The sequence below is a fragment of the Curtobacterium sp. MCBD17_032 genome, assembly GCF_003234855.1.
In the GTDB taxonomy this organism is placed as follows: Bacteria; Actinomycetota; Actinomycetes; order Actinomycetales; family Microbacteriaceae; genus Curtobacterium.
This window is the reverse complement of the sequence record NZ_QKTO01000015.1, coordinates 1-56,811: the sequence shown is the minus strand read 5'-3', so window position 1 is coordinate 56,811 and position 56,811 is coordinate 1. Positions and strand designations below refer to the sequence as shown.

The window sequence follows — 56,811 nt, the reverse complement described above, 5'->3', positions numbered from 1 at the left end:
CGTCCTCGCCGAGGGCACCACCGAGCTGCGGAACGCCGCGATCGAGCCCGAGATCATGGACCTCATCGCGATCCTGCAGAAGATGGGCGCGATCGTCACGGTCGAACCGAGCCGCACGATCTTCATCGAGGGCGTCAAGTCGCTCCGCGGGTACACGCACCGTGCGATCAACGACCGCAACGAGGCCGCGAGCTGGGCCTCCGCCGCGCTGGCGACCAACGGCGACATCTTCGTCGAGGGCGCCAAGCAGCAGGAGCTCATGACGTTCCTCAACGTCTTCCGCAAGGTCGGCGGCGGGTTCGACATCCAGGAGGACGGCATCCGGTTCTACCGCGAGCTGGACGTCCTCAAGCCCGTCGTCATCGAGACCGACGTGCACCCCGGCTTCATGACCGACTGGCAGCAGCCCCTCGTCGTCGCGCTCACGCAGGCCGAGGGTCAGAGCGTCGTGCACGAGACCGTCTACGAGAACCGCTTCGGCTTCACCGACGCGCTCAACGAGATGGGTGCCGACATCGTCGTGCACAAGGAGGGCCTGCCCGGCCACGACCGTCGCGTCGCCCGTCGTCCCTTCGAGCAGGCCGCGGTCATCACCGGCCCGACGAAGCTGCACGGTGCGAACGTCCGCGTCCCGGACCTCCGCGGCGGCTTCAGCCACCTCATCGCGGCACTGACCGCGGAGGGCGAGTCGCACATCACGAACGTCGGCATCATCAGCCGCGGGTACGAGCACTTCATCCCGAAGCTCCGCAAGCTCGGCGCGGACTTCGACTTCGCCGGCTGACGTGGCGGAGCAGCACGACCACGGCGGCACCGGTGACGGTGCCGCCGTGGCGCGACCAACGACCGGGCCCGACGCGCTGGACCTGCCCCAGGTGGGACGACCCGGCGAGGTCCACACGGGCCTCCCGGTCCCCGGCCGACGGTGGCGACGCGGTGAGCTGAACCGGGCCTTCCGGATCACCGGGTCCGTCGTCATCCCCACCATCCGGTTCGCCTCCGGGTACCGCTGGCACGGCCCGAACCGGCTGCCGGAGGAGGGCGCGTTCGTCCTCGCGCCGAACCACTACACGAACATCGACCCGCTCGTCGTCGGGACGACCGTGTGGTTGCACCGTCGATCGCCGCGGTTCCTCGCCAAGGCGTCGCTGTTCCGCGTGCCGGTGTTCGGCAAGCTCATGAGCGGCATGGGGCAGATCCCCGTCGAGCGCAACGGCCGGACCCGCCTGAACGACCCGCTGAAGGGCGGCAAGGGACTCGTGTCGAACGGCGGCGCGGTCATCGTCTACCCCGAGGGCACGCTCACCCGTGACCCGGACCTGTGGCCGATGCGCGGCAAGACCGGGGCGGCGCGGATCGCCCTCGAGAACGACGTCCCGCTCATCCCGATGGCCCACTGGGGCACGCAGCGGATCATGGCGCGGTACGGCAAGAAGCTCCGCCTGTTCCCGCCGGCGAAGGTCGACATCGTCTACGGCGAGCCGCTCGACCTGTCGCGGTGGCGTGGGAAGCCGGTCGACCAGCAGGCCCTCACCGAGGTGACCGCGCTGCTCATGGAGCGCATCACCGCGCTGCTCGAGGGCCTCCGTGGTGAGCAGGCGCCCGCCGAGCGCTGGGACCCGACCGCGAACAAGCAGAAGGAGACCGGCAAGTTTGAGTGACGCAGCCGACCGGACCAGCGCGCCCGGCCTCCGCCCGCACGACGACCACCCGGACCCCTCCGTCGCAGCCCGCGGCGCCGTGGACACCGCCGCGATCCGGGTCGTCATGCAGTCGACCGACAAGCCGCGGGTCGCCGTGATCGGTGCCGGCAGCTGGGGGACCACGTTCGCCAAGGTGCTCGCCGAGGGCGGGGCCGAGACCGTGCTCTGGGCCCGGCGCCCCGAGGTCGCGCGGGAGATCACCGAGACGAAGCGGAACTCGGAGTACCTGCCGGGCATCAACCTGCCGCGGACCCTCACCGCGTCGACGTCGCTGGCAGCGGTGCTGTCCGGTGCCGAGCAGGTCTACGTGTCGGTGCCGTCGCAGACGCTGCGTTCGAACCTCGCCGCCATCCGCGAACTCCTGCCCGCGGACGTGCCCGTCGTGAGCCTCATGAAGGGCGTGGAGAAGGCGACCGGCCTGCGGATGAGCGAGGTGCTCCTCGACGGCCTCGGCATCGACCAGGACCGCATCGCCGTCGCGAGCGGACCGAACCTGGCGCTCGAGATCGCCCGCCGGCAGCCCACCGCAGCCGTCGTGTCGTCGTCCAGTGCGGACACCGCGACCGCCGTGGCAGCCGTGGCGACGAACCCGTACTTCCGCTCCTTCATCAACACCGACGTCATCGGCACCGAGTTCGGCGGGGTCCTCAAGAACCTCATCGCGGTGGCGATCGGAATCGTCGACGGTGTCGGCTACGGCGAGAACACCAAGGCGTCGATCATCACCCGCGGCCTCGCCGAGATGACCGAGTTCGCGGTGTCGCTCGGAGCGCAGCCGTCCACGCTGTCCGGGTTGGCCGGCCTGGGGGACCTCATCGCCACGTGCCAGTCACCGCTGTCACGCAACAACACCGCCGGGCGCCTCCTCGGGCAGGGGTACCGCTTCGACGAGGTCGTCCGGCAGATGAACCAGACCGCGGAGGGCCTCGCCTCGGTCGCGCCGATCCTCGAGCTGGCCCGCGCGAACGGCGTCGACATGCCCATCGTCGGACAGGTGGGCGAGGTCCTCGCCGGTAGGCTCGATCCGCGCAACATCGCGCCGCACCTCACCGAGACCGACGAGCCCCAGGGCGAGTGACCGGTCCCGGCACCCACCGCTTTGGAGCGTCCATGAGCAGCACCGCGCCCGCATCCGCCCCCACCGCCGGCCCGGCGTCGGCACGGACGAGGGTCGCCGTGCTCTTCGGCGGCCGGTCCAGCGAGCACGAGATCAGCTGTGTGACCGCGGGCGGCATCATGGACGTCGTCGACCGTGACCGGTACGACCTGCTCCCGATCGGCATCACGAAGGACGGCGCGTTCACCCTCCAGGACGACGACCCGTCGGCGTGGGCGCTGCGCGGTCACGAGCTGCCGACCGTCTCCGACAACGGCACCCGGGTGCGGTTCCCGCTCTCCGGCGACTCCCGCGAGTTCGTCGTCGAGCGCCCCGACGGCTCGGTGGAGTCCCTCGGCGACGTCGACGTCGTGTTCCCGATCCTGCACGGACCGTTCGGCGAGGACGGCACCGTCCAGGGCCTGCTCGAGACCGCCGGCCTGCCGTACGTCGGCGACGGCGTCCTCGCGAGTGCCCTGGCCATGGACAAGCACGTCGCGAAGGCCGTCCTCGAACACGCCGGACTGCGGGTGGCGCCCTGGACGACGGTGCTCCGCCGGCAGTGGCAGGCCGACCCCGTCGACGTCGCCGAGACCGTGGCCGCACACGGCTTCCCGCTGTTCGTGAAGCCCGCGCGCGCCGGCTCGAGCATGGGCGTCTCGCGCGTGGACGACCCCGCGCAGCTCGGCGCCGCGATGGACCTGGCGTTCGAGCACGACAGCAAGGTCATCGTGGAACCGCGGGTCATCGGCCGCGAGGTCGAGGTCGCCGTCCTGGAAGGCCGCGACGGGGTCCCGCGGACGAGCCTGCCCGGCGAGATCGTCGTCGCCGAGGACGGCTTCTACGACTTCGCCGCCAAGTACCTGGGCGGCGACGAGCAGCTGCTCTGTCCGGCCCCGCTCACGGAGGCGGAGACCGACGCGATCCGTTCCGTCGGTGCACGCGCCTTCGAGGCGATCGGGGGCGCCGGTCTGGCCCGCGTCGACTGCTTCCTGACCGACGACGGCTTCGTCGTGAACGAGGTCAACACCATGCCCGGGTTCACCCCGTTCTCGATGTACCCGCGCTGCTGGGCGGCGTCGGGGATGCCCTACCCGGAACTCGTCGCGGAGCTCATCGAGCTGGGGCGCGTCGCCGTCCGCTGACGACCGCCCCGGTCAGTCGACGTCCTGCGGGTCGAGGCAGCGGTGCCCGTCCTCCGGCAACCGTGACACGGCGTCCCCGAGGTCTTGCAGGGCGTCGCTCGTCGCCCGGGAGGTGTCGATGACGACCTGCACCGCGGGGGAGCGGCCGAACGTCGTGTAGACGACCTCCTTCCCATGGTCGTCGCGGATCCAGTCCACGGAGCCCTGCGAGAAGCACGGCAGGTCGGAGACCGTCGGCACGGCGACACCGCAGTGGTACAGCACCGCGGACGGCGATCCCCACGCAGCCGTGGCCTGCGCCGAGGTGTCGCGGAGGGCCAGCGTGTCGTTGACCACCGCGGGCAGGCGGACCTGCGCGCTCGCGCACGCCGCCGCGTTCGCGGAGGGAGCGGCCTCCATCCGGACCGCGTTCGTGCAGCCGGACAGACCGGCGACGACGGCGGCCGCGGCGAGCACGGTCGCGATGATGCGGGGTCCTCGGCGCGCGGTGTCCATCGGCGTCCAGGCTACCGTTCTCGTGTGGACGCGACGCACGACGAGCACCAGCCCGAGCACCGCACCGACGGACCGGAGGCGTGCGACGTCCGACTCGGTGACGACGCCGAGCGCACCACCGTCGGCGCGCTCGGCGAACTCGCGGTGCTCGACCGCGTCACCCGACGGCTCCCTGCCGGCTCCCCGCTCCTCGGGCCCGGGGACGACTGTGCCGTCGTCGCCGCTCCCGACGGCCGCTTCGTCGTCACCACGGACATGATGGTGCACGGGCCGGACTTCCGGTGGGCCTGGTCCTCGCCCGAGGACGTCGGCTGGAAGGCCGCTGCGACGAACCTCTCCGACGTCGCCGCGATGGGTGCCGTGCCCTCCGGTCTCGTCGTCGCGATCGCCGCTCCGCCGGACACGCCCGTCTCCGTGCTGGAGGGCGTCGCGGACGGGTTCCGACGCGCGATCGACGCACTCGCCCCGGGGTGCGGGGTCGTCGGCGGTGACCTCTCCACCTCGGCGACGTTCTCGTTGACCGTCACCGCGTTCGGCGACCTCGGCGGACGGGCCCCCGTCGTCCGGTCCGGGGCACGGGTCGGCGACGTGCTCGCGGTGTCCGGGGAACTCGGTGCCGCGGCCCGCGGTCTGGCACGGTTGTTCCGCGACGGCGTCGATGCGGCGGGCGAGCCGGACGTCGCGCGGGTCCGGGCGAGCGGCGCCGACACGGACCCCGACGTCGCGCGGCAGCGGCGCCCGGTGCCGCCGATCGCGGACGGCCCGCTCGCCGCCGCCGCCGGTGCGACGGCGATGCTCGACCTGTCCGACGGACTCGCCATCGACGCGGGGCGCCTCGCCCGGGCGAGCGGGGTGACACTGGAACTCGACCCGCTCGAGGCGTCCGCTCCCGACGGGGTGGTCGACGAGATCGCGCTGCACGGCGGTGAGGACCACGGACTGCTCGCCACCTTCCCGGCCGGGACGCGCCTCCCGGGCGGCTTCCGCCGGATCGGCGTCGTGCGTGCGCGGACGACCTCTGACGGGGCGGAGCCCGTGGCGGCGTCCGCCGACCTGGTGCGGGACGGGCGGCCCGTGCCGACCACCGGGTGGGACCCGTACGCGGACTGGGACGGCGTGGCGGGCTGAAGCGGGACCGGACCCCGCAGTGTGCCGGGCCGCCCGACCGGCGGCAGCGCGCCTCAGTCGGCGACGGCCTCCCACGCCACGGTGTCGCCCCACGAACGCTTGCTGAAACGGGTCAGCCCTGCCGGCCAGGTCGGCTCGGGGTTGCGGCTGCCGCGCTCGACGACGACGACCGCGTCGGGCGTCAACCGGGACACGAGGGCCTCGAGCACGTCGGTGACCTCGGCCTCGGCCACCTCGTACGGCGGGTCGATGAAGACGAGGTCGAACGTCTTCGCCGTCCCGCGCAGGTACCCGAGCGCGGGCTGCGCGTGGACGTCGATGCGGACGCCCGGTGCGCGCTTCTGCACCGCGCGCGCGTTCTCCCGGCAGGCGGCGGCGGCGGGAGCGGCGCGGTCCACGAGCGACACCTCGACCGCACCGCGGGACGCGGCTTCGAGCCCGAGCGCACCGGTCCCGGCGTACAGGTCGGCGACCGAGGTGTCGTCGATGAGCCCGCGCGACTCGAGCGACGAGAAGAGCGCCTCGCGCACCCGGTCGCTCGTCGGCCGGGTGCCGGACTTCGGCACCCGGAGCGTCGTGGAACCGGCGGCGCCGGCGATGATGCGGGTCATGCTGCCACCGTAGCGGGCCCCGGCAGCAGCCCCGGTGTCCTCCACGGTCTTGCCGGGAGGCCCGTGGCAGGTCGGTCGTCGCGGGTACCGTTGCCGTGTGGCCACCTCCAGCACCGACGCCGCTCCGACGACCCCGACCGAGGGTGAGCCCGTGCAGTGGGGCACGGCTCCGCTCGACGTGCGGTTGGCGAACGTCCTGGGCGGCCGGACGGCGAAGGCGATCGAGAAGGCGTTCGGCCACCGCACCGTGGGGGAGTTCCTCGAGCACGCGCCGCGGCGGTACGCGGAGCGCGGGGCACTCACCGCGCTCGACTCGCTCGCGATCGGAGAGCCGGTCACGATCGTGGCCGAGGTGGTCGAGGTCCGCGAGCGCACCATGCGGGCGCGGCGCGGATCGATCCTCGAAGCCAAGATCGGTGACGGCACGGGCCTGCTCACCCTGACGTTCTTCAACCAGGGGTGGCGGACGAAGGACCTCGTGCCCGGTGCCCGCGGCATCTTCGCCGGCAAGGTCGGCGACTACCGGGGGGCCCGGCAGCTCGCGCACCCGGACTACGAGCTCTTCGACCGCGACGACCCCCGCGCGACGGCGGACCCGGGGTCGGAGGAGGCGATCCGCTGGTCGCGCCAACCGATCCCGATCTACCCGGCCACGGCCTCCCTGTCGTCCTGGCAGATCGCGAAGGCCATGGGGGTCGTCCTCGACACGCTGCCGGACGTCGCCGACCCGATCCCGGCCTCCGTCCGGACGCGCCTCGACCTCGTGCCGTTCCGCCGTGCACTCGAACTGCTGCACCGGCCGGAGAAGGTGTCCGACTTCAAGCGCGCGCAGGACGCGCTGCGCTACCGCGAGGCGTTCGTGCTGCAGACGGCGCTCGTGCAGCGCCGGATCGCGGCGCGTGCGACGGCGTCCGTCACCCGGACCGCAGCACCGGGCGGTGTCCTCGAGCGCTTCGACGCCAGCCTGCCGTTCACCCTGACGGACGACCAGCGGGCGGTCGGGGCCGAGATCGCGCGGGACCTGGCCGGGACGTGGCCGATGCACCGGCTCGTGCAGGGCGAGGTCGGTTCCGGCAAGACCCTGGTCGCGATCCGGGCGATGCTCACCGTGGCGGAGTCCGGCGGACAGTCCGCGCTCATCGCCCCGACCGAGGTGCTGGCCGCGCAGCACCTCCGGTCGATCGTGAAGTTCCTCGGGCCGGACCTGGCGGCCGAGCTCCGGCCGGTGATCCTGACCGGGTCGCAGTCCACCGACGAGCGACGACGGGCGCTGCTCGCCGCCGCGTCCGGCGGGTCCCGCCTCGTGGTCGGCACGCACGCGCTGCTCGGTGACCGGGTCGACTTCGCCGAGCTCGGGCTGGTGGTCGTCGACGAGCAGCACCGGTTCGGTGTGGAGCAGCGGGAGGCCCTCCGGACGAAGGGCTCGACGCCGGCGCACGTGCTGGTCCTCACCGCGACGCCGATCCCGCGGACCGTCGCGATGACCGTGTTCGGCGACCTCGACGTCTCGACGATCACCGGGCTGCCGTCGGGTCGGGCCGGGGTCGAGACGTTCACCGTCGGCCTCGCCGAGCACCCCGGATGGGAGTCACGCATCTGGACGCGGATGGCGGAGGAGCTGGCCGAGGGGCGGCAGGCGTTCGTCGTCTGTCCCGCCATCGACGACGCGCACGGCGAGGACGACGGGGCGTCGGCCCCGGTCGGCGGCGCGGCCGACGGGGACGCGACGGGCAGCGCGGACGCCGACGGGACGCCGGCCCGGAAGCCCGCGACGGTGCTCGCGACCGCGGAGCGGATGCGCGGCATGCCCGTCCTCGCGGGACGTCGGATCGAGGTCCTGCACGGCCGGATGTCGGCCGAGGAGAAGGACCGCGTGATGACGTCCTTCGCCGACGGAGCCGTCGACGTGCTCGTGGCGACGACGGTGATCGAGGTCGGTGTGGACGTGCCGAACGCCTCGATGATGGCGGTGCTCGACGCGGACCGGTTCGGCGTGTCGCAGCTGCACCAGCTGCGCGGACGGATCGGGCGCGGGCAGTACGCGGGTGTCTGCCTGCTCGTCACGCACGCCGAGGCCGACACCGTGTCGCGGGAGCGCGTGGACGCCGTCGCCGCGTCCGACGACGGGTTCGAGTTGGCGCGGGTCGACCTCGAACTCCGCCGGGAGGGCGACGTGCTCGGCGAACGGCAGTCGGGCGGACGGTCGTCGCTGACCCTCCTGCGCGTGGTGCAGCACGCGGACCTCATCGTGGACGCGCGCGAGGAGGCCGAACGGCTCCTGGAGCACGACCCGGACCTCAGCGGCAGTCCCGCGCTCCGGGACGCCCTCGCACGCCGGCTCGACGAGTCCGACGCGGCCTTCCTCGGGAAGAACTGAGGGGCACCGGCAGGTATCGTCGCCCGCATGACGAAGATCGCCGTGGTGCCCGGATCGTTCGACCCCGTGACGCTCGGCCACCTCGACGTCATCGCGCGAGCGGTCGACCTGTTCGACGAGGTCCACGTGCTCGTCGTGCACAACCCGGACAAGAAGACGGCACTGTTCGACGCCGGGGACCGGGTCCGGCTGATCCGCGAGTCGGTGACGGAGCTCGGGATCCCCGGACGGGTCGTCGTCGGGGAGTGGACGGCGGGGCTCCTGGTCGACTACTGCCGGCAGGTCGGCTCGACGATCCTGGTGAAGGGCGTGCGGTCCGGCGAGGACGTCGCGTACGAGACCCCGATGGCGATCATGAACCGGCACCTGGCCGGCGTGGAGACCGTCTTCCTGCTGCCGGACGCCGCTCGGGCCCACGTCTCGAGCTCGCTCATCCGGCAGGTGTCGTCCCTCGGCGGCGACGTCACGCCGTACGTGCCCGAGGTCGTCGCCCGCGCGCTCGCCGGACGGGTCTGACCGTCGCGCCCGGAGCACGCGCTCCCCGACACGCGTCGGGTGCTCGACTCGTGGGCGGGATCGGGGTAGGCTGGTTGATCGTGTCTTCCTCCGTGAACAGCCCCTACGCCCTGCGTGTGCGTGACCTCGCGCACCGGCCGGGCGACATGCGCGAGGTGTCGCTCGACATCACCGTCCCGGGCACGCTCGGAGCCGGACTGATCGCCGTGCGCGAGGGCGACCCGATGCACCTCGACGTGAAGCTCGAGGGCCTCCACGAGGGCGTGCTCGTGTCCGGCACCGCCCGGGCCGAGGCGACGGGGGAGTGCTCGCGCTGCCTCATCGACGTCAGCGAGCTCGTCGAGGTCGAATTCGCGGAACTGTTCGCGTATGATGCCTCGGAGGAATTCGACTACCAGGTTCACGATGACCACGTGGATTGTGAACCGGTCGTCCGAGACGCGGTGGTGCTGTCACTGCCGTTCCAGCCGGTCTGCCGGCCGGACTGCCCAGGACTCGACCCGGAGACGGGTGAGCGCCTGGCGGACGTCGGCGAACGCCCGACCCCGTCGCCCACCGACCCCCGGTGGGCTGCGCTCAGCGGGCTCCAGTTCGACAGCACCACAGACCAGACCACCGCGGACGAGGAGCGGACGCCGGCCGACCAGGCCGAGTGACCGCCACCGTCCACGACTGACCACCGACCAAGCGAAAGAGAACCACCATGGCCGTCCCCAAGCGCAAGCAGTCCCGTGCAAACACGCACGCCCGTCGATCGCAGTGGAAGGCCGCACCGGTCCAGCTCGTGAAGACGATCGAGAACGGCAAGGTCACCTACAGCCTCCCGCACCGCGCGAAGGTCGTCGAGGACTCCGCCGGCACGCCCCTGTACATGGAGTACAAGGGCCGCAAGGTCGCCGACGTCTGATCGGACTCCTCCCATGACTGCGACGTCCGGCGCCGCGGGGTCCCGCCCCGTGGGGCCGGACGTCGTTCGTCTGCGCGACCTCCTCGACGTCCCGGTGGACCCGGAACTCCTCCGGCTCGCCCTCACCCACCGCTCGTACGCGTACGAGCACGGCGGGATCGGGCACAACGAGCGACTCGAGTTCCTCGGTGACTCCATCCTCGGACAGGCCGTGACGGTCAAGCTGTTCCGCGACTACCCGGAGCTCGACGAGGGCGAGCTCGCCAAGCGGCGCGCGAGCCTCGTCTCGACGGTCGCCCTCGCGGAGATCGCCCGGCACATCGGACTCGGGGCGTACCTCCGGCTCGGCAAGGGCGAGGAGCAGACCGGCGGCCGCGACAAGTCCTCGATCCTGGCCGACACCGTCGAGGCCGTGATCGGGGCCACGTACCTGTCCGCGGGTGCGGACGCCGCCACCGACCTCGTCCTCCGGCTGGTCGCACCGCTGCTCGTCGACCCCGCGCGGTTCGGCGCCGCGATGGACCCGAAGACGAGCCTGCAGGAGCTCGCCTCCGCGCTCACCCTCGGCAACCCGGCCTACCGGATCACCGAAGAGGGCCCGGACCACGACAAGACGTTCCATGCGACCGTGGTGCTGCAGGGCGAGGACGTCGCCACCGGCACCGGATCGAGCAAGAAGACCGCGGAGATGTCCGCCGCGCTCGACGCCTGGACGCGACTGTCCGGACGTCCCGTCGAGGGCTGACCGGGTGCCCGAACTCCCCGAGGTCGAGGTCGTCCGCGCCGGCCTCGAACCCGCCGTCACCGGCGCCGTGGTACTCGGCGTGCAGGTGCACGACGAGCGTGCGCTGACCCGACACGACGGTCCCGCCGAGGACTTCGTGCACCGCCTGACCGGGCGGACGATCGCCGCGGCCGTCCGTCGCGGGAAGTTCATGTGGTTCCCGCTGCGCGCCGATGCTGACCGGCCCGACGTCGACCGTCCCGAAGCACTGGTCGCGCACCTCGGCATGAGCGGCCAGATCCTGCTCGGCCGCGACCGTCCCGCCGCCCGCCACCGCCGGATCGTCCTCGACGTGCAGCCGCCCGGCACGGACCGGGACGGCGCCCCGGAGGCGCCGGTGCAGCTCGAGTTCGTCGACCAGCGCACCTTCGGGTCGATGGCGATCGACCGGATGCTGCCGACGATCGACGGCGCGCCCGCCGGGCACGCCGGACGGATCGACGGCACCGACCCGGACGCCGACTGGCGTCGGCGGATCCCGTTCCAGGTGTCCCACATCGCGCGGGACCCGCTCGACCTCGCGTTCGACGACGACCGCTTCATCGCCGCAGCGCGGAAGCGCTCGAGCGGGATCAAGCGGGTGCTGCTCGACCAGGGGGTCGTCAGCGGCATCGGGAACATCTACGCCGACGAGTCGCTGTGGGCGGCGCGCCTGCACTTCGACCGCCCGACGGACCGGCTGCCCCGGGCGACGCTCACCCTGCTCCTCGACGAGGTCCGGGCGGTGCTCCGCCGCGCGCTCGAGGACGGCGGGACGAGCTTCGACGCGCAGTACGTCAACGTGAACGGGCAGTCCGGCTACTTCTCGCAGCGCCTCGCGGTGTACGGACAGCAGGGCGAGCCCTGCCCGCGGTGCGGCACCGCGATCGTGCGCGAGGCCTTCATGAACCGGTCGAGCCACCGCTGCCCCGTGTGCCAGCCCGCTCCGCGGCAGCGCAGGCGTTAGCCTGACGCCAGCCGAGCACCCCGGAGACCGCATGTACCTGAAGAGCCTGACCCTCAAGGGGTTCAAGTCCTTCGCGCAGCCCACGACCTTCGCGTTCGAACCGGGCGTCACGTGCATCGTCGGCCCGAACGGCTCCGGCAAGTCGAACGTCGTCGACGCACTTGCCTGGGTGATGGGGGAGCAGGGGGCGAAGACCCTCCGCGGCGGCAAGATGGAGGACGTCATCTTCGCCGGCACCGCCACCCGCGGTCCGCTCGGTCGCGCACAGGTGACCCTGACGATCGACAACGCCGACGGTCTGCTGCCGATCGAGTACGCCGAGGTGACGATCTCGCGGACGCTGTTCCGGAACGGCGGCAGCGAGTACGCCATCAACGGCGAGAACTGTCGGTTGCTCGACGTGCAGGAGCTGCTGAGCGACACCGGGCTGGGCCGGGAGATGCACGTCATCGTCGGGCAGGGCCAGCTCGACAAGGTGCTGCACGCCACCCCCGAGGACCGCCGCGGGTTCATCGAGGAGGCTGCCGGCATCCTCAAGCACCGCCGCCGGAAGGAGAAGACGCTCCGCAAGCTCGACGCGATGCAGACGAACCTGACACGGTTGTCGGACCTGGCGGGGGAGATCCGCCGCCAGTTGAAGCCGCTCGGACGCCAGGCCGAGGTGGCCCGCAAGGCGCAGTCGGTCGCGGCCGTCGCCCGTGACGCCAAGGCGCGACTGCTCGCCGACGACGTCGTGCGGTTGCGGCGCGAACTGCGGGACCACATCGAGGTGGAGGCCGGTCGGAAGTCCGAGCGGATCGTCCTGCAGGAGCGGCTCGAGCAGGTCCGGCAGCGGCAGCAGCAGGTCGAACAGAGCATGGTCGGCGACGACGTCGACCGCGCCCGGACCGTCGTGCACCGGCTGGAGAGCGTGCAGGAACGGCTCCGCAGCCTGTCGATGCTCGCGAACCAACGCCTGATGTTCCTCGCCCAGCAGGCCGAGGCGCCGCAACAGGGCCCGACGATCACGCCCGAGCGCGTCGCCGGCGTCCGCGCCGAGGCGGAGCGGCTCGACGTGCGCGCGCAGGAGATGCAGGGCGGCACGACCGTCGTCGGCGAGCGGGTGCGGGCAGCGCGTGCGGCGCTCGATGCCCTCGACGAGCAGATCGCCGCGCAGGCAGCCCTCGTGGCGCAGCACGACCTGGACGGCCAGCGGCTCGCCGGCGCCGTCGAGGTGGCGCGGTCGAGGCGGGCGTCTGCCGTCGCCGACCGGGAGCGGCGGGACCGTGCGCTGACCGAGGCGGTCGTCCGTGCCGAGCAGGCCGCAGCCGCCCTCGAGGACCTCGGTCGCGACCCGGCGCTCGACACCGACGAGGACACCCTCGCCGCGACGCTCACGGCCGCCCGCGAGCGGCTCGACCGGGCACAGGCGGACCGGGACGCACACCGGGACCGGTCGCACGCCCTCGAACGGGAACGGGACGCCCTGGACGCCCGGATCGCCGCGCTCGCGCTGTCGATCGACGTGCGCGACGGGTCGCAGGCACTCATCGACGCGGGTCGTCGCGGGATCGTCGGACGACTCGCCGACCGTCTCACGGTCGCCCCCGGGTACGAGGCCGCCGTCGCGACCGCGCTCGACGGGCTCGCGGACGCCGTGCTCGCCGAGGACCGGCGCTCGGCGCTCGACGCCGTGGACCACGCCCGGTCCGCCGACCTCGGACGCATCGACGTGGTCGTCGCCGACGTCGGCGGCAGCGGGTCCCGGCTGCCCGCAGCGCTGCCCGCCGGCGTCCGGGTCGTGCTCGACCTCGTCACCGGGCCACCCGCGCTCACCGCGGTCCTCGCCGACACGCTGGTCGCCGACTCGGACGACGTCGACCTGGAGGCGGTGCTCGCGTCCGCACCGGAGGCGACGGTCGTCACGCGGTCCGGCGACCTCGTCCGCGCGGCGCGGGTGACCGGCGGCGGACAGCGGTCCACGTCGCGCATCGAGTTGACCGCCGACCGCGACGCGGCGGCGACGCGCCGGGACGTCGTGGCGACCGAGGCGGCGGACGCGGCCACGGGCCTCCAGGCGGCACGGACCGCGGTGGAGGCCGCACGACGGGCGGTCGACGAGGCGGACCGCGCGGCGCGGGCCCACGCCCGCGCGACCGCGGAGTACGACCGGACGAGCGCCTCGGCGCGAGCACGAGCGGAGAACACCGCTGCCGAGGTCGAGCGACTGCGCGCCGCCCTCGCGGAGACGGACGGGGCCACCACGGCCGCCGAGGCGGCCCTCACCGATGCCGAGGCAGACCTCCGGACGTTCGTGGAACAGCCACGACCGGTCGTCGACGCGTCTGCCCGGCCGGCGGCGCAGGACGCCGTCGACGCCGCCCGTGCCGCCGAGATCGAACACCGGCTCCAGGTCGAGACAGCCCACGAGCGTGCCCGTGCGGAACGGCGTCGGGCGGACCAGCTCGAGCGACAGCTCGAGGCGGAGCGTGCTGCAGCCGAGGAAGCCGCACGCCTGGCCGTCATCCGCCGGGCGCAGATCGCCTCGGCCGAAGGGGTGCTCGCCGACCTGCCGGTGGTCCTCGCCGCCGTCGACCGCTCGCTCGCCGGGGCCCGTGTGCAGCTCGCGACCGAGGAGTCCGAGCGGACGAAGCGCAACGCCGAACTGCAGGGCATCCGGAACGAGGAGCGCGACCTCCGGGACCGTCTGCAGACCATCACGGACGGGGTGCACTCGCTCGAGATGGAGATCTACGAGAAGCGGTTGCACGTCTCCGGGGTCCTCGACCGGGCGCAGAGCGAACTCGGACTCGGCGAGACCGTGCTCGTCGCCGAGTACGGCCCCGACGTCCCGGTGCCGGTCGACGTGCTCGTCGACCCGCGGGTACTGGCACGGCGCCACCGCGAGGCGGCACGGGCGGCGGTGGCCGCGTCGACGACCGGGGACGACGGCGGGTCGGCAGCACCGCCGGCAGGGCGCGGTGCGCACAGCGACGCCGGACCGAGCGACACCGATCAGGTGGAGGCCCGTCCTGTCGGCACTGTCGACCCCAGCTCCGCCGTTGCCTCCGTCGAGGCGGGCGGGACCGAGGAGCCCCCGCTCGTCGATGTCGAGTCGACCCTGCCGGGTGGCCCCGCGTTGCCGGAGTACGAGGCACCGGACGTCGACCCCGCCGACGTCCCCACCACGCCGTACGTGCGCGCCGAGCAGGAGCGTCGCCTGGCCGCAGCCGAGCGCGACCTCGGCCGACTCGGCAAGGTGAACCCGCTCGCGCTCGAGGAGTTCCAGGCACTCGAGCAGCGGCACGCGTTCCTGTCCGAGCAGCTCGACGACCTGCAGAAGACCCGCGCGGACCTGCTGACGATCATCGAGGAGCTCGACGGGAAGATGCAGACGATCTTCGCGTCCGCGTTCGAGGACACCCGCGAGGCGTTCGACGTCGTGTTCCCGATCCTGTTCCCGGGTGGCTCCGGCTCGATCACGTTGACGAACCCGGACGACCTGCTGACCACCGGCATCGACGTGCAGGTCAAGCCCGCGGGCAAGAAGATCGACCGGCTGACGCTGCTGTCCGGCGGAGAGCGGTCCCTGGCGGCCGTGGCGCTGCTCGTGGCGATCTTCACGGCCCGGCCGAGCCCGTTCTACATCATGGACGAGGTCGAGGCGGCCCTCGACGACGCGAACCTCGGTCGACTGCTCACCGTGTTCGGCCGGTTGCAGGAGTCGTCGCAGCTCATCGTCATCACGCACCAGAAGCGCACGATGGAGATCGCGGACGCGCTGTACGGGGTCTCGATGCGCCAGGACGGCGTCTCGGCGGTCGTCGGCCAGCGGGTGCAGAAGCCGGAGCCGGCCGTCGCGTAGCGGCCGCGCCGCGGGCCGAGCCTCGGCTCGGCGGACGTCACGCGGCGTCCCGACAGCGCAGTCTGTCCGCCGGACCGAGGCTCGGTGGCGTCCGCCAGGTCGGCACGGACGGACGGGAGGCCCGGTACCAGCTGGTACCGGGCCTCCCGTCGCGTGGGTGGTCGCGGCTACTTCGCCTCGACCTCGGCCGGCTCCTCGCCGGTCGGGGTGAGGCCGCGCTCCTGGCGCTTCTTCGACACGACGAGGCTCGCGACGGTCGCGACGGTGATCGTCGCGAGGATGAAGCCGAGCGAGAACCAGATCGGGATCTCGGGCGCCCACTCGACGTGCTCACCGCCGTTGATGAACGGCACCTCGTTGACGTGCAGCGCGTGGAAGACGAGCTTGACGCCGATGAAGGCGAGGATGACGGCCAGGCCCTGACCGAGGTAGATGAGGCGCTCGAGCAGACCGGCGATGAGGAAGTAGAGCTGGCGGAGACCGAGGAGCGAGAACGCGTTCGCGGTGAACACGATGAAGGCGTCCTGGGTCAGACCGAAGATCGCGGGGATGGAGTCGAGCGCGAAGAGCACGTCCGTCAGGCCGATCGAGACCATGACGAGCAGCATCGGGGTGAAGAGGCGCTTGCCGTCGACCTTCGTGGTCAGGCGGTCACCGTCGTAGTGCTCGGAGGTCGGGATGATGCGGCGGAGCAGACGGATGAGCTTCGAGTCGCCCTCTTCGGCGCCGTGCTCGTCGCCGCCCTTGGCCTGCGACCACGCGAGCCAGAACAGCAGGAGACCGAACAGGTAGAACACCCACGAGAAGTTCTCGATGATCGTGACGCCGAGAGCGATGAAGACACCGCGGGCGACGAGGGCGATCGCGACGCCGACGAGCAGGACCTTCTGCTGGAACTCCTTCGGCACCGCGAAGGTCGTCATGATGATGAGGAAGACGAAGAGGTTGTCGACCGACAGCGCCTTCTCGGTCAACCACCCGGCGAAGTACTCACCGCCGGCCTGTCCGCCGCCGAACACCCACACGCCGACGCCGAACAGGATCGCGAGCGCGATGTAGACGACCGACCAGAAGGCCGATTCGCGGATGTGCGGCACGTGCGGCGTGCGCACGTGCGAGAAGAAGTCGAACACGAGCAGGCCGAGGATGCCTGCGATCGTGAAGAGCCACACGTACAGGGGGACGTCCATGGAGAACCCTCCAGGTCAGGGGCGTGCCACACAAGGAAAATGGGTACGCCGGAGCCTGAAGGTCTCTTCCGCCGCGGTCCCGATCGCATGATCTGGTGGGGCCGCGACCGACGCCCCGGGTCCGGGTCGTTCCGGGCCGTACTGACGGGGTCGCCGAGAGGGAATACTCCCCTTCGCGACTCCGACACTACCGAAGGTCGGGACCGAGCGGGCACCCGTAAGCTGGGAACATGGCGAGTAGTTGGTCCCTGTCCTCCCGGCTCCGTGGTCTCTTCCAGCGGAAGACCATCGACGAGACGACCTGGGAGGACCTGGAGACGGCGCTGATCGGCGCGGACTTCGGACCCGACATCTCCGAGGAGGTGATCGAGGACCTGCGCGCCCGCGTCGCGCGGTACGACACGACGGACCCCGCCGACCTCAACCGGATGCTGCGCGAAGTGCTCGAGGAGCGGCTGTCGAAGCTCGACACGACGCTCAAGCTCAGCAACCGTCCCGCCGTCGTCCTCGTCGTCGGTGTGAACGGCGTCGGCAAGACCACGACCATCGGGAAGTTCGCGAAGTTCCTCCGCACGTACGACCGCACCGTCCTGGTCGGCGCGGCGGACACCTTCCGCGCGGCGGCCGTCGAGCAGGTCGCCACCTGGGCACAGCGGGCCGGCGTCGACGTGGTCCGTCCCGCCCAACCCGGGCAGGACCCGGCATCGGTGGCGTACCAGACCGTCGAGCGTGCCATCCGCGAGGGCACTGAGATCGTCGTCATCGACACCGCCGGGCGACTCCACACGAAGGCCGGGCTGATGGACGAGCTCGGCAAGATCAAGCGTGTCGTTGAGAAGCAGACCGAGATCGCCGAGGTCCTGCTCGTGCTCGACGCCACCACGGGCCAGAACGGGCTCGCGCAGGCGCAGGCGTTCATCGAGGGCGCCGGGGTCACCGGGCTCGTCATCACGAAGCTCGACGGATCGGCCAAGGCCGGCTTCGTGCTCAGCGTGCAGGAGAAGACCGGCATCCCGATCAAGCTCATCGGGCAGGGCGAGGGCATCAACGACCTGACCGGCTTCACGCCGCACGTCTTCGTGCAGAACCTGGTCGGCTGACCGTCGCCCGACCCGCGCGCACCGGGCGGGACGGGCACGCTGCCGTCCGCCGGCGTGTACCGTCCGGGACGACCTGCCCCCGTACGGAAGAGGAACACCCCATGCCCGCACTGCTCATCATCGCGATCATCGTCGGGATCGTCCTGCTCGTCACCGGCATCGTCAGCGCGGCGCTCAAGGCGCTGCTGTTCATCGGCATCGTGCTCATCGTCCTGGCGGTGGTCGGCTGGGTGCTCCGCCGTGTCCGCGGCGGTGGCTCGCGCGTCTGACGACGCAGCACCACGACGACGGGAGGCCCGTCCACCACCCGGTGGGCGGGCCTCCCGTCCGTCGTCCCGACCACGGCCTGCGCCGGCGCTCAGACCGCCTGCCGGCCCGCCGACGCCTCGAGGAGGTGCGCGAGGTGCTCGGGCACCGTGCCGCCGCGGGCGACCGTGGCCCGCGCCCACAGGCGCCCGGCCCGGTACGACGACCGGACGAGCGGTCCGGCGAGCACGCCGGCGAAGCCCATGCCCTCGGCGAGCTCGCGGAGTGCGACGAACTCCTCGGGTCGGACCCACCGGGCCACCGGGAGGTGTCGCGGCGACGGGCGGAGGTACTGCGTCAGCGTGACGATGTCCGTCCCGGCGTCACGGAGCTGCCGGAGGGCGTCCTCGACCTCGTGCCGCTCCTCGCCCATCCCGAGGATCAGGTTCGACTTCGTCACGAGACCGGCGTTGCGCCCCTGCGTGATGACGTCGAGGGAGCGGTCGTAGCGGAACGCCGGGCGGATGCGCTTGAAGATGCGCGGGACGGTCTCGACGTTGTGGGCGAACACCTCGGGCCGGGCGTCGAACACCGCACCGAGCTGGTCGGGTCGGCCGGAGAAGTCCGGCACGAGGATCTCGACGCCGGTGCCGGGGGAGTGCTCGTGGATCGCCCGGATCGTCTCGGCGTACAGCCAGGACCCGCCGTCCTCGAGGTCGTCCCGCGCGACGCCGGTGACCGTCGCGTACCGCAGCTGCATGGCGGCGACCGAGTCCGCGACGCGCCGCGGCTCGTCGCGGTCGAGGGGCTCCGGCCTGCCGGTGTCGATCTGGCAGAAGTCGCAGCGGCGGGTGCACTGCGCACCGCCGATGAGGAACGTGGCCTCGCGGTCCTCCCAGCACTCGAACACGTTCGGGCAGCCGGCCTCCTGGCAGACCGTGTGCAGGCGCTGGTCGCGGACGAGGTCGGTCAGCTCCCGGTACGCCGGCCCCTGCGTGGCCCGGGTCGTGATCCACGCGGGCTTCGTCTCGATGGGGGTCTCGGCGTTGCGCGCCTCGACGCGGAGCATCCGGCGGCCTTCCGGGGCGAGGGTCATGCTGCGGTCTCCTGTCGCGTGGCAGTGGCAGTGGCAGTGGCAGTGGCGGCCCGGCTGCCGACGGAGCGGTCGGCAGCGGGCGGGAGGCCCGGCGCGGCTCCGGCGAGCGGCGTCACGTCGTCCCGGAGTCGGTCCGCCGTGGCCTCGTGCATCGCGGCCACGGCGGCGAGGACGCCGTCGGACACCACGTCGACGACGTCGTCCACCGCGACCGGTCGTCCGGCGGCGACGCTCAGCGTCGTCACGCCGGCATCCGCGATGCCGCACGGCACGATCGCGGCGAAGGGCTCGACCGGGTTCGAGCAGTTCAGGGCGATGCCGTGGCTCGAGACCCCCTGGGCCACGTGCAGTCCGACCGCGCCGACCTTCGCCGCGGTCGGCCCGGTCCCGACCCAGGCGCCGCTCCGCCCGGGCACGCGTTCGGCGGTGACACCGACCGTCGCCGCCGCGGCGATGAGCACCTGCTCGAGCGACCGGACCCACGCGACGACGTCGAGCGGCTCGGCGAGCCGGACGATCGGGTAGGCGACGAGCTGGCCCGGCCCGTGCCAGGTGATCCGGCCACCGCGGTCGACCTCGACGACGGGGGAGCCGTCGGTCGGCAGGTCGGCGGGCTCGGTGCGGCGTCCTGCCGTGTACACGGGCGGGTGCTCGCAGAGGACGAGGACACCAGGGGAGCGCCCGGAGACGACGTCGGTGTGCAGGGACCGCTGCAGCGCGAGTCCCTCGCCGTAGGGCAGCAGTCCTGGCCAGCGGACGACGTCGATCTCCGGCATGGGGTGAGCGTACCGAGTAGTTGGACGCAGTACAACAACCCCCGGTGCTTGCGCATGCTCTGACCGACAGAGTATCTTCGCCACATGAGCAACGCCGAGATGCGCGAACCGACCCTGCTCGTGCTGACCTCCCTCGCCGGGGGGCGCAAGCACGGGTACGGGCTCATCGGCGACACCGCCGAGTTGTCCGAGGGGCGCGTGCGTCTGAAGGTCGGCACGCTCTACGCCGTCCTCGACCGACTCCTCGACCAGGGACTCGTCGCCGAGGCGGGCGAGGAGGTCGTCGACGGTCGGCTGCGCCGCTACTTCGAACTCACCGAGGCCGGGGCCGACGCTCTCGACACCGAGGTCCGTCGCATCGAGGCCAACGCGGCCGCCGCACGTGCGCGGCTCACCGCCTGGCGGCCGGGCCCGGCGACACGCACCATGCACATCCGACTGGGGGGAGTGTCGTGACGAACACGAGGCCGGGACAGGGCGCGAGCCTGGAACGCGAATACGGACGGGCGCTCGGCTGGTACCCGTCCCGGTGGCGGCGAACGCACGGTCCGGCGATGCTCGGCACCCTGCTCGACGTCGCCGAGGGGGAGGGTCGCGACCGACCGGCACCCGGCGAACTCGTCGACCTCCGGTGGCGGGGCGTCCGCGAGCGGGTGAACGAGGTCGTCCCTGCTGACGTCCGTGGCCGCGCCGCGTCGATCGGCACCGGCTCGATGGCCGGTTTCGCGCTCGTCCACCTGCTCTGGGTCTCCTGGGGCCCCTGGGACGCGCGACCGCTCGCGCCGCTCGACGGGTACGGCACCGTCGGACCGTTCCACGACCCGGCCGTGCTGTCCACCCTCCCGCTCCTGCTCGCTGCGCTCGCTGCCGTCGCGGGCCGCCGCGCACCTGTTCGTGCTCGTGGGCCTGATGGCGCTCCCGGTGCTGTTCCTGCTGGTCCGCTCGGACGGGAGCCTGACCGGGCCACGCTCGACGACGCTCGGCTGCGCCCTCCTCCTCGGGCTCGTGTCGCTGCTCGGCGACCCTCGCGAGCGGCGCTCCCTCCTCGGCGCGTTCCTGCTCGTCGGCGGTGCTCTCGCGGTGCTCGCGCTCGTGCAACCAGCGAGCGGGCACGGACTCCAGGTCCGGACGCTGCCCGATCCGGCGTTCTGGTCGTTCATCGCCTCGCCGTGGGCGACCGCGACGGCCGGGCTCGCGGTCGCGGTGGGGGTCGTCGCACTGCTGGCCGGGCGCCGCCGCGTCACCGCCGCGGCCGTCGCGATCGCCTGGTTCCCGTGGGGTGTCGTCACGACCGTCACCCTCGGCGTCTCCCCCGAGGACCCGGCCGACACCGTCATCGTCGCGGCGGGCACCCTCGCCCTGCTGGTCGGCGCGGTGTCGGCGAACCGCCCTCGCCCGGGGCGGCAGCGGGCGGGACGGGCGTGCCCCGGGCCTCCTCGCCGGTGACGGCGGACGGTAGGATGATCGGATCATGGCGCAATTCGGCTCACTCTCCGATCGGCTGACCGAGACCTTCCGCAACCTGCGGAGCAAGGGCCGGCTGACTCCGTCCGACGTCGACGGCACCGTCCGCGAGATCCGCCGGGCCCTGCTCGACGCGGACGTCGCGCTCGAGGTCGTCAAGTCCTTCACCGCCTCCGTCCGGGAGCGCGCGCTCTCCGACGAGGTCAACAAGGCGCTCAACCCCGCGCAGCAGGTCGTCCAGATCGTCAACGAGGAACTCGTCGGCATCCTCGGCGGGCAGCAGCGGCGGCTCGAGTTCGCCAAGCGGCCGCCGACGGTCATCATGCTCGCGGGCCTCCAGGGCGCGGGCAAGACGACCCTCGCCGGCAAGCTCGGCAAGTGGCTCAAGAAGGACGGCCACACCCCGATGCTCGTCGCGGCGGACCTCCAGCGCCCGAACGCCGTGCAGCAGCTCCAGGTCGTCGGTGAACAGGCCGGCGTGCACGTCTTCGCCCCGGAGCCCGGCAACGGCGTCGGCGACCCGGTCAAGGTCGCCAAGAACGCGATCAAGGCCGCGGTCGACCAGCAGTACGACACCGTCATCGTCGACACCGCCGGTCGTCTCGGTGTCGACGCCGAGCTGATGAAGCAGGCCGCGAACATCCGCAAGGCCGTCGACCCGGACGAGGTCCTGTTCGTCATCGACGCGATGATCGGTCAGGACGCCGTGAACACCGCGCGCGCCTTCCAGGAGGGCGTCGACTTCACCGGCGTCGTCCTGTCCAAGCTCGACGGCGATGCCCGCGGTGGTGCGGCCCTGTCGGTCGCGTCCGTCACCGGTCGCCCGATCATGTTCGCCTCGACCGGTGAGGGCCTCGACGACTTCGAGCCGTTCCACCCGGACCGCATGGCGAGCCGCATCCTCGACCTCGGCGACATCCTCTCCCTCATCGAGCAGGCGCAGAGCGCCTTCGACGAGGAAGAGGCGATGAAGGTCGCGGAGAAGATCGCGTCCGACACGTTCACGTTGAACGACTTCCTGCAGCAGATGCAGCAGCTCCGCAAGGCCGGCTCGATCAAGGGCATGCTCGGCATGCTCCCCGGCGCCAAGGGCATGCGTGAGGCGCTCGACAACTTCGACGAGCGCGAGATCGTCCGCACCGAGGCGATCATCCAGTCGATGACGCCCCAGGAACGCGAACTGCCGAAGCTCCTGAACGGCTCCCGTCGTCTCCGCATCGCGCGTGGCGCCGGCTCCACCGTCACCGAGGTGAACGCCCTCGTCAACCGGTTCGAGCAGGCCGCGAAGATGATGAAGACGGTCGCGCGCGGCGGTGTCCCGCAGATGCCGGGCATGGGACCGATCCCGGGCATGCACGGCGGCAAGAAGCAGCAGCCGCAGACCAAGAAGAAGAAGGTCGGCAACCCGGCCAAGCGCGCGGCGCTCGCCGCGGGCGCTCCGGCCGCTCCCCAGCAGGCGCCGAGCGGAGCCGGCCTCGGGCTCGGCATGGGCAAGGGCGGGAAGGCTCCCTCCGAGGAGGAGCTCGCCTCGCTCCAGAAGTTCCTCGGGCGCTGACCCGAGGCCGGACGGGAGGCGCGGTGCCGGCTGGCACCGTGCCTCCCGTCCGTCACGTCACCGCTTCGACTGCTTGAGGTAGGCGCGGAGGTCGGCGTAGGTGCCGTCGTCCTCGCCGAACAACACCACGTTGCGGGCGGTGTCGAGCCACGCCCCGGTCGACGGCCGGACGTCGGCCAGCGCGGCGAGCAGGTCGGGCATCCCGATGAGGCGGACCGTGCCGCTCGCGACGCTGTCCATGAGCGCCCGTTCCGCCGCGACCTCGCACACGTAGGCGATGTCGGCGCCGGAGAACCCCGCGGTGCGCTTCGCGAGGGCCGCCACGTCGATGCCCTCGACCGGACGGTCGCGGAGGTGCCCGCGGAACACGGCCTCGCGAGCGGGGGCGTCCGGCGGCAGCACGAGGACCGTGCGGTCGAGCCGACCTGGACGGCGGAGCGCCGGGTCCACGTCCCACGGCTGGTTCGTCGCCGCGAGCACGAAGACGCCCTCGTTGCCGTCGTCGATCCCGTCCATCTCGGTGAGCAGCTGGTTGACCATGCCGCGGACGTGGGCGCTCCGCGTCTGGCTCCGGCGCTGACCGAGCGCGTCGATCTCGTCGAAGAACACCACGCACGGCGCAGCCGCCCGCGCGGCGGCGAAGACGGCGGCGACGTTGCGCTCGCTCACGCCGACGTACGGATCGAGCACGTCGGTGATCGCGATGCTCATGAAGCGGGCGCCGAGCTCCCCGGCGACCGCCCGTGCGATGAAGGTCTTGCCGCAGCCCGGCGGACCGTACAGCAGCAGGCCGCCACGGAGGCTCTTGCCGTAGAGCGCGCGGAGTTCCGGGTTCGCGAGCGGCGCGAGGAACGCGGCGGTGAGTCGCTGCTTGACGGCGTCCATTCCGCCGACGTCCGCGAAGCCGATCCCGGCGCGTTCGGCGGAGAACGCCGACGACGGGTCCGGGTCCGGGTCGACGCCGTCCGGGCCCGACCCGTCGACGAAGGCGGGCTCGGCGATGTGGTCGACCTGCTCCTCGGCGGCGTCCCAGTCGAAGGACCCCTCGGTGGTCGGAGGCACGTCGCGAGCGACCTGGGGCGCCCCGTCGGAGGCGTCCGACGCCGCGTCGAGGGCGACCGACGTCACGTCGGGGGCAGCGGGGGCCACCGCTGGCGGCGCGGATCCGTCGGCTGACGCCCCGAGGGCGGCGAGCATGAGAGCGGACGCGTCGCGGTCGGTCGGCGCGGCCGCCAGGGCGGCCGCGGCCTGGGCGGTCGCCTCGGCAGCACGGCCGGCGTCGAGGAGCAGCCGACCGAGGTGCACCCGGAGGGCGACGTCGTCGGGCGCGGCGGCGACGGCGCGGAGCAGCGCGGCGATCACCGGGTCCGGATCGTCATCGTGCTGAGCAGGTCCGTCGTCGTGCGGCTGTGGGTCGTTCATCCCGTGGTCGTCCCCTCTCGGCGGCCGTCGAGGACACTGGCGTCCTCGTCGTCCTCGTCGTCCTCGTCGTGCACGCGTCGTCGCGGGTGCGCGCGGAGGACGCGCACGTGCAGGACCGTCCCGACGGCGGCGCCGACGAGCACCAGGCACTGGCAGACCAGGCCCCCGACGGGCGGGAGACAGAGCCCGACCACCGCTGCCAGGACGGATGCGGCGAGGACCGCCACGAGCCCGTTCCACCCGGGCACCGCCCGGCCTGCCGACGCGAGGAGCCAGCGGATCCGCGAGCCGGCGCCGAGGGCGAACCGCAGGACGAAGGCGGCCGTCAGGGCGAGCTCCAGCGCTGCCGGGAACCCCGTCGTCCAGCGGCTCGGACCCGCTGGGCGGTCGAGCGCCCCGATGAACAGGAGGACGGCGAGCGCGGCCAGGGTGACGTGCGCGCTCCGGATGCGGTTGACCGGGTCGACGAGGCTCACGACGAGGTTGCGCCGGACGAGGGCGTTGCCGGGGTCGGTGGCGAGCAGCCCCGCGAACACGACGGCGGCCGCACCGTCGTGCCCACGCCGGAGGCGGTCGGCGGCCACGTTGAGACGGGTGTCGCGGTCCTCGGGGGAGAGTCCGAGCGCACGGTGCCAGGACGCGCGCGCTGCACGGCTCCGACCTGCGGCCTGCAGGAGGTCGCCGAGTCGCCGGTGTGCGAGCGGTTCCGTCGGTGCGAGCCGCACCGCCTCGGCTGCGGCGCGTCGTGCTTCGCGGGAGCTGCGCCCGTCGGTGGACAGCGCGTCGGCCACCGCCAGGTGCGCCTGCCAGGACCCGGGGTCGGCGGCGACGGCGCGCCGGGCCGCCACCACGGCCTCCTGGCGGTCACCCGCCTGACGGAGGACGATCGAGAGGACCAACGGACCGGCAGGATCGCCCGGCGCGAGTTCGACGGCGCGCCGCGCGGCCCGGACCGCTGCGGGGAGACCGACCTGCTGCGGGATCCGGTCAGCGGTCAGGAGGGCCAGTGCCCGGACTCGGTGCCCGGCAGCGGTCTCGCCGTGCTCGCGCTCCGCCGCCGCGAGTTCCGACAGCCCGTCGTCGGGGCGTCCCGCGTCGACGAGCGCGGCGGCACGCTCGACCGACGATCCGGTCCCTCGTCCCGCGTCCACCCCCGTCACAGGGGAACTGTAGCGGCAGGTGTGCGCGCCGGAGCGGTCGCGGTCAGAGCGATGCCCGGAGCTCGGCGACCAGGTGCCGGACCACGGCCCGGAGGTCGCCGTCGTTCTCCTGCGCCACCGCGAGCTGCCGCTGGTACGACGCACCGCGGTCGATGATCGTGTCGAGGTGGTGCAGCTCCTGCTGGCAGCCGAGCCGCTCCGCGACCGGGTCGAGCCGGGTGACGAGGTCGTGCACCTCGTCCGTCACGAGCCGCTCGTCGCCCGCGACGTTCGTGATGATCTCGGCGTCCATGCCGTACCGGGCTGCGCGCCACTTGTTCTCGCGGACGAACCACGGCTGCATCGCCTGCAGGGTCTCGCCGGCGTCGAGCCGGTCGGAGCTCTCGGTCACCAGGCACTGCACGAGGGCGGTGACGGCGCCGACCTCGTCGAGCGTGGAGATGCCGTCGGACACGCGGTTCTCCAGCGTCCCCCAGCCCGGCGACGGACGGATGTCCCAGCGCAGGTCCTTGACGCCGTCGATGACCCCGGTGTGCACGAGGTCCCCGACGACCTCCTCGAAGTTGGCCCAGGCACCGAGCTGCGGTGGGAGCCCACCGGTGGGGAGCTGCTGGAACATCAGGGCCCGGTTCGAGGCGTAGCCGGTGTCGGTGCCGGCCCAGAACGGGCTCGACGCGGTGAAGGCCTGCAGGTGCGGGACGTACCCGAGCATCGCGTTCATGATGGGCACGGCCTTGTCCCGGTCGTCGATGCCGACGTGCACGTGGACGCCCCAGATGAGCATCTGCCGTCCCCACCATCGGGTCCGGTCGATGAGTTCCGCGTAGTGCTCGCTGTCCGGGGTGATCTCCTGCTGGTCCCACTGGGCGAAGGGGTGCGTGCCGGAGCACATCACGTCGGCGTCGAGGGGAGCCGCGGCGTCGATGACCTCGCCGATGATGCCGGAGAGCTCGCGGGTCGCCCCGCCGACCGAACGGTGGACGCCGGTGACGACCTCGACGGTGTTCGTCAGGAGTTCCTCCGTCACCCGGTCCGCGTCGCCGAGGCGCTCCCGCACGGCGGCGAGCACGGCGGGGGCACGGGGAGCGAGGTCACCCGTCGCGCGGTCGACGAGGGGCAGCTCCCACTCGACACCGATCGTCGACGGAGCGGATTCGGTGAACCGGATGTCCATGCGGCCATCCTGCCCGTCGACCTGCCGGATGGACGGAGAGCGCGGCGTGTCCGCCATGACGAGCACCCGGCCGGGTCGCCTAGTCTTCGTTGCGTGACCGCTGTCGTTCCGCCCGTCGCCGCCGTGCCTGCCGACCTCCGCACGGTCGGCTCGCCCTGGACGCTCGGGCCTCTGCGCCTGCCGAACCGCGTCGTGATGGGGTCGATGCACACCGGGCTCGAGGTGCTCGACGACGGCGGGGTCGCGATGGCGGCGTTCTACCGGGAGCGGGCCGCCGGGGGAGCCGGCTGCATCATCACCGGTGGCATCGCCGTGAGCGACGAGGCGCGCGGCGGTCCGGACTTCGCGGTCTTCGGCGTCGGCGGGGCCGACGAGCGCTTCCGCACCGCGGTCGACGCCGTGCACGACGCCGGCGGGACGGTCCTCGCGCAGCTGTTCCACGCCGGTCGCTACGCCCTGGTCGGCGGGCTGCGGGACCGGCACGGCCGACCCCAGCGTGCGGTGGCGCCGTCCGCGCTGCCCTGGGCCGCCGCGCGCGGCGTGGTGCCCGAGGAACTGACCGCAGACGAGGTCCTGCGCACGGTCGACGACTTCGCCACCGCAGCGCGGACCGCAGCCGCGATCGGCTTCGACGGCGTCGAGATCATGGCGTCCGAGGGGTACCTGGTCAACCAGTTCCAGTCGCCGCTGACGAACCTGCGCGACGACGAGTGGGGCGGGACCCCCGCGAAGCGCCGCCGGTTCGCGGTGGAGGTCGTCCGTGCGGTCCGTGCCGCGGTCCCCGACCTGGCCGTCACGATCCGGCTGTCGGGCGCCGACCTCATGCCCGGGTCGTCGACCGACGAGGACGTCGACGCACTCGTGCTCGAGCTGCTGCCGCTCGGGCTCGACGCGATCTCGGTCGGCATCGGGTGGCACGAGTCCCGGACCCCGACGATCCAGGCCGCGGTGCCGCACGGGGCGTGGATCGAGCAGGCCGCCCGGATCGCCGACGTCGTCCGTGCCTCCGACCACCCGCACGTCCGGGTGATCGCCTCGAACCGGATGACGGACCTCCGCGACGCCGAGGCCGTGCTGGCGGACCGGCGGATCGACGCGGTGGCGCTCGCCCGGCCCTTCCTGGCGGACGCGCAGCTCGTGGACCGCTCGCTGGCCGGCCGTCCCGACCTCGTGAACACCTGCATCGGCTGCAACCAGGCGTGCCTCGACCGCTCCGTCGTCGGCGCCCCGGTGTCGTGCCTGGTGAACCCGCGCGCGGCCCGTGAGCTGCAGTTCCCCCTCCGTCCCACCTCACGGCGCATGCGCGTGGACGTCGTCGGCGGCGGACCGGCGGGCCTCGTCGCGGCGGTCGACGCCGCCCGACGCGGGCACGACGTCCGGCTCTGGGAGGCGTCGCCCGTCCTCGGCGGTCAGTTCGGACTCGCCGCGGTGGTCCCGGGCAAGGAGGACTACGCCGGACCGGTGCAGGCGGCGCGGGCGGAACTCGCGGAACGCGGCGCCACCGTGCACCTCGGGCGGGCGGCGACGACCGAGGACCTGGCGGGGAGCGACGCGGTGGTGCTCGCGACCGGTGTCCTGCCCCGCGAGGTGGCCCTGCCCGGCGCCGACATGCCGCACGTCCTGACCTACGAGCAGGCGCTCCGCGACGGCGTCCCCGACGGGAGCGTCGCCGTCATCGGCGGCGGGGGCATCGGCGTCGACACCGCCGCGTTCCTGACCGAATCGCCCGACGAGGCCGTCCGGGCCGTCGAGTTCGCCGCCCGCTGGGACGTCCCGGTGTCGACGGAGCTGGTCGGCGACCTGCCGCAGCGGCAGCCGACCGCGCACCGGACGGTCCGCCCGGGCCACCTGGTCACGGTGCTGCGGCGGAACGGCAAGTTCGGCCAGGGCGTCGGCCTCACCTCGCGGTGGGTCGCGCTCGGCCGGCTGCGGGACGCCGGTGTCCGGATGGTCGGCGGCGTGCAGGAGTACCTCCGCATCGAGCCCGGTGCGCTCTGGATCCGCGACGAGACCGGCACCGAGGTCGCCGTCCCGGCGGACGTGGTCGTGCTCTGCGCCGGACAAGAGGCGCGGGACGACCTGGTCGCGGGCCTCCAGGCGGCCGACGTGCCGTTCGCCGTGGTCGGCGGCGCCCGCGACGCCCGTGCCGTCGACGCCGTCCGCGCCACGAGCGAGGCCCTGGAGGCGGTGCGCGCGCTGGCTCCGTGACCGTCGGCTCCGCGATCCGGGGCGCGCCGCGCGTCACGGCTCGCTTCCCGGTCGGGAATCTGCAAGAATGAACGGTCGAATCGTGTCCGCTCGACCCTCTATCCAGCGGATCACGAGTCTCTCAGAGCTTCCACCGTGTGTGCCCCCACGCCCGCGGTTCCGGTTCAACCACAACACGTACGCAACAGGAGTCATTGTGGCTGTCAAGATCCGTCTCAAGCGCCTCGGCAAGATCCGAGCGCCGTACTACCGCATCGTCGTCGCCGACTCGCGCACCAAGCGCGACGGTCGTGTGATCGAGGAGATCGGCAAGTACCACCCCACCGAGGAGCCCTCGTTCATCGAGGTCCAGTCCGAGCGTGCGCAGTACTGGCTCAGCGTCGGCGCGCAGCCGACCGAGCAGGTCGCCGCGCTCCTCAAGCTGACCGGTGACTGGGCCAAGTTCAAGGGCGAGAAGGACACCGAGTCCAAGGTCAAGGTCCGCGAGCCGAAGCCGGCCTTCACGGTCGACAGCTCGAAGAAGGCCGTCCTCAAGCCCAAGTCGGAGAAGACGGCCCCGGCCGCGCCGGCAGCGGACGAGTCCTCCGACGAGACGACCGAGGCGTAGTCCTTGCTCGAATCCGCGCTGACGCACCTCGTCAAGGGGATCGTCGATCACCCTGACGACGTGCGCGTCGCCAGCTCCACCTCCGCGCGGGGCGAGGTCCTCGAGGTGCGTGTGCACCCCGAGGACCTCGGCCGCGTGATCGGTCGCGCCGGACGCACCGCGAAGGCGCTCCGCACGCTCGTCACGGCCCTGGCCGACGGCAAGCGCGTGCGGGTCGACGTGGTGGACAGCGATTCCTAGGGAGACGACCCAGCTCCGGGTGGGTCGCATCACGAAGGCGCACGGGCTCAAGGGCGGCATCAAGCTCGAGCTCTACACCGACGACCCGGATCGTCGGTTCACGCCGGGAGCGGTCTTCACGCTCCAGGTCCCCGACGACTCCCCGTGGTCGGGCAAGACCATCGCGCTCGACGAGTTGCGCTGGTACAACGGCCACCCCGTCGCCTTCTTCGAGGGCGTCGCGGACCGGACCGCCGCGGAGACCCTCGCACGGGCGATCCTCTGGGTCGAGCAGGACACCGAGGAAGAGACCGGTGAGGACGACGCCTGGTACGACCACCAGCTCGTCGGCCTGACGGTCCTCCGCGACGGCGCCGAGGTCGGCACCGTCGCGCGGGTGGACCACCTGCCGGCGCAGGACCTGCTCGCGGTCGACACCGCGGACCGTGGTGAGGTCCTCGTGCCGTTCGTCGCCGCGATCGTCCCCTCGGTCGACCTGGACGCCGGGACCGTCACGGTCACCCCGCCGACCGGTCTGTTCGAGGAACCGGAGGACACCAGCCGTGCCGAGACGGTCACGCCCCCCGCGCCCGCTCCCGACGAGGACTGACCGTGCGGATCGACATCGTCACGATCTTCCCGGAGTTCTTCGGGGTGCTCGACGTCTCGCTGCTCGGCAAGGCCCGGCAGGGCGGCCTGCTCGACCTGCACGTCCACGACCTCCGCTCGTGGACGACCGACCGGCACCGCACCGTCGACGACACCCCGTACGGCGGCGGTGCCGGCATGGTCATGAAGCCGGAGCCGTGGGCTCAGGCCCTCGACGCCCTGCTCCGTCCCGACGGTTCGTCCACGCTCGTCGTGCCGACGCCTGCCGGAGCCCCGTTCCGGCAGGCCACCGCCCGCTCGCTCGCCGAGCACGAGCACCTCGTGTTCGCCTGCGGCCGGTACGAGGGCATCGACGCCCGCGTGTTCGAGTGGGCGGCGACGCGCAGCACGGTCGTCGAACTGTCGCTCGGCGACTACGTGTTGAACGGCGGCGAGGTCGCGGCCATGGCCATGATCGAGGCCGTCGGACGGCTCGTCCCCGGCGTCGTCGGCAACCCCGAGTCACTCGTCGAGGAGTCCCACGAGGACGGCCTGCTCGAGTACCCCTCGTACACGAAGCCGGCGTCCTGGCGTGGTTTCGACGTCCCCGACGTCCTGCTCAGCGGACACCACGCGCGCGTGGCCGCCTGGCGGCACGAGCAGCAGGTGGAGCGGACCCGCCGCGTCCGTCCGGACCTGCTGCCGGACTGACCGGCGTCCACGCGACCCGCTGCCGGACGGGAGGCCCGCCACCAGCCGGTGGCGGGCCTCCCGTCCGTCGGGTCGGTGCTGCTGGTCGCTCCTCGCGACCGGTCGGGCCCGGCGGGTCAGGCGTCGCGCTGCGCGCGCCGCAGGGTCAGGACCTCCGGGCCCTGCTCGGTCACGGCGATCGTGTGCTCGACGTGCGCGGCTCGTGAGCCGTCGGCGCTGCGGAGGGTCCAGCCGTCCTCGTCCTGGACCAGCTCGTCCGTGCCCTGCATCAGCCACGGCTCGATCGCGACGACGAGGCCCGGCCGGAGCTTCAGCCCGCGGCCGGGGCGGCCGTCGTTCGGGACGTGCGGGTCACCGTGCATGGTGTGGCCGACGCCGTGCCCGCCGAACTGCAGGTTCACGCCGTAGCCGGCACCGCGGGCGACCGAGCCGATGGCTGCCGACACGTCGCCGAGCTTGTTGCCCGGCGCCGCCTGTGCGATCCCGGCCGCCAGGCACTGCTCGACCGTGGCGATGAGACGCTGGTCCTCGTCGCGGGGCGTGCCCACCTGCACGGTGACGGCGGAGTCGGCGACCCAGCCGTCGACGCTCGCGGCGAAGTCGAGGCTGACCAGGTCACCGTCCTGCAGCACGCGGGCGTACGGGAGTCCGTGCAGGGCCGCGTCGTTCACCGAGGTGCAGAGGTTCTTGCCGAACGGCGAATTCCCGAACGACGGGTGGTAGTCGACGTAGCAGCTCTCGGCGCCGCGTTCGGCGATCATCCGGGCTGCGAGGGCGTCGAGGTCGAGCAGGTCCACCCCGACGTCCACCGTCTCGAGCAGGGCATCGAGGACGTCGGCGACGAAGCGGCCGGCGACGCGCAGGCCGTCGAGTTCGCCGGGGGTGCGGAGTTCGATCATGTGACCATCCTGCCGGTTGGCCGCAGTGGCCCGGTTGTGGCAGGATGATCGATCGTGCCCTGGCTGGACTCTGCCACGGGGGAGTCGCCGACACCGGGCACGCATCTCGATCTTTCCGAATTCGATCCGCGGCGACCCGTGTGCGTCCGCAGGAAGTGACATCATCATGCAGCTGCTCGACCACGTGACCGCCGGTGCCCTGCGCACCGACCACCCGGACTTCCGTCCCGGTGACACCGTCAAGGTCCACGTCAACATCGTCGAAGGCACGCGTTCGCGTATCCAGGTCTTCCAGGGCGTCGTCATCGGCCGCCAGGGCCACGGCATCGGCGAGACCTTCACGGTCCGCAAGGTGAGCTTCCAGGTCGGCGTCGAGCGTATGTTCCCGGTGCACTCCCCGATCATCGACCACGTCGAGGTCGTCACCCGCGGTGACGTGCGCCGCGCGAAGCTCTACTACCTCCGCGAGCTGCGCGGCAAGGCAGCCCGCCGCAAGATCAAGGAGAAGCGCGACAACTGATCGCCTTCACAGCGAAGCCCGCATCGCCGGGCCCGCTGCGAGCCCCTCGTCCATGTACGGTTGTGCATCGGCGGGGGGCTCGCCCGTTCCCGGAGCCGCTCGCGCCCCGGAGGTCATGCGTCCCGGGGGGTCCCGGGGGACAGGTCGACGAGAGTGGAAATGACGGACACGACAGAGGGTGAGGCCCGTCGGCCGCGGACCGCGAAGAAGCCGCGGAACGGGGTGCTGACCTTCCTACGGGACCTCGTCATCATCTTCATCGCGGCGCTCCTGGTGTCCTTCCTGGTGAAGACCTTCCTGATCCGCTCGTTCTACATCCCCTCGGCGTCCATGCAGAACACCCTGCAGATCAACGACCGCGTGATCGTCAACGAACTCGTGCCGGACACCGTCGCCCTGAAGCGCGGGGACGTCGTCGTCTTCAAGGACCCGGGCGGGTGGCTCGACGGCGAGCAGCTGCCGAACGTGACCCCGACGTCGCCCGTCGGACAGGCCGCGGACTGGCTCCTCACGCAGGTCGGCCTCGGCACCGGCGACAGCGACGACCACCTGATCAAGCGGGTCATCGGGCTACCCGGCGACACCGTGGCGTGCTGCAACGACCTCGGCCAGATGACGGTGAACGGTGTGCCGATCACCGAGCCGTACCTCAAGCTGCCGGCAGGGGACACCCGCGCCTCGTCGACCGACTTCTCCGTGACCGTGCCGAAGGGCACCATCTGGGTGATGGGCGACAACCGGAACAACTCGCGGGACTCCCGGTACAACGGGGACACCCCGTCGAAGGGCTTCGTGCCCCTGTCGGACGTCACGGGCCGGGCGTTCGTCATCTCCTGGCCGATGAGCCGGTGGACCTGGCTCGACGACCACCCCGAGGTCTTCGCCGGCGTGGAGGAGCGGGACGAGTGACGCCGGTCCGTCCGTCCCTGCGCTTGGAGAAGTCGCTCTTCGCAGCGGGCCACGTGACCGTGATCGGCGTCGACGAGGTCGGACGCGGTGCGATCGCCGGGCCGGTCGGTGTCGGCGTCGCCGCGGTGACGGTCGACGTCCGACGCGTCCCGCAGGGGCTGGCCGACTCGAAACTCCTGTCACCGGCGCGGCGGACCGAACTCGTGCCGACGGTCACCCGGTGGGCCCGCACGGCCGTCGGGATGGCTCCGGCAGAGGTCGTGGACGAGCAGGGCATCGTGGCCGCGCTCGGGTTGGCCGGGTCGCGTGCCATCTCCACCCTCGTCGACGAGGGCGTGTCACTCGAGGGTGCCGTGGTCGTGCTCGACGGGTCGTTCGACTGGCTCTCGCGCGCCCTGCCGCCACACCACCGGCCGCTCGACGTCCAGGTCCGGGTGAAGGCGGACCGGGACTGCGCCTCCGTCGCCGCGGCGTCCGTCGTCGCCAAGGTCGCCCGCGACGACCTGATGATCGCCGCGCACGACGACGCCCCGCACTACGCCTGGGCGTCGAACAAGGGCTACGGCTCGACCGCGCACTACGACGCCATCCGGGCGGTCGGACCGCATGCGCTGCACCGGAAGACCTGGTTGCACGCGGCGTCCGCGGTCGCCCTGGACGGGTTCGAGGAACTCGACCGCGTCGCCGTAGACTGAGCGCGCGATGGATGACGAAGAATTCGACGACTACGACCGCGAGGTCGAACTTGCCCTGTACCGCGAGTACCGCGACGTCGTCGGGCAGTTCCGGTACGTGGTCGAGACCGAGCGGCGCTTCTACCTGGCGAACGAGGTCGAGCTGGTCCGTCGGGACACCGAGCACGACTTCTACTTCGAATTGACGATGAACGACGTCTGGGTCTGGGACGTGTACCGATCCGACCGGTTCGTGAAGTCCGTTCGCGTCCTCACGTTCAAGGACGTGAACGTCGAAGAACTCACGGCGCGCGAACTCGAACTCCCGAAGGAACTCGCACTCGACGAGTAGGGATCGCCGACGCGTCCGGTCATTCCGCAATTCCTGCGATACTCTGGTGAGCAATACGACTCTGAAGGAGTGAGAAATGGCGCAGAAGGTCACTGTCCAGCTCGTCGACGATCTCGACGATTCGCCGATCGCCGCTGGCGATGGCCGTACGGTCGAGTTCGCATTCGACGGTTCGTCCTACGAGATCGACCTGTCCAACGACAACGTCGACAAGTTCCGCGACGCGATCTCGGACTACATCGCCGCAGCGCGGAAGACCACCGGTCGTCGCACCGGGTCGTCGGGCAAGCCCTCGTCCGCGCCGAAGCGCGGCAACTCCGAGGAACTCGGCAAGATCCGTGAATGGGCGAAGGAGAACGGCTACGAGGTCTCTTCTCGCGGCCGTATCTCGACGCAGGTGCAGGAAGCGTACGCAGCCGCACACTGAGCATCTCGACCGGCCGTCGTCGCCGGTCACCGCGAAGGCCGGACATTCCATGAGGAATTGTCCGGCCTTTGTCGTTCCCGCGTGACCAGTTCGACACTCCTCCACAGGACGGTCTTTCTGTTCTGCCGTCCACAGACAATCGGGTTCGTCCTCCGCGCGAACTCGACGCTCGTCATCCTGGCTCCATGACGAATCGCGCAGCGCCACGAATTCCCGCCGACCAGCGGAGGTCGACCGGTATGACCGGAGAACGTCATGCCGTCGAATGGCTCGAGCGGCGGGGGTTCCAGATCATCGACCGGAACTGGCGGTGTGCTCGCGGGGAGATCGACGTCGTCGCGCGGACCGGCGACACCATCGTCTTCGTCGAGGTGAAGACCCGGACCGGACAGTCGGCCGGTCATCCGTTCGAGGCGGTGACGCCGCAGAAGCTCGCCCGCATCCGTCGACTCGTCCCCGCCTGGTTCCACGCCAACCGCGACGAGACGGCGCGTGTGATCCGCATCGACTGCATCGCGGTCACGATCGTGGGGGACCACGTGGCGATCGAGCACATCGAGGCGATCGGATGAGCGACATCGGACGGACGTCGGCGGTGGCGCTCGTCGGGGTGCGGGGCACCCTCGTCGAGGTCGAAGCACATCTCACCAGCCAGCTGCCGACGTTCAGCATCATCGGGCTGCCGGACACGTCGCTCGGAGAAGCCCGTGAGCGCGTCCGGTCGGCGGCCACCGTCGCGGACTGCCCGTTGCCCTCGCGTCGCATCACCGTGAACCTCACGCCGGCGAGCGTCCCGAAGCGCGGCTCCGGCTTCGACCTGGCCATCGCGATGGCCGTCCTCGCTGCGGCAGGGACAGCACCCGGCGCGGACCGACGGACCGTCTACGTCGGGGAGCTCGGTCTCGACGGACGCGTGCGCCCGGTCCTCGGCATCATCCCGGTCGTGCTCGCCGCGCGCGACGCCGGCGTGGACCGGGTCGTCCTGCCGGTCGGGAACCTGGCCGAGGCGCAGGCCGTCCCCGGCGTGACGCTCACCGGGGTGGACTCGCTCCGGTCCGCCGCGATCGACGCCGGTGCCGACCTCCCGGCCGGGTTCGTCGAGCCGGTCCTGCTGCCCGTGCCGAGCGACGACACCCCACCGCCGCTCGAACTCGCCGACGTGGTCGGCAACGCCACCGGCGTCCGTGCGGTCATCACGGCGGCCGCAGGCGGACACCACGTCCTGCTGCTCGGGCCACCCGGCGCGGGCAAGACCATGCTCGCCGAACGGCTGCCGGCACTGCTGCCCGACCTCGACACCGACGCAGCGCTCGAGGTCGCCGCAGTGCGCTCGGTGGCGGGTCACGGCGTGCGCTCCTGGACACACCGACCACCGTGGGAGGCGCCGCACCATTCGGCGTCTGCGGCCGCACTCATCGGCGGGGGGAGCGCGCAGCTCCGCCCCGGAGCGGTGTCGCGGGCGACACGAGGCGTGCTGTTCCTCGACGAGGCGACCGAGTTCCCCCGAGTCGTCCTCGACGCGCTGCGGCAACCCCTCGAAGCGGGCCGGATCACGGTCCACCGCGCCGGAGGCTCAGCCGAGTTCCCCGCCCGGTGCCAGCTCGTGCTCGCCGCGAACCCGTGCCCGTGCGGGAACGCCGGGACGGTCGGTGGCCCCGCGTGCACGTGTCCTCCGAGTGCTGTGCGGCGCTACCTCGGTCGCCTGTCCGGTCCGTTGCTCGACCGCATCGACATCCGCGTCGCGGTCGCCAGGGTGACGACCGGGACGCTCCGTGCGAGCGACGGGACCGCCCCGACCACCGATGCGGCGAGGCGGTCCATCGGCGACGCCCGGGAACGCATGCGGAGCCGGTTGCGCGGGACCGGGTGGACCACGAACGCCGACGTCACCGGGGCGTGGCTGCGGAGCGACGGCCGTGCAGCACCGGGCGCGTCCGACCTCCTCGACCGCGCGCTCGACCTCGGGACCCTGACGATGCGCGGCTGGGACCGGGTGATGCGACTCGCATGGACGATCGCGGACCTCGACGGCGACGACCGACCCGACCGACGACACGTCGAGCGCGCGCTCGCGCTGCGGATGGCGCTGTGAGCACCGGGGGCAGGACCGTCGACCGCACGGATCTGCTCGCGCGCCTCCGTGCCGACGTCGTGCGACCCGGCGAGCTGGGCACCGACGAACTCCTCGCCCGGGTCGCCTGGTCGACGGTCGTCGAGCCGGGGGACAGCACGGCCGGTGAGCTCGTCGGACGGTTGGGTGCGGGACGCGCGATCCGCGCCGTCCTCCAGGCGCTCGACGACGGGCCGGTGGCACTCGGCGAGATGCTCGTCGACACCGGGTGCGATCCGGCCGACGACGTCCGCGTCGAGCTCGCCCGGGCGGCCTCGGATGCGCTCGTGCCGGCACTCGAACGGTGGCGCCCACGGCTGCTCCGTCTCGACGTCGACGCCGTCCTGGGAGCAGCTTCCGCGGTGGGGTGCACGCTCCTCGCCCCCGGCGACGAGGACTGGCCGGCCGGGATCGACGACCTCGGTGTCCATGCTCCCCTCGTGCTGTGGCGTCGAGGGACGCGAGCGGTCGGTGACCTCCCGGGCATCTCGGTCGTGGGGGCACGAGCGAACACCGTCCTCGGCGCGGAGGCCGCGGCGGAGATCACCTCGACCGCGGCGGACGCGGGGTGCCTCGTCGTCTCCGGAGGCGCATACGGCATCGACGCGGTCGCGCACCGGGTGGCCCTCGCGGCAGGTGCACCCACGGTCGCGGTGCTCGCCGGCGGTGTCGACCAGCTCTACCCGGCGGGGAACAGCACGATGCTCCGGAGCGTCGCCGACCACGGAGCACTGCTCGCGGAGTGCCCGCCCGGCACCAGACCGTCCCGGTGGCGGTTCCTCGCCCGCAACCGTCTCATCGCTGCACTGGGGGCCGTGTCGGTCATCGTCGAGGCGGGTGCACGGTCGGGCGCGCTCAACACCGCGCACCACGCGGCGCAGCTGGGACGCCCGGTGTTCGCCGTGCCGGGGCCGTACTCGTCATCGGCGTCGGTCGGGTGCCACCGGCTGATCGCTGACCATCGAGCCGAGATCGTCGTGCACCCACGCGACCCCGTGGACGCGGCCCTCCGCACCCGGTCCGGGGCCGTGACGGTCGATCCGGCGGTGCCGATCGCCGCGGCACGGGTCGATCCCGACGTGCTCCGTGTGGTCGACGCCCTGGGCCGTCGACGACCGCTCCCGCTCGACGAGGTCGTCGTCCGGTCCGGTCTGTCCCCGGCCGACGCGACGGACGCTCTCGCACTCGCCGAGTTGCAGGGGTTGGTGACGCGGGGTGCGGCCGGGTGGACGGCTGCTTGAGGAGCCGTGGGGACGGCACCGGACGGATGCCCGTGCTCGGCCTCGTGGGCAGGGCCGCCAGTCGCCCGCGCGGCGAGGTGACGGAAGCGCGCTCGATGCGGCCGTACCCTGACGAGGTGCGCGACGACGAGGGACACCACCGCGGGGGCGACCGGCTCGAGCGGGTCGTGTCGGCGTTCCTCGAGCACGAACGGCACGCGCGCGGCCTCAGCGAGCAGACGGTCCGGGCCTACCGCGCCGACCTCGAGGACCTCACGGCGTACGCGGCCGGCCGGCAGGTCGTCCGGGTCGACGACGTCTCGCTCGAGATCCTGCGCGACTGGTTGTGGGCCGCGAACGAGCGCGGTCTCGCCCGCTCGACGATCGCCCGGCGGAGTGCTTCGGCGCGCGCGTTCACCCGCTGGGCGAGTGAGGCCGGCGTGCTGCCGGTCGACCCCGGTGTGCGCCTCCGCGCGCCGAAGGGTGCCGCGCACCTGCCTCGCGTCGTCCCACAGGACCAGGTACGGGCGATGCTCGACGGACTCGCCACCCTAGCCGCCGGCGACGATCCCGGGGCTCTCCGCGACCTGGCCGTGGTGGAGCTGCTCTACGCTGCCGGCATCCGGGTGAGCGAACTCGTCGGCCTGGACCTGACGGACCTCGACCGGGAGCGCCTGACGGTCCGCGTGCTCGGCAAGGGCGGGAAGGAGCGCGTGGTGCCGTTCGGTGTGCCGGCTCGGGACGCGCTCGATGACTGGCTGGAGCGTGGGCGGCCGGCGCTCGCCGCCGGGGTCGCACCGTCGGCCGGCGCAACGTCGACCCGCGCCCCGTCGACCCGGCCGGTGCCGACCGGGGCAGGTCCAGCCCTGTTCCTCGGCGACCGGGGAGCGCGACTCGGCACCCGCAGCGCGTACCGCATCGTGGCGCGGTTGCTCGAGGCGCTACCCGGGGACGGCCCGAGCGGCCCGCACACCTTCCGGCACACGGCGGCGACGCACCTGTTGGACGGGGGAGCAGACCTCCGGGCCGTCCAGGAGATGCTCGGGCACGCCAGCCTCGGTACAACGCAGATCTACACACACGTCTCGTCCGCGCGGTTGCGCGAGGTGTACCGGACGGCGCATCCCCGCGCCTGACCGGTACCCGCCCCGACGCCGACGGTCAGCGCGTCCTCCGGCAGCAGGACCGGCCATGCCGGGGGCGGCAGCAACGGGAGCGGATCGACGTAGCTGCCGTCCACCCGCGCGCCGAGGTGCAGACACGGCGTCGCGGCCGGGCAGTGCCCCGACGTGACGACTCCGATCGATCTCCCGCGGTCGACATGGTCGCCCTCCCGGACCGACGGTCGCACCGGGTCGAGCGTGCTCACGAGTCCGTCACCGTGGTCGATGGTGACGACCGGTCGACCTCCGACCGGACCGGCGAACGTGACGGTCCCCGCGTCGGGAGCCGTCACGGGGGTGCCCGGGCCCGCGGCGACGTCGAGGCCCCGGTGCCCGGGGCCGTACTCGGTCGCCGGGCGTTCCCATGGCCGCTGGACGACGTGACGGGGAGTCGGCCAGGACCACCGAGACCGCCCCTTCGTCGACCGGGGCTTGCCGGCCCGGCCGGACGCAGACGCCAGGCCGACCACACCACCCGGGCCGGGCACGCCGAGTCGTCCGCGCGTGTCGCTCCCGGTCGACGTGCCGGCCCGGCGGGGTGTGCCGCCGAGGCGGGACGCGGCCGCCCACCTCCGGTCCTCGAACCGGGTGCTCGTCCCGGCGGCGGGACCCGGGGCGGCGGAGTCGACCGATCCGAGCGGTCCGACCATGCCGACCGCGGCCAACGAAGCCACCAGCCCCGCCCGCACACCCAGCGCCGCAGCGCGCGCCCGACCCTGCGCCACGGCGCGCGGCCAGCGCTGCGCCGCACCACATGCCCGAGCCTGCGCCACACCCCACGCCCGAGCCCGAGCCCGAGCCCGTACCCACGCCACACCGTGCGCCCGACCCTGCTCCGCACCGTGCGCCTGCCCCCACCCGGCAGGCCGCCCCGCCACGCCCGGCACCTCCCGCCCGCGTCCGCCACTCGTCGCACTCGTCATGCCACCCAGGGTCGCCGGGGCGCGACCGGCCGCGAGGCGGTCTGCAGCGCTCCTGTGGACGGATCCCGGGGCCTCCCGGCCGGTGGACGAGCGGTCTCCGCGCGGCCGCCGATGTGCCCAGCCGCTCGCGAAGGGGTACTGTCGGGCCCGCTCCGGACACCGCAACGCCGCTCGGACGGCGATCCAGCCGACCACCGGGGCACCGTGCACCACCCGGCACGGCGGCGGGAACCCAGGAGCATCGTGTCGACCAGGACCACCGAGCACGGCGAGGACCGTGCGTTCAAGGGGAAGGTCACGCTGTTCGCCGTCGCGGCGGCGGTCGGTGGCTTCCTCTTCGGCTTCGACTCGTCCGTGATCAACGGCGCCGTCGACGCGATCAAGGGCGAGTTCGACCTCTCCGACGGAGCCAGCGGCTTCGCCGTCGCGTCCGCCCTCATCGGCTGCGCCTTCGGTGCCTACTTCGCCGGACGGCTCGCTGACCGGTTCGGCCGCACGCGGATCATGTTCTGGGCCGCCGTGCTCTTCTTCGTCTCCTCGATCGGCTCCGGGTTCGCCTTCGCCACGTGGGACTTCGTCATCTGGCGCCTCGTCGGCGGTCTCGGCATCGGCACCGCGTCGGTGATCGCACCCGCCTACATCTCCGAGGTGTCCCCGAAGGCGATCCGTGGGCGCCTCGCGTCCTTCCAGCAGCTCGCCATCACGCTCGGCATCTTCGCCGCCCTGCTCTCCGACCAGTTCTTCGCGGTCACGGCGGGCGGCGCGTCCGAGGTCGTCCTCGGCCTGCCGGCATGGCGCTGGATGTTCCTGGTCGGTGTGGTCCCGTCGGTCGTCTACGGCGTCCTCGCGATCACGCTGCCGGAGTCGCCCCGCTACCTGCTCACCAAGGGCCGGGCGGACGACGCGCGCGAGGTCATGGGCAAGATCGTGCCCCGTGACACCGTGAACACGAGCCTGGAGGAGATCCAGGACGGCATCAAGAAGGAAGCCAACGAGAAGAAGGGCTCGATCCGGGGCAACCGCTTCGGCCTGCAGCCCATCGTCTGGGTCGGCATCATCCTCGCCGTGCTGCAGCAGTTCGTCGGCATCAACGTCATCTTCTACTACTCGACGACCCTCTGGCAGGCCGTCGGCTTCAAGGAGGAGGACTCGTTCCTCATCTCCACCATCACCTCGGTCGTCAACGTCGCGGTCACGTTCATCGCGATCTTCCTCGTCGACAAGGTCGGCCGGAAGCCCCTGCTGGTCGCCGGCTCCGCGGGCATGTTCGTCTCGCTGACGATGGTCGCCATCGCGTTCTCGCAGGCGCGCATCGTCGACGGTGAGCCCTCGCTGCCGGGGGCATGGGGCATCATCGCCCTCGTCTTCGCCAACCTGTTCGTCGTCTCCTTCGGCGCGACCTGGGGCCCGCTCATGTGGGTGCTGCTCGGCGAGATGTTCCCGAACCGCATCCGCGCGACCGCGCTCGGTGTCGGCTCGGCGGCGAACTGGATCGCGAACTTCATCGTCACGATCTCGTTCCCGGTGCTGTCCGGCTTCAACCTGACGGTCACGTACGGCATCTACGCGCTCTTCGCGCTGCTGTCGCTGTTCTTCGTCATCGCGAAGATCCCGGAGACCAAGGGCCGCTCCCTCGAGGAGATGGGCATCTCGGCCGAGGACGACACCGTCAAGGCGTAGCCGACGCCGGCCTGGAGGCCCGGACCACGTGACCCGCACCGGTCACGTGGTCCGGGCCTCCGTTCTGTTAGCATTGCCGCAGCAGCGCGCTGGTCGCGCTGACTTCGCGTGTCCACCAGTGCCGGCCTCCGGCACGTCCCGCGGCCATCGGTCCCGCCCTCACGAGCGGGCGGTCACGGGGCTGGGCACCAGGGGCCACGACCACCGGTCGTGACCGACACAACCGCAACCGTGCGCACGGCCGAACCGCTGTGCGCCGAGAACAAGGAGGGACGGCATGGCCGTCGTCACCATCCGCCAGCTGCTCGACAGCGGCGTCCACTTCGGACACCAGACCCGTCGGTGGAACCCGAAGGTGAAGCGCTTCATCCTCGCCGAGCGCTCGGGCATCCACATCATCGACCTGCAGCAGTCGCTGGCGTTCATCGACCGTGCGTACGACTTCGTCAAGGAGACGGTCGCGCACGGCGGCACGATCCTCTTCGTGGGCACGAAGAAGCAGGCGCAGGGCTCGATCGCCGAGCAGGCGACCCGTGTCGGCCAGCCGTACGTCAACCAGCGTTGGCTCGGCGGTCTGCTCACGAACTTCCAGACGGTCTCCAAGCGCCTCGCGCGCATGAAGGAGCTCGAGGAGATCGACTTCGACGACACGACGAAGGGCTTCACCAAGAAGGAGCTCCTCATCAAGAAGCGCGAGCTGGACAAGCTCCACAAGACCCTCGGTGGTATCCGCAACCTGACGCGGACCCCGAGCGCGCTCTGGATCGTCGACACCAAGAAGGAGCACCTCGCCGTCGACGAGGCGCAGAAGCTCGGGATCCCGATCATCGGCATCCTCGACACCAACTGCGACCCGGACGAGATCACCTACCCGATCCCGGGCAACGACGACGCGATCCGCTCCGTCGGTCTCCTCACCCGCATCGTCGCCGACGCCGCGGCCGAGGGTCTGAAGACCCGTCACAACGGTGGCGACGACGACGCGGCCGCCGAGCCGCTCGCCGAGTGGGAGCAGGAGCTCCTCGGTGGCGACAGCGCGACGCCGGCCGCCGACGCCGCCCCCGAGGGTGCGACGGTCGCCGAGAACGACGCTGACGCCCAGGTCGCCGCGAAGGAGATCGGCGAGCCGATCGCCGACGCCGACAAGAACGCCGAGCCGACGGCCGAGGCCGAGAAGGCCGCGGAGACGACTCCCGCCGAGTGATTCCCAGGGGCGCCGGACCGACACCGGTCCGGCGCCCCTGTCTCACCCCACATTCTCCACACACGCATAGCCCAGAAAGGACGCCTGTCAATGGCAAACTTCACCGCACAGGACGTGAAGAAGCTCCGCGAGGACCTCGGCGCCGGCATGATGGACGCCAAGAACGCCCTCGTCGAGGCTGACGGCGACTACGACAAGGCCGTCGAACTGCTCCGCATCAAGGGCGCGAAGGCCGTCGCCAAGCGCGACGACCGCGCCACCTCCGAGGGTGTCGTCGTGGCGTCGTCCGACAACGGTGCCGCCACCGTCGTCGAGCTCGCCAGCGAGACCGACTTCGTCGCGAAGAACGAGAAGTTCACGACCCTCGCCGACAAGGTGCTCGGTGCGGTCGCCGCCGCCGGCGCCACCGACGTCGCGTCGGCGAACGCGGCCCCGCTCGACGGCAAGACCGTCCTCGAGGTCGTCAACGAGAGCGCCGCCGCGCTCGGCGAAAAGCTCGAGGTCCGCACGGTCCGCCGTGTCGAGGGCTCGGCCTTCGAGATCTACCTGCACAAGACGAGCCAGGACCTGCCGCCGCAGATCGCCGTCGTCGTCGCCTACGAGGGTGACAACGCCGCCGAGGCTCGTTCGATCGCGCAGCACGTCGCGTTCGCGAACCCGTCGTACCTCACGCGCGACGAGGTCCCGGCCGACGCGATCGAGAAGGAGCGCGCCACGGTCGAGGCGATCACGCGCGAGGAGGGCAAGCCGGAGGCCGCCCTCCCGAAGATCGTCGAGGGTCGCGTCAACGCCTTCATCAAGGGCATCTCGCTCCTCGACCAGGACTACGCGAAGGACAACAAGATCTCCGTCGCGAAGGCCGCCGAGAACGCCGGCATCACGATCCAGGGCTTCGCCCGCGTCAAGGTCGGCGCGTAACGAACCCATGACGGGGCCAGGAACCAACCGGTTCCTGGCCCCGTTGTCGTGCGCCCCGGCGCACCGAGTACATTTCCACGAGACCACGACGAAGGGTGCCTGACACATGACCGACGAGAAGACCGGACGCCGACGGGTCCTGCTGAAGCTCTCCGGAGAGGCGTTCGGCGCCGGTTCCCTGGGCGTGAACCCCGATGTCATCAGCACCATCGCGAAGGAGATCGCGAGCGCCGCCCGCGAGGTCGAGGTCGCGGTGGTCGTCGGTGGCGGGAACTTCTTCCGCGGTGCCGAACTGTCGCAGCGGGGCATGGACCGCGGCCGGGCGGACTACATGGGCATGCTCGGCACCGTCATGAACGCCCTCGCTCTCCAGGACTTCCTCGAGCAGGCCGGTGCCGCCACCCGCGTGCAGTCGGCGATCAGCATGACCCAGGTCGCGGAGCAGTACATCCCGCGTCGCGCCGAGCGGCACCTGGAGAAGGGACGGGTCGTCATCTTCGGAGCGGGCGCCGGCCTGCCCTACTTCTCGACCGACACCGTCGCCGCCCAGCGTGCGCTGGAGATCGGCGCCGACGAGGTCCTCGTCGCGAAGAACGGCGTGGACGGCGTGTACTCCGCCGACCCGAAGAAGGACCCGACCGCCGAGAAGCTGCACCACGTCACGTACCAGGACGCGCTGCTCAAGGGCCTCAAGGTCGTCGACGCCACCGCGTTCTCGCTCTGCATGGACAACGGCATGCCGATGCACGTCTTCGGCATGGAGGGCGCCGGGAACGTCAGCGCCGCCATCCAGGGCGAGCGCATCGGCACCGTCGTGAGCAACTGACCGGCGCGCGACCGCCGACTGACTAGACTCGACCCGTACCGAAGGAGAACCACCGTGATCAGTGACGTCATGACCGAGGCGACCGAGAAGATGGCGAAGGCCGTCGACGTCGCGAAGGACGACTTCGCCACCGTCCGCACCGGCCGCATCAACGCCGCGCTCTTCCAGAAGATCCCGGTGGAGTACTACGGTTCGCCGACCCCGCTCGCGCAGCTCGCCTCGCTCCAGACGCCGGAGGCCCGGACGCTCATCGTGACGCCGTACGACAAGTCCGCGCTCAAGGAGATCGAGCGTGCGATCGCGACGTTCCCGAACCTCGGTGCAAGCCCGACCAACGACGGCGAGATCGTCCGCGTGACGATCCCCGAGCTGTCGGCCGAGCGCCGCAAGGAGTTCGTGAAGATCGTCAAGGGGAAGGGTGAGGACCACAAGGTCGTCCTCCGCAACATCCGGCGCAAGGCGAAGGACGACCTCGACGCGCTGAAGGGCGAGGTGTCCGACGACGACATCGCCCGCAGCGACAAGGAGCTCGACGCGCTGACGAAGAAGCACGTGGACCAGATCGACGAGGCGCTGAAGAAGAAGGAAGCCGAACTCCTCGAGGTCTGATGCGCCGCCCGGACCAGGGCGGCGACCGCCCCACATCAGATGACCGCCGGACGACGGGGTTCCGACAGGACTTCGACGCCCGTGCGAGGGCGGCCCGGAGTGACTTCGAGGCGCAGATCCGGCAGCGGCGCGCCGAGTTCGGTGTCCGCAACGAGGCGTTGACGGCACGCACCGGGCGGAACCTGCCTGCGGCCATCGCGATCGCACTCGCGTTCGCGGTGGTCATGCTCGCGTCGCTCCTCGTGTTCAAGCCGGTCTTCATGCTCGTCGCCGCGTTCCTGCTCGGTGTCGGTGTCTACGAACTGGCGAGCGCGATGCGCTTCGCGGGCCGCGACGTCCCGAGGATCCCGAGCGTGGCGGTCGCGGTCGGGACGGTCCCGGCCGCCTTCCTCGGCGGTCAGGACTGGGCGCTGTCCACGCTGCTCGGCGGCATCGTGCTCATCTCGGTGTGGCGCCTCGTGGAGGTCGCCGTCGCCCGCACGAAGCCGTCGGTGCAGAACGTCGTCCGTGACCTGACGAACGGCCTGTTCGTCCAGGCCTACGTGACCCTGCTCGGCGCGTGCGTGGTGCTCCTGTCGGCGCAGGACCGCGGTGAACGCTGGGTGATCGCGTTCATCCTCGTGGTGGTCGCCGTGGACACCGGTGCGTACGCGACCGGGATCAACCTCGGCAAGCACCCGATGGCGCCCCGCATCAGCCCGAAGAAGACGTGGGAGGGCTTCGGGGGATCGGTCGCGGCGAGCATCGTCGTCGGCATCCTCGTCACGTGGCTCATGCTCGGTCTGCCGTGGTGGACCGGGATCGTCCTCGGCGTGCTCATCTCGGGGTCGGCGACGCTCGGCGACCTGACCGAGTCGATGATCAAGCGGGACCTCGGGATCAAGGACATCTCCTCGTTCCTGCCCGGGCACGGCGGCCTGCTCGACCGCATCGACAGCATCCTGCCGTCGGCCGCGATCGCGTACCTGATGTACCTCGTCATCGTGCGCTGACCTGCGCCACCGCGCGTCCAGGGAGTGCACCGACACGCAACTGGCACAATGGCGCCGTGCCTTCGACGTTCCCGACTGCCCCCCGATCGGTCCTCGGCTACGACGCCGACGAGGTCGAGCGTTTCCTCGAGGACGCTCGGCGGGCCTACACCGCCAACGACAGCGCCCCGGGGATCGAGGCCGCCAAGATCCGCGCCACCGCCTTCTCGATGAAGAAGGGCGGCTACTCGACCCAGCACGTCGACGCCGCGCTGGAACGGCTCGAGGACGCCTTCGCAGCACGAGAGCGGGAGCGTGAGATCGCCGACATCGGCCAGAAGGCCTGGTACGCGGAGGCCCGTGGCAAGGCATCCGATGTCGTCGCCCGACTCGGACGCCCCGACGGGCAGCGGTTCCACCGCGTGAGCTTCCTGACGACCGGCTACCACCCGAAGGACGTCGACGCGTTCTCCCACCGACTGCACGGCTACTTCAAGGACGGCAAGCCGTTGAGCCTCACCGAGGTCCGGTCCGTCGTCTTCCGCCCGAAACACGGCGGCTACCGCGAGGCCCAGGTGGACGCCCTGCTCGACGCGGTCGTCGAGGTCATGCTCGCCGTGCGCTGACCACCGCACCGGGTCGCGGGGAGTGCGACCGACGCTTCGCGGAATCTCCCGCGCGTGGTGCTTCGCTTTCCGTGATCGTTCCGTTATCCTGGACGAACTCATGGGCAGGCACACGGCAGACACTCGATCCGACCGCGCGAACCGCGAACTGCACGATCACGTGATCGTCAGCGAGCGACGAGCGGCGAAGAACCGAACCCGCACGGCGGAGACCCCGGTCGTCCGTCCCACCCCGGATCAGCAGTCCCAGCCGCGCTCCACGTCGGCCATCGCCCCGGTGTCCGTCGCCGCGAACCGCGTGTCCGACGCCCGGGCCGTGCATGCGGCCGCTGCGCCGGCGCCCGCCGCCCGGATCGTCCGCCGGTCCCGCGCTCGCTCACTCGCGCCGACGAAGCCGTCGGCCCCGCGGTCGTTCAACGGCTTCGTGCGCCAGCGCTCGACGATCCCGGCGATGTCGTTCCTCGCCGTGTCGGCCTTCGTCGGCGGCTCGCTGTTCAACCCGATGCAGACCGACGCGGCCACGGCAGCGCCGGTGCTCGCCCCGGCGCCGATCACGACGCCGCAGCAGTTCTCCGCGCACGGCACCTACGGTGACTTCGACGCCGCCCGCGACGGCTTCGCCATCGTCAAGCCCGCGCCGAAGCCGAAGCCGGTTCCCACCCCCTCCGCGAGCGCGACGCCGGGTGCGACCGAGACCGCGTCGACCGATGACGCCGAGGATGCCGCGCAGCCGGCTGCGAGCACGCCCCTGGCTGCGACCGCGGCCACGCCGGACCCGGGCAGCGCCCAGGCCATCGCCCAGCAGATGGTCGCCGCCCGCGGCTGGGGCAACGACCAGTACAGCTGCCTGGTCTCGCTGTGGAACAAGGAGTCCGGCTGGCGGGTGAACGCCTACAACCCGAGCGGTGCGTACGGCATCCCGCAGTCGCTCCCGGGCAGCAAGATGGCCTCCGCCGGTGCTGACTGGCAGACGAACCCGGCCACGCAGATCACGTGGGGTCTCAACTACATCACCGGTGTCTACGGCACGCCCTGTGGCGCCTGGGCGCACAGCGTCTCGTACAACTGGTACTGATCGGCGATCGCGGTGCCGCGGAGCAACCGGCCGCGGCGCCCGCGCGGCCGTGGTCACGACGACGAGTCCGAGGCACCCGCGCTCGACCGACTGCTCGGCGGTTGGCGCCGGACCGAGTTCCGACGCGGCCGTGAATGGTCCGTGCAGCCGATCTCGGCGGCGTCGGCGCAGAAGGAGTACCTCTGCCCGGGGTGCGGCTCGACGATCGAACCCGGGACCGCACACGTCGTCGTGTGGCGCGCGGACGGGGTGCTCGGTGACGCCGCTGACCTCGCTGCCCGTCGACATTGGCACCACCACTGCTGGAGCATCGCATGACGATCGACGACCGGGACGGCCAACCCGACACGCGGACCCCCGACACCCAGATCCCCGACACGCAGGCCGCCGGCGAGGAGATCCGCTCCGGGAGCGTCCTGCCGGCGCGTCGCACGGACGTGGAACTCGTCACGGACGACCACCTCACCCTGGTGGGGGAGTTGGTCGAGCCACTCGACCGGGCCGCCCGCGGCACGCTCGTGACGCTGCACCCGCTGCCCACCGCGCACGGGTTCATGGACTCGCACGTGTTGAAGAAGGCCGCTGCCCGGCTGCCGGCCCTGGCCGACATCGCCGTCCTCCGGTTCAACTTCCGTTCGGTGACCTCCCCGCGCGGGACGTCCGAGGGCGTCTTCGGCGACGGCGTTTCCGAGGGGTTCGACCTCCGGGCCGCCGTCGATCAGGTCGTGTCGCGCGGCCTGCCGACCCCGTGGCTCGTCGGGTGGTCCTTCGGCACGGAGGTCATCCTGAAGCACGCGCTCGAGCACGTCGCAGCCGGGAACGTCGCCGGTGTCGTCCTGCTGTCCCCGCCGTTGCACCGGACGACCGACGACGAGCTCGCCCGGTGGTCGGGAGTCGGCGTGCCGGTGGTCGCACTCGTCCCGGAGCACGACGACTTCCTCGTGCCCGACGACGCTGTCCGCCGGTTCTCGATCGCTCCGGACGTCCGGGTCGTCCCGGTGGCAGGCGCCAAGCACCTGTGGGTCGGGGAGAAGTACGTGCGGATCGTCCTCGACGCCGTCGCGGACCTCGTCGTGCCGGGCAGCGCACCCCTCCCCACGCACCATCCGGCGTAGGCCCGGCCCGGTGGACACGCCCCAGCCGGGACGTGTCCACCGGTTCAGCGGTCTGCGTCGCCGTCGGTGTCGAGCTGAGCTCGCGTGTCGCCGTCTGCTGCCGGACGAGCGGCTCCCTGCCCGTCGATGACCCCGGCCGCGTGCGTGAGCACGCCGCGCAGGTTCTCGAGGTAGCCGGCCACGGCCTCCCGTTCGGTCCGGATGGCGGCGAGACGGTCCTCGGCCTCCGCCAACAGCAGCGCCGTCCGCTCTTCTGCCTCGGCCACCAGGCGGTGTGCTCGCTCCTGGGCGTCCCGGACGAGGTCGGCGGCGCGTTCCTGCGCGTCGGACTCCTGCTGCCGTGCGACGTCGGCGGCCTCCCGCTCGAGCCGGTCGGCGGTCTCGCGTGCAGCCGCAGCGCGACGGGTTGCCTCGGCGAGCTGCAGGTTCGCCTCATCGAGGTACTTCTGCGTCTCGGTCACCGTCGCGCGGTGTCGTTCGAGGTACTCCTGCTCGGCGTCGTCACGTCGCGCGGCCAGCTCCGTCTCGAGCGCGACGCGGGCGTCCTCGCGCTCGCGCTCCACGGTCGCCCGGGCCTCGTCGACCTCCTGTGCCAGCGCGGCGCGAGCCGTGTCGATCTCCTGCCGCAGGGCGGTCCGCTCGGCGAACAGCGCGTCGAGTTCGGCGCTGCGTCGGTCGGCGATCTCGGTGTCGACCTCGGCGTGCTCACGCTCGCGGCGCGCGGCGAGCTCGTTCTCGTGCTCGCGGGCGGCACGCTCCGCTGCTGCCTCGGCCTCGGCGCGCTCCCGCTGGATGCGGTCGAGGTGTTCGGCGGTCTCCCGCTCGATCCGGTCCGTCGTCTCCTGCACCCGGCGGGCGTTCTCGGCCGCGGTCTGCTCGGTGTCGACACGGAGCTGTGCGTGCGCAGCCTCCATCTCCTGCTCGAGCGCGGTCCGGGCCCCGGCGAGCTCACGGTCCCATGCGGCACGGACGGCGGCGAGGTCCTCCTCGAGTTGGCGTCGGCGGTCGTCGACCTCCGCGGCGAGCTCAGCGCGGCGACGGTCGACCTCGGCGGCGAGTTCGGCGCGTACGGTCTCGACTTCGAGTTCGAGGGCCTGCCGGGCTCCGTCGTGTTCGCGCTCCCAGGCGGTGCGCGCTTCGGCGAGGGTGCGGTCGAGGGCCTCGCGCCGTGTGGTCTCCTCGCGTTCGAGGTCCTCGAGCCGACGGGTCTGGTCGGCTTCGAAGACACTCCGGCGGTGCTCGGTCTCACGGTCGAGGTCGGCGGCGGCACGGCGGGCTGCTGCCGACTCCCGCTGCGCGAGTTCGCGGAGTTCTGCGACCTCGCGCTCCACCTGGGCGCGGAGGGCGTTCGTCTCGCGGATCGCGACCGACCGGACCTCGGCCGCCTCGGTGACGGCGGCCCCGCGGACGGCGGCTGCCTCGTTCCGGGCGTCCTGCACGAGGATGCCGGCCTCGGCCCGTGCCCGCTCCACCGTGTCGGCCGACTCGGCCCGGGCGCGGGAGAGCTCGTTCGTGGCGCGGGTGCGGGCGTCCTCGAGCGTGTCGTGCGCCTCGTCCCGGGCCTCACGCAGCAGCCGCTCGGCCTCGGTCCGGCTGGTCGCGCGGAGTCGCTGGGCGTCGATGTCGGCCTGGCTGATGAGGCGGGTCGACTGCTCCTCGGCCACCCGCAGGGTCGACTCGAGGCGGGTGCCGAGACCGCTGTACGTCGGCGTGCCGGCTTCGTCCAGTTCGCCCTGCAGGTCGGAGACGCGGGACTGCAGCAGGCGGATCTCCTTCGCCGCCTCGGCCCGGTCGGTGTTCGACTTGATGAGCTCACGGCGGAGGTCGTTCAGAGCACGGTCGACCTCGTCCTTGCGGTAGCCCCGCAGTTCGGTCCCGAACTCTGCCTCGTCGTTCGCCACGCGTCGCTCCCTGTGGTCGTCCCGGACCACCCCGTGCGGTCCGGACCCCGAGTGTAGTGGTGTGTCCAGGTCTGCCCCTGGAGACAGCGACCTGGTCCGGACCGCGCCCGAGGGATGCGCCTCACAGCTGTCCTGGGTACCCTGGACCGTTGTTTCGCGCGCCGTCCACCCCACCCCGGCGCGGAGGGAGAGAGTCCGTGCGGTTCGTCCTGGCGATCGTCAGCTTCGTCATCGGGGTGCTCCTCGTCGGTCTCGGCGTCGGGCAGCGGACGGTGTTCGCGCCCCCGTCCTCGATCGTCGCCGCGACCAGCGGGACGGCCTCCGCCCCGGTGACCGTGATCCCCGGCAGCGTGCTCAACGCGAACCCCGGGTACCAACGCATCAACGTCTCCGGCACCGGCGAGGTCTTCGCCGCGTACGGCAAGACCTCCGACGTCGACGCCTGGGTGGGTGACGCCGCTCACGCGACCCTGCGCTACGACGCCGAAGCGGGCACGCTCCGCGCCCGGACGACCGGGACGGCCACCGAGGTGCCGGACCCGCGCGGCAGCGACCTCTGGTACCAGGAGTACGACGACGCCCGCCAGTTCACCGTGCGGCTGCCGGCGGACGTGTCCCTCGTGGTCGCATCGGACGGGTCGGACCCTGCGCCGTCGGACATCTCCGTCACGTGGCCGCGGGACACCGCGACGCCGTCGGTCGGGCCGCTCCTGACCGTCGGCGGGCTGTTCGTGCTCGGTGGTGTCGTCCTCCTCGTCTGGGCGTTCCTGCACCAGCGTCGGTCCCGCGGTCCGCGTCGTCGGAGCGGGGGCGGGCGGCCGCCGCGTGTCCGGGCCTCCCGTCGTGCCGCGGCCGCCGGCGCCCAGGTGCCGGCGCGGAGCCGTCGCGGCCGTCGGTCGTTCGTCGCCGTGCCGGTGCTCGTCGCCGGTGCGCTCGTGCTGAGTGGTTGCTCATCGGAGTACTGGCCGCAGGGCGGCGGCGACGCGGGCGCGACCCCCACGCCGACCGCGACGGCGACCGGTGGCGCGGCCGTCACCCCGACCACGGCCGCCACGAAGCAGCAGATCGCACGGATCGTGTCCCGCGTCGCGACGGTGGCGGAGAAGGCGGACGCCGACACGGACGCCGAGCTCGCGGAGACGCGCTTCGCCGGCCCGGCCCTGGAACTCCGCAAGGCGAACTACGCCATCCGTGACGCCGACGCGGACGCCAAGGCGTTGCCGGCGATCGCGGCCGACGACGTCTGCGTCGCGCTGCCGCAGCAGACGGACACGTGGCCGCGGACCGTCTTCGCGGTCGTCGCAGCGGACTGCACCGACGAGCAGACCGCTCCGCAGGCACTGACGCTCGTGCAGCAGGACGCCCGTTCCGACTACAAGGTGGAGTACGCCGTTTCGCTCGAGGCGGACGCACAGCTGCCGTCGCTCGCCCCGACCGCGGTCGGCGCCGCGCAGCTCGCCCCGGACTCGAAGCTCCTCGCGCTCGCTCCGGACGAGGTGGCCGCGGCCTACGCCGACATCCTGTCGAAGGACGCCGAGAGCCCCTCCGCCGACCTGTTCGCGGGCGACGGCGACGACCTCCGCACGCGGATCGGCAAGTCGTACAAGGACGAGAAGGCGAAGGCACTGCCCGACACGGCCGACATCGAGTACTCCTCCGAGATCCCGGACGACACCGCACTGGCCCTCGCGACGAACACCGCGGGCGCGCTCGTCTCGGTCGACCTCAACGAGGTCGAGACGGTGACGCCGACGGCCGCCGGGGCGAAGGTCAACACCGAGGGCGCCGTGAAGGCCCTGTCCGGCGTCGACTCGAGCACGAAGGGCGTGACTGCGACGTACGGCGTCCAGCTGCTCTTCTCCGTGCCCCCGGTGGGTTCGGACGACAAGATAGAACTCCTCGGGTTCACTCAGGGCCTGATCGCAGCTAGTGAGGTGCAATGACCAACGTCCCCCCGACCCCGTCCAGCCTGCGCGGAGCGGTCGATCTCTCGTCCCTGGTCGACCGGGCGCAGCGACCGCAGTCGGCCGCACCGACCGCCGGTGCCGCAGCCGGTGCGGGATCGCCCGCGCCCGCCGGTGCCGGTCAGGCGGACAGCGCCGTCAGCGTCCCGTCGCTCGTGATCGACGTCACGGACCAGGGCTTCCAGGACGTCGTGCAGCTGTCCACGGTGGTCCCGGTCATCGTGGACATCTGGGCCGAGTGGTGCGGGCCGTGCAAGCAGCTCTCCCCGGTGCTCGAGCGGCTGACCGAGGAGTACGCCGGCCGGATCGTGCTCACCAAGGTCGACGCGGACACCAACCCCCAGCTGGTCCAGGCCTTCCAGGCGCAGTCGATCCCGACGGTCGCCGCCGTGATCGGCGGTCGTCCGCTCGGGCTGTTCGTCGGGGCGCTGCCGGAGGCCGAGGTCCGCGACGTCTTCGAGCAGGTCCTCCAGGCCGCCGAGCAGAACGGCGTCGCCGGTCGCGTGCAGGTCGACGGTGCCGATGGCCTGCCCGACGGTGCCGAGCAGGGTGAGCCGGAGCCGGAGCCGTTGCCCCCGCACCACCAGGCCGCCTACGACGCGATCGAGCGCGGGGACTACGCCGCCGCGATCGCCGAGTACCGGACCGCGATCCTGCAGGACCCGCACGACCAGATGGCCGTCGCCGGGCTGGCGCAGGTGTCGCTCCTCGACCGGCTGTCCGGCCGGACCGCGGACGAGATCCGTGCGGCAGCGGGTGCCGACCAGCGCGACGTCGCCGCGCAGCTCGCCGTCGCCGACCTCGACGTCAGCGGCGGCCACGTCGAGGACGCGTTCGGCCGGCTGCTCGACCTCGTCCCGACCGTCTTCGGTGCGGACCGCGAAGCGCTCCGGGTCCGTCTCGTCGAGTACTTCGAGCTCATCGGCTCGGACGACCTGCGCGTCGTGGCGGCACGTCGGCGGCTCGCCAACGCCCTGTACTGAGCCACGTCGAGACGCCACCGTCACGCTGAAACGCCGCCGGACCGACAGAACGCCGCCGGATCCGGCGGCGTTCTGCGCAACCGGCGGCGTTCCGCAGGACCGGCGGCGTGCGCCATGACGGACGGGAGGCCCGGTACCAGCTGGTACCGGGCCTCCCCGTCCGTCGTCGCGCTACTCCGCGAGCCGCAGCCAGACCGCGCCGAGCGGCGGCACCACGAGGTTCGCGGAGGCGGGTCGGCCCGCCCACGGGACGTCCTCAGCCTGCACCGCGCCGAGGTTGCCGACGCCGGAGCCGCCGTAGGCCGACGCGTCGGTGTTGAGCACCTCGTTCCACGTCCCCGCGGTCGGCAGCCCGAAGCGGTGCTCGACTGGGACGCCGGAGAAGTTGACGAACACCGCCATGCGCTCGTCCCCGGCCTTGCGCAGGAAGCCGAGCGTCGAGTGCGGAGCGTCCCCGCCCTCGAGCCACTCGAAGCCGTCCGGCGTGGCGTCGTGCGTCCAGAGCGCCGGGTTCTCCTTGTAGACACGGTTCAGCTCGGCGACCAGGTCCTGCACGCCGCGGTGGCCCGGGTCGTCGAGGAGCCACCAGTCGAGTCCGTTCGCCTCGCTCCACTCGCTGGGTTGGGCGAACTCCTGGCCCATGAAGAGCAGCTGCTTGCCCGGGTGTGCCCACATGAACGCCAGGTAGGCGCGGACGTTGGCGAGCTTCTGCCACTCGTCGCCGGGCATCTTGCCGTACAGGGAGCCCTTGCCGTGCACGACCTCGTCGTGGCTGATCGGCAGGGTGAACTGCTCGCTGAACGCGTACACGAACGAGAACGTGATCTCGTCGTGGTGGTAGCTGCGGTACGCCGGGTCGCGCTCGATGTACTGGAGCGTGTCGTGCATCCAGCCCATGTTCCACTTCTGCCCGAACCCGAGCCCGCCCGCGCTCGTCGGCTGCGTGACGCCCGGCCACGAGGTGCTCTCCTCGGCGATCATCACGATGCCGGGGTAGCGCTTGTACGCCGTGGCGTTCGTCTCCTGCAGGAGCGTGATCGCCTCGAGGTTCTCGCGGCCGCCGTGGATGTTCGGCAGCCACTCGGTGCGGGAGTAGTCGAGGTACAGCATCGAAGCCACGGCGTCGACGCGGAGGCCGTCGATGTGGAACTCCTCGAGCCAGTACAGCGCGTTCGCGACGAGGAAGTTCCGCACCTGCGGCTGCCCGAAGTCGAACACGTAGGTGCCCCAGTCGAGCTGCTCGCCGCGACGGGGGTCCGGGTGCTCGAACAGTGCGTAGCCGTCGAACTTCGCCAGCGCCCACTCGTCCTTCGGGAAGTGCCCGGGGACCCAGTCCATGATGACGCCGATGCCGGCCGAGTGCAGCCGGTCGATCAGGTACCGCAGGTCGTCGGGGGAACCGAAGCGCGCGGTCGGCGAGTAGTACCCGGTGACCTGGTAGCCCCACGAGCCACCGAACGGGTGCTCGGCGAGCGGCAGGAACTCCACGTGGGTGAAGCCGGTGTACTGGACGTGTCCGATGAGGTCGTCCGCGACCTCGCGGTAGCTGAGACCGGGGCGCCACGAGCCGAGGTGCACCTCGTAGATGCTCATCGGCCGGTCGTGTGTGGTGGACGCGGCGCGTTCGGCCATCCAGCGGTCGTCGCCCTCCGACCAGGTGTGGTGGGCGCTCGTGATGACGGAGGCGGTGAGCGGCGGGACCTCGGTGCGCCGGGCGAACGGGTCCGCCCGTTCCACCCAGCCGCTGTCGGTGAGGATCTGGAACTTGTACCGCTGGCCCTCGAGGGCGCCGGGCCAGAACAGCTCCCAGACGCCGAGGTCGTTGAGGCGGCGCATCGCGGTCGTGCGGCCCTCCCACCCCTCGAAGTCGCCGATCACACGGACGGCGGTGGCGCGCGGTGCCCAGACGGCGAAGGCCACGCCCTCGACGTCGTCCACGGTCTGCACGTGGGCGCCGAGGTGGTGCCAGAGCTGCTCGTCGCGGCCCTCGCCGAACAGGTGCAGGTCGAGTTCGCCGAGCGTCGGGGCGAACCGGTACGCGTCGTCGGTGGTCCAGGTCGCGTCGTCCTCGTAGTCCGCCTCGACGCGGTAGCGGCCGAGCTCGCCGGCGGTGGCACCGGCCCAGACGCCCTCGCCCTCGTGGCGGAGTTCGACGTCGTCGCCGTCCGGACGGACGATCCGGACCGCCGTGGCCAGGTGGCGGACGACGCGGACGCTCGTCCCGCCCTCGACCGGGTGCGGGCCGAGGACGTCGTGCGGCTGCGACCAACGGCCTTCGGCGACCTGCTGGCGGATCCACTCGTCGACGGGCGCGGGGACCGGCTCGGTGACGGCCGTGGTCGCCACGTCGGACGAACCGGTCGTCTCGGTGTCGGTCGGCCGGGAGGCGCGGGTCGGCTCCGCCAGGTCGGCCGTCAGCTCGACGGGTGCGGCCGGAGCGGAGTCCGCTGCGGGCACGGCGGCCGCTGCGGGGACGGAGGCCGGGTCGAGGCCGCCGGCGAGGGTCGCCGACTCCGGGACGTCCCGTGAGGGGGTCTCGGTGCGGGGGTCGGGTGCGCCGGGCAGGTCCTCACCGGGTGCGGAAGTCCGCGGCGCGACGCGGTCGCCGTCCTCGCCGGCACCGTCGTTGCCCGCGGCGTCGGTCTGCGTGCGGCGGGGGAGCGCGGGCAACGAC

At 72.1% G+C, this 56,811-nt stretch carries 55 protein-coding genes (1 of these 55 only partly in view); 43 read left to right on the top strand and 12 right to left on the bottom strand.

Going from position 1 to position 56,811, the window contains the following annotated elements:
- From murA to DEI91_RS14425, 4 genes are all read left to right on the top strand, one after another.
- Window positions 1–784: the 3' portion of a UDP-N-acetylglucosamine 1-carboxyvinyltransferase gene (gene murA, locus DEI91_RS14440; RefSeq protein ID WP_110826129.1), read on the top strand. Its footprint begins 584 nt before the window's first position; the window shows 784 of its 1,368 coding nt (coding positions 585–1,368); the start codon falls outside the window, past its left edge; the stop codon is at window positions 782–784.
- Window positions 785–830: 46 nt separating this feature from the next.
- A complete protein-coding gene (locus DEI91_RS14435; RefSeq protein ID WP_258374445.1) occupies window positions 831–1,661 on the top strand; it encodes a 1-acyl-sn-glycerol-3-phosphate acyltransferase in 831 nt (276 codons plus the stop codon).
- 106 nt (window positions 1,662–1,767) lie between these two features.
- A complete protein-coding gene (locus tag DEI91_RS14430; protein ID WP_110826158.1) occupies window positions 1,768–2,781 on the top strand; it encodes an NAD(P)H-dependent glycerol-3-phosphate dehydrogenase in 1,014 nt (337 codons plus the stop codon).
- A gap of 32 nt (window positions 2,782–2,813) precedes the next feature.
- Window positions 2,814–3,944, top strand: a complete 1,131-nt coding sequence (locus DEI91_RS14425) for a D-alanine--D-alanine ligase family protein (protein ID WP_111052954.1) — start codon at window positions 2,814–2,816, stop codon at window positions 3,942–3,944.
- 12 nt (window positions 3,945–3,956) lie between these two features.
- On the opposite strand, the gene DEI91_RS14420 is transcribed toward DEI91_RS14425, so the two are convergent.
- Window positions 3,957–4,439: a DUF3515 family protein gene (locus tag DEI91_RS14420; protein WP_111052953.1), complete on the bottom strand. Its 483-nt coding sequence runs from the start codon at window positions 4,437–4,439 to the stop codon at window positions 3,957–3,959.
- Between the two features lie 144 nt (window positions 4,440–4,583).
- On the opposite strand from DEI91_RS14420, the gene thiL reads away from it, so the two are divergent.
- Window positions 4,584–5,567, top strand: a complete 984-nt coding sequence (thiL, locus tag DEI91_RS14415; protein ID WP_111052973.1) for a thiamine-phosphate kinase — start codon at window positions 4,584–4,586, stop codon at window positions 5,565–5,567.
- Between the two features lie 53 nt (window positions 5,568–5,620).
- Here thiL and DEI91_RS14410 read toward each other — a convergent pair whose 3' ends face one another.
- Window positions 5,621–6,178, bottom strand: a complete 558-nt coding sequence (locus DEI91_RS14410) for an RsmD family RNA methyltransferase (RefSeq protein WP_111052972.1) — start codon at window positions 6,176–6,178, stop codon at window positions 5,621–5,623.
- A gap of 151 nt (window positions 6,179–6,329) precedes the next feature.
- On the opposite strand from DEI91_RS14410, the gene DEI91_RS14405 reads away from it, so the two are divergent.
- The 7 genes from DEI91_RS14405 (at window position 6,330) to DEI91_RS14375 (ending at window position 15,552) form a co-directional block, all read left to right on the top strand.
- On the top strand, window positions 6,330–8,555 hold the full coding sequence (locus DEI91_RS14405) for an ATP-dependent DNA helicase RecG (RefSeq protein ID WP_111052971.1): 2,226 nt from the start codon (window positions 6,330–6,332) through the stop codon (window positions 8,553–8,555).
- Window positions 8,556–8,582: 27 nt separating this feature from the next.
- The gene (gene coaD / locus DEI91_RS14400) at window positions 8,583–9,071 is read left to right on the top strand and encodes a pantetheine-phosphate adenylyltransferase (RefSeq protein WP_111052952.1); all 489 of its coding nucleotides are present in this window, start codon (window positions 8,583–8,585) and stop codon (window positions 9,069–9,071) included.
- An 80-nt stretch (window positions 9,072–9,151) separates the two neighbouring features.
- Window positions 9,152–9,727 carry a DUF177 domain-containing protein gene (locus DEI91_RS14395; protein WP_309148060.1) on the top strand — a complete coding sequence of 192 codons (576 nt, stop codon included), beginning with the start codon at window positions 9,152–9,154 and terminating at the stop codon, window positions 9,725–9,727.
- Between the two features lie 47 nt (window positions 9,728–9,774).
- On the top strand, window positions 9,775–9,978 hold the full coding sequence (gene rpmF / locus DEI91_RS14390) for a 50S ribosomal protein L32 (protein WP_022905230.1): 204 nt from the start codon (window positions 9,775–9,777) through the stop codon (window positions 9,976–9,978).
- A 13-nt stretch (window positions 9,979–9,991) separates the two neighbouring features.
- A complete protein-coding gene (gene rnc / locus DEI91_RS14385; RefSeq protein WP_111052950.1) occupies window positions 9,992–10,723 on the top strand; it encodes a ribonuclease III in 732 nt (243 codons plus the stop codon).
- Window positions 10,724–10,727: 4 nt separating this feature from the next.
- Window positions 10,728–11,708, top strand: coding sequence for a bifunctional DNA-formamidopyrimidine glycosylase/DNA-(apurinic or apyrimidinic site) lyase (mutM, locus tag DEI91_RS14380; RefSeq protein WP_111052949.1), 981 nt, complete (start codon window positions 10,728–10,730; stop codon window positions 11,706–11,708).
- A 31-nt stretch (window positions 11,709–11,739) separates the two neighbouring features.
- Window positions 11,740–15,552, top strand: a complete 3,813-nt coding sequence (locus tag DEI91_RS14375) for a chromosome segregation SMC family protein (protein ID WP_111052948.1) — start codon at window positions 11,740–11,742, stop codon at window positions 15,550–15,552.
- Window positions 15,553–15,719: 167 nt separating this feature from the next.
- Here the strand turns inward: DEI91_RS14375 and DEI91_RS14370 are convergent, their stop codons facing one another.
- The gene (locus DEI91_RS14370) at window positions 15,720–16,742 is read right to left on the bottom strand and encodes a TerC family protein (RefSeq protein WP_111052947.1); all 1,023 of its coding nucleotides are present in this window, start codon (window positions 16,740–16,742) and stop codon (window positions 15,720–15,722) included.
- 230 nt (window positions 16,743–16,972) lie between these two features.
- On the opposite strand from DEI91_RS14370, the gene ftsY reads away from it, so the two are divergent.
- Window positions 16,973–17,842, top strand: coding sequence for a signal recognition particle-docking protein FtsY (gene ftsY, locus DEI91_RS14365; RefSeq protein ID WP_111052946.1), 870 nt, complete (start codon window positions 16,973–16,975; stop codon window positions 17,840–17,842).
- 101 nt (window positions 17,843–17,943) lie between these two features.
- On the top strand, window positions 17,944–18,111 hold the full coding sequence (locus DEI91_RS16345) for a hypothetical protein (RefSeq protein ID WP_181439626.1): 168 nt from the start codon (window positions 17,944–17,946) through the stop codon (window positions 18,109–18,111).
- Window positions 18,112–18,200: 89 nt separating this feature from the next.
- On the opposite strand, the gene lipA is transcribed toward DEI91_RS16345, so the two are convergent.
- On the bottom strand, window positions 18,201–19,184 hold the full coding sequence (gene lipA, locus DEI91_RS14360; protein WP_111052945.1) for a lipoyl synthase: 984 nt from the start codon (window positions 19,182–19,184) through the stop codon (window positions 18,201–18,203).
- Entirely contained in the window at window positions 19,181–19,960 is a 780-nt protein-coding gene (gene lipB, locus DEI91_RS14355) for a lipoyl(octanoyl) transferase LipB (RefSeq protein WP_111052944.1), read from the bottom strand. The genes lipA and lipB overlap by 4 nt, the downstream gene beginning before the upstream one ends.
- 84 nt (window positions 19,961–20,044) lie before the next feature.
- Here lipB and DEI91_RS14350 point away from each other — a divergent pair, with 84 nt between their 5' ends.
- The 3 genes from DEI91_RS14350 to ffh all read left to right on the top strand — a co-directional run bounded on the left by DEI91_RS14350 (window position 20,045) and on the right by ffh (window position 22,979).
- Window positions 20,045–20,416, top strand: coding sequence for a PadR family transcriptional regulator (locus DEI91_RS14350; RefSeq protein ID WP_111052943.1), 372 nt, complete (start codon window positions 20,045–20,047; stop codon window positions 20,414–20,416).
- 453 nt (window positions 20,417–20,869) lie between these two features.
- A complete protein-coding gene (locus DEI91_RS14345) occupies window positions 20,870–21,406 on the top strand; it encodes a hypothetical protein (protein ID WP_146244311.1) in 537 nt (178 codons plus the stop codon).
- Window positions 21,407–21,431: 25 nt separating this feature from the next.
- On the top strand, window positions 21,432–22,979 hold the full coding sequence (gene ffh, locus DEI91_RS14340) for a signal recognition particle protein (protein ID WP_111052941.1): 1,548 nt from the start codon (window positions 21,432–21,434) through the stop codon (window positions 22,977–22,979).
- 57 nt (window positions 22,980–23,036) lie between these two features.
- On the opposite strand, the gene DEI91_RS14335 is transcribed toward ffh, so the two are convergent.
- Genes DEI91_RS14335 through DEI91_RS14325 form a run of 3 tightly spaced genes read right to left on the bottom strand, consistent with a single transcriptional unit; the run spans window position 23,037 to window position 26,735 of the window.
- Window positions 23,037–24,401 (bottom strand): 26S protease regulatory subunit, encoded by a 1,365-nt coding sequence (locus DEI91_RS14335; RefSeq protein ID WP_111052940.1) that lies wholly within the window; start codon window positions 24,399–24,401, stop codon window positions 23,037–23,039.
- A complete protein-coding gene (locus DEI91_RS14330) occupies window positions 24,398–25,561 on the bottom strand; it encodes a tetratricopeptide repeat protein (RefSeq protein ID WP_181439625.1) in 1,164 nt (387 codons plus the stop codon). The genes DEI91_RS14335 and DEI91_RS14330 overlap by 4 nt, the downstream gene beginning before the upstream one ends.
- 43 nt (window positions 25,562–25,604) lie before the next feature.
- A complete protein-coding gene (locus DEI91_RS14325; protein WP_111052970.1) occupies window positions 25,605–26,735 on the bottom strand; it encodes a glutamate--cysteine ligase in 1,131 nt (376 codons plus the stop codon).
- A 93-nt stretch (window positions 26,736–26,828) separates the two neighbouring features.
- Here DEI91_RS14325 and DEI91_RS14320 point away from each other — a divergent pair, with 93 nt between their 5' ends.
- The 5 genes from DEI91_RS14320 (at window position 26,829) to trmD (ending at window position 31,068) form a co-directional block, all read left to right on the top strand.
- Window positions 26,829–28,943, top strand: coding sequence for an FAD-dependent oxidoreductase (locus tag DEI91_RS14320; protein ID WP_258374444.1), 2,115 nt, complete (start codon window positions 26,829–26,831; stop codon window positions 28,941–28,943).
- Between the two features lie 196 nt (window positions 28,944–29,139).
- On the top strand, window positions 29,140–29,550 hold the full coding sequence (gene rpsP, locus DEI91_RS14315; protein ID WP_111052938.1) for a 30S ribosomal protein S16: 411 nt from the start codon (window positions 29,140–29,142) through the stop codon (window positions 29,548–29,550).
- 3 nt (window positions 29,551–29,553) lie between these two features.
- On the top strand, window positions 29,554–29,790 hold the full coding sequence (locus DEI91_RS14310; protein WP_110826143.1) for an RNA-binding protein: 237 nt from the start codon (window positions 29,554–29,556) through the stop codon (window positions 29,788–29,790).
- A gap of 19 nt (window positions 29,791–29,809) precedes the next feature.
- Window positions 29,810–30,379, top strand: coding sequence for a ribosome maturation factor RimM (gene rimM, locus DEI91_RS14305; RefSeq protein ID WP_111052937.1), 570 nt, complete (start codon window positions 29,810–29,812; stop codon window positions 30,377–30,379).
- Window positions 30,380–30,381: 2 nt separating this feature from the next.
- On the top strand, window positions 30,382–31,068 hold the full coding sequence (gene trmD, locus DEI91_RS14300; protein WP_111052936.1) for a tRNA (guanosine(37)-N1)-methyltransferase TrmD: 687 nt from the start codon (window positions 30,382–30,384) through the stop codon (window positions 31,066–31,068).
- 116 nt (window positions 31,069–31,184) lie between these two features.
- On the opposite strand, the gene map is transcribed toward trmD, so the two are convergent.
- A complete protein-coding gene (gene map, locus DEI91_RS14295) occupies window positions 31,185–31,967 on the bottom strand; it encodes a type I methionyl aminopeptidase (protein WP_111052935.1) in 783 nt (260 codons plus the stop codon).
- Window positions 31,968–32,133: 166 nt separating this feature from the next.
- Between map and rplS the strand changes: the two genes are divergently transcribed.
- From rplS to DEI91_RS14250, 9 genes are all read left to right on the top strand, one after another.
- Entirely contained in the window at window positions 32,134–32,487 is a 354-nt protein-coding gene (gene rplS, locus DEI91_RS14290; RefSeq protein ID WP_111052934.1) for a 50S ribosomal protein L19, read from the top strand.
- Window positions 32,488–32,646: 159 nt separating this feature from the next.
- Entirely contained in the window at window positions 32,647–33,396 is a 750-nt protein-coding gene (gene lepB, locus DEI91_RS14285) for a signal peptidase I (RefSeq protein ID WP_111052933.1), read from the top strand.
- The gene (locus DEI91_RS14280; protein ID WP_111052932.1) at window positions 33,393–34,091 is read left to right on the top strand and encodes a ribonuclease HII; all 699 of its coding nucleotides are present in this window, start codon (window positions 33,393–33,395) and stop codon (window positions 34,089–34,091) included. Before lepB ends, DEI91_RS14280 begins: the two co-directional genes overlap by 4 nt.
- A gap of 7 nt (window positions 34,092–34,098) precedes the next feature.
- Window positions 34,099–34,422, top strand: a complete 324-nt coding sequence (locus DEI91_RS14275) for a DUF2469 family protein (RefSeq protein WP_110826150.1) — start codon at window positions 34,099–34,101, stop codon at window positions 34,420–34,422.
- Between the two features lie 76 nt (window positions 34,423–34,498).
- A complete protein-coding gene (locus tag DEI91_RS14270; protein WP_111052931.1) occupies window positions 34,499–34,849 on the top strand; it encodes an Lsr2 family protein in 351 nt (116 codons plus the stop codon).
- Between the two features lie 185 nt (window positions 34,850–35,034).
- Window positions 35,035–35,421 carry a YraN family protein gene (locus tag DEI91_RS14265; RefSeq protein WP_111052930.1) on the top strand — a complete coding sequence of 129 codons (387 nt, stop codon included), beginning with the start codon at window positions 35,035–35,037 and terminating at the stop codon, window positions 35,419–35,421.
- Window positions 35,418–36,941: a YifB family Mg chelatase-like AAA ATPase gene (locus DEI91_RS14260; protein ID WP_111052929.1), complete on the top strand. Its 1,524-nt coding sequence runs from the start codon at window positions 35,418–35,420 to the stop codon at window positions 36,939–36,941. The genes DEI91_RS14265 and DEI91_RS14260 overlap by 4 nt, the downstream gene beginning before the upstream one ends.
- The gene (gene dprA, locus DEI91_RS14255; protein ID WP_181439624.1) at window positions 36,938–38,200 is read left to right on the top strand and encodes a DNA-processing protein DprA; all 1,263 of its coding nucleotides are present in this window, start codon (window positions 36,938–36,940) and stop codon (window positions 38,198–38,200) included. Before DEI91_RS14260 ends, dprA begins: the two co-directional genes overlap by 4 nt.
- A 95-nt stretch (window positions 38,201–38,295) precedes the next feature.
- A complete protein-coding gene (locus DEI91_RS14250; protein ID WP_111052968.1) occupies window positions 38,296–39,315 on the top strand; it encodes a tyrosine recombinase XerC in 1,020 nt (339 codons plus the stop codon).
- Here DEI91_RS14250 and DEI91_RS14245 read toward each other — a convergent pair.
- A complete protein-coding gene (locus DEI91_RS14245) occupies window positions 39,252–39,992 on the bottom strand; it encodes a murein hydrolase activator EnvC (RefSeq protein WP_111052927.1) in 741 nt (246 codons plus the stop codon). The two genes, DEI91_RS14250 and DEI91_RS14245, sit on opposite strands and share 64 nt — an antisense overlap.
- Before the next feature lie 516 nt (window positions 39,993–40,508).
- On the opposite strand from DEI91_RS14245, the gene DEI91_RS14240 reads away from it, so the two are divergent.
- The 10 genes from DEI91_RS14240 (at window position 40,509) to DEI91_RS14195 (ending at window position 49,289) form a co-directional block, all read left to right on the top strand.
- Window positions 40,509–41,945, top strand: coding sequence for a sugar porter family MFS transporter (locus DEI91_RS14240; RefSeq protein ID WP_258374443.1), 1,437 nt, complete (start codon window positions 40,509–40,511; stop codon window positions 41,943–41,945).
- Window positions 41,946–42,222: 277 nt separating this feature from the next.
- Complete coding sequence (rpsB, locus tag DEI91_RS14235) at window positions 42,223–43,149, top strand: 30S ribosomal protein S2 (protein WP_111052925.1); 927 nt, start codon at window positions 42,223–42,225, stop codon at window positions 43,147–43,149.
- Window positions 43,150–43,239: 90 nt separating this feature from the next.
- Complete coding sequence (gene tsf / locus DEI91_RS14230) at window positions 43,240–44,067, top strand: translation elongation factor Ts (RefSeq protein WP_111052924.1); 828 nt, start codon at window positions 43,240–43,242, stop codon at window positions 44,065–44,067.
- Between the two features lie 106 nt (window positions 44,068–44,173).
- Entirely contained in the window at window positions 44,174–44,893 is a 720-nt protein-coding gene (gene pyrH / locus DEI91_RS14225; protein ID WP_111052923.1) for a UMP kinase, read from the top strand.
- Window positions 44,894–44,947: 54 nt separating this feature from the next.
- Window positions 44,948–45,502: a ribosome recycling factor gene (gene frr, locus DEI91_RS14220; protein ID WP_111052922.1), complete on the top strand. Its 555-nt coding sequence runs from the start codon at window positions 44,948–44,950 to the stop codon at window positions 45,500–45,502.
- Entirely contained in the window at window positions 45,502–46,494 is a 993-nt protein-coding gene (locus tag DEI91_RS14215; RefSeq protein WP_111052921.1) for a phosphatidate cytidylyltransferase, read from the top strand. Before frr ends, DEI91_RS14215 begins: the two co-directional genes overlap by 1 nt.
- A 56-nt stretch (window positions 46,495–46,550) precedes the next feature.
- Window positions 46,551–47,099, top strand: a complete 549-nt coding sequence (locus DEI91_RS14210; RefSeq protein WP_111052920.1) for a DivIVA domain-containing protein — start codon at window positions 46,551–46,553, stop codon at window positions 47,097–47,099.
- A 352-nt stretch (window positions 47,100–47,451) separates the two neighbouring features.
- Window positions 47,452–48,174: a transglycosylase SLT domain-containing protein gene (locus DEI91_RS14205; RefSeq protein ID WP_375537695.1), complete on the top strand. Its 723-nt coding sequence runs from the start codon at window positions 47,452–47,454 to the stop codon at window positions 48,172–48,174.
- A gap of 12 nt (window positions 48,175–48,186) precedes the next feature.
- Window positions 48,187–48,492, top strand: coding sequence for a hypothetical protein (locus DEI91_RS14200; protein WP_111052918.1), 306 nt, complete (start codon window positions 48,187–48,189; stop codon window positions 48,490–48,492).
- Window positions 48,489–49,289 (top strand): alpha/beta hydrolase, encoded by an 801-nt coding sequence (locus DEI91_RS14195; RefSeq protein ID WP_258374442.1) that lies wholly within the window; start codon window positions 48,489–48,491, stop codon window positions 49,287–49,289. Before DEI91_RS14200 ends, DEI91_RS14195 begins: the two co-directional genes overlap by 4 nt.
- A 44-nt stretch (window positions 49,290–49,333) precedes the next feature.
- Here the strand turns inward: DEI91_RS14195 and DEI91_RS14190 are convergent, their stop codons facing one another.
- The gene (locus DEI91_RS14190; protein WP_111052917.1) at window positions 49,334–51,190 is read right to left on the bottom strand and encodes a hypothetical protein; all 1,857 of its coding nucleotides are present in this window, start codon (window positions 51,188–51,190) and stop codon (window positions 49,334–49,336) included.
- Between the two features lie 197 nt (window positions 51,191–51,387).
- On the opposite strand from DEI91_RS14190, the gene DEI91_RS14185 reads away from it, so the two are divergent.
- A complete protein-coding gene (locus tag DEI91_RS14185; RefSeq protein ID WP_111052916.1) occupies window positions 51,388–53,133 on the top strand; it encodes a hypothetical protein in 1,746 nt (581 codons plus the stop codon).
- Window positions 53,130–54,137: a tetratricopeptide repeat protein gene (locus tag DEI91_RS14180; protein WP_111052915.1), complete on the top strand. Its 1,008-nt coding sequence runs from the start codon at window positions 53,130–53,132 to the stop codon at window positions 54,135–54,137. The genes DEI91_RS14185 and DEI91_RS14180 overlap by 4 nt, the downstream gene beginning before the upstream one ends.
- A 171-nt stretch (window positions 54,138–54,308) precedes the next feature.
- Here DEI91_RS14180 and glgB read toward each other — a convergent pair whose 3' ends face one another.
- Window positions 54,309–56,483, bottom strand: coding sequence for a 1,4-alpha-glucan branching protein GlgB (gene glgB, locus DEI91_RS14175; protein WP_111052966.1), 2,175 nt, complete (start codon window positions 56,481–56,483; stop codon window positions 54,309–54,311).
- Between the last annotated feature and the right edge of the window lie 328 nt (window positions 56,484–56,811).

What these genes read in the sequence shown, in the direction of transcription:
- DEI91_RS14410 (WP_111052972.1), bottom strand. Translation starts at nt 6,178, where the DNA reads ATGACCCGCATCATCGCCGGCGCCGCCGGTTCCACGACGCTCCGGGTG.
- DEI91_RS14270 (WP_111052931.1), top strand. Translation starts at nt 34,499, where the DNA reads ATGGCGCAGAAGGTCACTGTCCAGCTCGTCGACGATCTCGACGATTCG.
- DEI91_RS14275 (WP_110826150.1), top strand. Translation starts at nt 34,099, where the DNA reads ATGGATGACGAAGAATTCGACGACTACGACCGCGAGGTCGAACTTGCC.
- DEI91_RS14250 (WP_111052968.1), top strand. Translation starts at nt 38,296, where the DNA reads ATGCGGCCGTACCCTGACGAGGTGCGCGACGACGAGGGACACCACCGC.
- DEI91_RS14265 (WP_111052930.1), top strand. Translation starts at nt 35,035, where the DNA reads ATGACGAATCGCGCAGCGCCACGAATTCCCGCCGACCAGCGGAGGTCG.
- rpmF (WP_022905230.1), top strand. Translation starts at nt 9,775, where the DNA reads ATGGCCGTCCCCAAGCGCAAGCAGTCCCGTGCAAACACGCACGCCCGT.
- ftsY (WP_111052946.1), top strand. Translation starts at nt 16,973, where the DNA reads ATGGCGAGTAGTTGGTCCCTGTCCTCCCGGCTCCGTGGTCTCTTCCAG.
- DEI91_RS16345 (WP_181439626.1), top strand. Translation starts at nt 17,944, where the DNA reads ATGCCCGCACTGCTCATCATCGCGATCATCGTCGGGATCGTCCTGCTC.
- tsf (WP_111052924.1), top strand. Translation starts at nt 43,240, where the DNA reads ATGGCAAACTTCACCGCACAGGACGTGAAGAAGCTCCGCGAGGACCTC.
- DEI91_RS14245 (WP_111052927.1), bottom strand. Translation starts at nt 39,992, where the DNA reads ATGGTCGGACCGCTCGGATCGGTCGACTCCGCCGCCCCGGGTCCCGCC.
- lipA (WP_111052945.1), bottom strand. Translation starts at nt 19,184, where the DNA reads ATGACCCTCGCCCCGGAAGGCCGCCGGATGCTCCGCGTCGAGGCGCGC.
- DEI91_RS14345 (WP_146244311.1), top strand. Translation starts at nt 20,870, where the DNA reads ATGGCGCTCCCGGTGCTGTTCCTGCTGGTCCGCTCGGACGGGAGCCTG.
- rnc (WP_111052950.1), top strand. Translation starts at nt 9,992, where the DNA reads ATGACTGCGACGTCCGGCGCCGCGGGGTCCCGCCCCGTGGGGCCGGAC.
- DEI91_RS14215 (WP_111052921.1), top strand. Translation starts at nt 45,502, where the DNA reads ATGCGCCGCCCGGACCAGGGCGGCGACCGCCCCACATCAGATGACCGC.
- DEI91_RS14425 (WP_111052954.1), top strand. Translation starts at nt 2,814, where the DNA reads ATGAGCAGCACCGCGCCCGCATCCGCCCCCACCGCCGGCCCGGCGTCG.
- lipB (WP_111052944.1), bottom strand. Translation starts at nt 19,960, where the DNA reads ATGCCGGAGATCGACGTCGTCCGCTGGCCAGGACTGCTGCCCTACGGC.
- pyrH (WP_111052923.1), top strand. Translation starts at nt 44,174, where the DNA reads ATGACCGACGAGAAGACCGGACGCCGACGGGTCCTGCTGAAGCTCTCC.
- lepB (WP_111052933.1), top strand. Translation starts at nt 32,647, where the DNA reads ATGACGGACACGACAGAGGGTGAGGCCCGTCGGCCGCGGACCGCGAAG.
- DEI91_RS14430 (WP_110826158.1), top strand. Translation starts at nt 1,768, where the DNA reads ATGCAGTCGACCGACAAGCCGCGGGTCGCCGTGATCGGTGCCGGCAGC.
- DEI91_RS14260 (WP_111052929.1), top strand. Translation starts at nt 35,418, where the DNA reads ATGAGCGACATCGGACGGACGTCGGCGGTGGCGCTCGTCGGGGTGCGG.
- DEI91_RS14370 (WP_111052947.1), bottom strand. Translation starts at nt 16,742, where the DNA reads ATGGACGTCCCCCTGTACGTGTGGCTCTTCACGATCGCAGGCATCCTC.
- DEI91_RS14420 (WP_111052953.1), bottom strand. Translation starts at nt 4,439, where the DNA reads ATGGACACCGCGCGCCGAGGACCCCGCATCATCGCGACCGTGCTCGCC.
- coaD (WP_111052952.1), top strand. Translation starts at nt 8,583, where the DNA reads ATGACGAAGATCGCCGTGGTGCCCGGATCGTTCGACCCCGTGACGCTC.
- DEI91_RS14180 (WP_111052915.1), top strand. Translation starts at nt 53,130, where the DNA reads ATGACCAACGTCCCCCCGACCCCGTCCAGCCTGCGCGGAGCGGTCGAT.
- ffh (WP_111052941.1), top strand. Translation starts at nt 21,432, where the DNA reads ATGGCGCAATTCGGCTCACTCTCCGATCGGCTGACCGAGACCTTCCGC.
- DEI91_RS14195 (WP_258374442.1), top strand. Translation starts at nt 48,489, where the DNA reads ATGACGATCGACGACCGGGACGGCCAACCCGACACGCGGACCCCCGAC.
- DEI91_RS14375 (WP_111052948.1), top strand. Translation starts at nt 11,740, where the DNA reads ATGTACCTGAAGAGCCTGACCCTCAAGGGGTTCAAGTCCTTCGCGCAG.
- DEI91_RS14325 (WP_111052970.1), bottom strand. Translation starts at nt 26,735, where the DNA reads ATGGACATCCGGTTCACCGAATCCGCTCCGTCGACGATCGGTGTCGAG.
- DEI91_RS14350 (WP_111052943.1), top strand. Translation starts at nt 20,045, where the DNA reads ATGAGCAACGCCGAGATGCGCGAACCGACCCTGCTCGTGCTGACCTCC.
- rplS (WP_111052934.1), top strand. Translation starts at nt 32,134, where the DNA reads ATGCAGCTGCTCGACCACGTGACCGCCGGTGCCCTGCGCACCGACCAC.
- DEI91_RS14335 (WP_111052940.1), bottom strand. Translation starts at nt 24,401, where the DNA reads ATGAACGACCCACAGCCGCACGACGACGGACCTGCTCAGCACGATGAC.
- map (WP_111052935.1), bottom strand. Translation starts at nt 31,967, where the DNA reads ATGATCGAACTCCGCACCCCCGGCGAACTCGACGGCCTGCGCGTCGCC.
- rpsB (WP_111052925.1), top strand. Translation starts at nt 42,223, where the DNA reads ATGGCCGTCGTCACCATCCGCCAGCTGCTCGACAGCGGCGTCCACTTC.